We start from the raw sequence: 57,478 nt of genomic DNA on the forward strand, positions 1-57,478 counted from the left end.
TCCTGCCTCTAATGGTTTTACTCGGTAGGAGACAGATCCATTTGCTACCGAAACCCGATACCATTACATTTTCAAAGAACAAACCTACTAGCTGTAGGATGATCACCGATCATGTGTTCTAATATACAAAATATTCGTTGCTCTTGCAACCCCTTTTTTGGGGTTTGGAGCAACGCCGACTGAAAGCCCACGATTCAAACCGTGGGCTTTCAGTCGGCAAAAATCTGTAAACAAATCCGAAGTAAAAAAAGTAAACATTGCTTTCTTAGGAGGAATTAAAATGAAATCCAGAATACTCATTGCAGGTGGTTATGGGCTGATCGGTAGTTATATTGCCCAACATCTTCGCAAAATGAGCTCAGATACTGAACTCATTTTGGCAGGGAGATCTCCAGAAAAAGGGGAAAAATTAGCAAAGGACTTAGGAGGTGCATCTACTGCTTATCTGGATATTAAAAAACCTGATTCTTTAGAAAATTTAGACCTAGATCAACTTGACTTGATCATTGCTTCCCTGCATGATCCATCAGATTTATTAGTTCGTGCGGCTATGAAACACCGCATTGGTTATATTGATATCACCAAACTGGTTGGAGATGTTGCTGTCTTTCTCTATACTGCTCTTCAGTCTCCCTTAGACCGTCCGATTGCCTTACTGGGTCATACGGATGCAGGTATAAATGCAATTGTGACGAAGCACGTTGCTGCCGATTTCAAAAAAATAGATTCGGTTAAGATCGCCTCGCTATATGATGTTCATGATCCAATTGGACCAAATACAGGTATCGGCAATGATGCTCGTTATCCACTCGATCGTGCATTGTTATATGAAAACGGGAGATGGGCATGGGTGAATGCTCGGTCTCATGCAAGAAAAATTCAGATTTCCAAAGATCAAGCAGAAATAGGAATTCCCGGCCCTCTACCAGATGTCCCCAGTGTGGTAGCAGTGACTGGTGCAAATCATGTACGATGGGACTCCATGCGAGGTGATTCTTTTGGAACAAAAGCAGGTAAAAAACCATCCCATGAAGTTTATATCGATATAGAAGGAACACTGCATTCAGGAGAGTATACCAAACGGAGGACCGTGGTATCTGATCCAAATGGACAGGCACATCTTACTGCACTTGGTGTACTGTTAGTAGCCGAACAAATTCTCGGTTTGGATGGACCTCCGGCCAAAGGTGGGGTGTATTTTCCTGAGGCATTGGTGCCAACAGAAGTAGCCATGGAGCGTTTAAAACAATTTGGTGTTCACATTTCCCATTCATAAACGGAATATAAAAAAACCCACTTTATGCAAAAGCAGAAAGTGGGTTTTTTTATTATAATAGAACAATAAAATTACAAAAAATAAAATGTGAGGTGTTCACGGATGAAATGGATGAAGCAAGGAATCCTTATATTGATTTTATTCGCTATCTTCAGCTCAGTAACCGGATGTGATAGACCAGATGATGCCCAAAAAACCGCAGCTACTTTTTACAGTAATCTCTATGCTAAAAGCGACAAACCCTCACGATTAGATCGTTATCACAAATTGGAAGAAATTATCTCAAAGACTACTCCTCTCACCACATATATGGACGGTATGGCTTTTATGGTACTGATTGACAAATCGATAAAAAATGGATTATCCAAACCATACTACTTAGCAGATGACCCTACAAAGCCGCAAACGGAAACAAAACGCCATATTGTTTTTCGATTTAAAAAATCTGATGCACCTGCTCTTTTTGATCAAAGTACACCCGATGAATACCATAGTGACACAATCACTCTTATAAAAGAAAGCGATAAATGGAAAGTGATAGGCTTCGCAAAAACCGATAAAAAAATAACAACAGATCCAAAAATAGAATGGACAGAAATCAATCCGACAGACTATTTAAAAGAATAATATTACAAAAAGTTTTCTAATCCTAATCTGATAAAAGAAGGCCCGTGGGTTATTAAAAAGACACACTGGCCTTCTTTTTGCCGGTGAGAGCTCGGAGGTTAGTTATCCCCCTGCTACTCGATTATATGATTGGTTCATTATACGCCGATCGGCAGAAACATACGATATATGTTCTGCCGGTGGCTCCGGAGAGGGGCACTGATGCACTGATGCACTGATCAGTAGCCGTACGAGGTGGTGCGAGCGGCCTCGGAGGCCATGCTCCAAGCCACCAGCTTGTCGGTGTTGCCTTTGGTCTCGAAGACAGCAAGAGCAGCGTCCTTCATCAGGCGCTTGCCCTCGTCGATCTCACTCTCGGGCATCTCATCCTCGAGCATCTCATCCTCGAGCATGCTCCGAACCTCGTCCGTGTACATGTGTGTCTTCCCTTCATCAGGAACCAATAGTAAAACACTTCAATCTTATAACATTCGGTATTTATGATCCATATCATTTATCATCTTCGGAATATCGTTGCCATGAGAGTGTAGATCTTTTTTGTGAGTAAGAACAACCTATCTTATACTATATCCCAACTGCTTTCCCTGAAATTTGGATTCCCCTCAAACAAATAGGAACTTTAAAATAGAGGCCCTCGGACCTATAATACTTTGTTTACGACAAAGAATAATTAGGATACAGAAACCATCTTATACAGTAAGAGATGGTTTCTTTTTTGCCCATGTGAATCGAATGATCATGGAGATAACCAAATGATAATTTTTTTGATTTATTTCATAGTTTACAAAATATAGACTTAGGTGTTTTTTTGGGCAATCCAATTGCTATATAATAGAAAAGCAACAACATTAGAAATAGTGTTTCATCCTATATAAACGCTTATAAACAACCCTACTGTATTTTTTTCTTCGATTGTTGTGTAGCAGGGAAAATTAGATTATTGGTATAACAAAGATTGTTTTTTTGGAAAAAATCTATTGAGGTGTATACAACGATGAGATGGGCAAAATTCGGACTAATTACTTTTTTTGTTATGGCAGCATCGAGTTCAGCAGGTTGTTCTTTCTTTGGAGGATTAGATGATGCTCAGGAAGCTAGTGCGACGTACTTAAATTCTTTTTTTTCAAAGTCTGACAAACCTTCTGCGGAAGAGAGGTATCAACAGATTGTTTCTGTTGTATCCGTAAGCAATCAAGAATTTTCTGCAAAGCCCCAATACAAAGCAGATATTTTAAAGGCTATACGAAAATTTATGATCAGCGGAGTCAGTAAACCTTACTATCTTGCTGATTATCCAAAAGAACCTCATACAGATACGCGAAAATCCATTATCGTTCGCTTTCCAAAAGGGACTTTTAACGAAGCCAATAAAGCTTTTGCTGAAGAAAATGAATCAGATGAAGAAGCTTATCGAATGGTAGTAGTCAATAAAGAAGGAGAAAATTGGAAAGTCGTTCAAGTGAAAGAAATCGATAAAAAAGATGTAGTTCAAGCTAACATCGATTGGATAGAAGTCTCTCCTACCGATTACTTAAATTGAAACATCACCTAGTATTAACAATGGATTAATAAACATCACATAAACACAGCAGATTGGTTCAATCGAATGAGTACAAACTGATCTGCTTTATTTTTCTAACCATTGACGCATCACTTTTGAAAACGTCTATTTGTAAGTCTTTTTTTAATTTTGTTTATAAATTTAAATTCATATATACTAAAAAAATGCACAAATTAAATATTTTTCGAGGTGGAACAATGAAGAAGCAGTATAAGTACGGACTATTATTAACTCTACTCATTTCTATCTTCAGTCTCACAACAGGTTGCTTTGGAGGCCTAAATGATGCACAAAAAACGAGTGCAACTTATTTCAATACACTCTTTGCTAAATCTGAAAAACCTTCAGCTGAAGAGCGGTACCAAAAATTAATCTCTGTCGTATCCAGTACCGTTGAAGGTGGTCCCGCAACACCAGAAAATAAAGATGAAATAATGGAAAATATTTTAAAAATGATGGTCAACGGCATCACAAAAACTTACTATATTGCAGACAATCCAAAAGAACCGCAATCGGATACCCGTCGGTCCGTTATTGTCCGTTTTCCAAAAGGAACATTTAACGAAGCGAATAATGCTTTGGGCGGTGATAGCGGACAAGAAGAAGATGCCTATATTACCATCATATTGAACAAAGAAGGAGAAGAATGGAAAATCATTGATATACAAGACGATGATACAGAAAGCATTTTGCAACAGAAAATAGACTGGTTGGAAGTCGAGCCTACCGATTACTTAGATTAAAAAAGTTGGAGGGAATCCTCCAACTTTTTTTTACTTTCCTTGATTCCCCGCTTGAAACATGCGATCTAAAGCAATCTTGGACCAGTGAATAATATCGGGAGCCACTTCAATCTGGTTTACAGGATTCCCTGCAACGACACTCTCCAATGCCCATAAAAGATGCGGACGGTCAATTCGATTCATGGTGAGGCAAGGGCACATCGTTGTGCTTAAGAGTTCGATATGTTTATCTGGATGTTCTTTTGCCAAACGGCCAACTAGATTTACTTCTGTGCCAATTGCCCATTTGCTCCCTGCTGGTGCTGCTTCAATCATCTTTATAATATAGTCTGTTGATCCATTAAAATCCGATTGTTGGACTACTTCAAATGAACACTCCGGATGAACCAAAACTTTGATTTCTGGATCACGTTCTCGTACTTGCTGAATATGTGCAGTCGTAAATTTTTGGTGAACACTACAATGTCCTTTCCAGAGAATCATTCGAATATCTTCTAGATCTCCTTGTATTGCTTCCATCTCTGCCGTATGTGGATTCCAAATAACCATCTCTTCTAATGGAATATCTAACTGTCCAAATGCAGTATTGCGTCCTAGGTGTTGATCTGGCAAAAACAAGATACGTTTCTTTTGAGAATAAGCCCATGTCAACACTTCCTTAGCATTGGAAGAAGTGCAAGTAGTACCTCCATGTCGTCCTACAAATGCTTTGATCGCTGCAGTGGAATTCACATAGGTCACAGGGATAATCGTATCTCCAAATTGTTCTACTAAAAGCTCCCATGCTTCTTCAACATCTTCAATATCAGCCATATCTGCCATCGAACAACCAGCTTGTAGATCTGGAAGGATAATCATTTGTTCATCTGCAGCTAGTGTATCTGCAGTTTCTGCCATAAAATGAACCCCACAGAAAATAATGACTTTGGCTTTTCGTTCTCTCGCACCAATTTGCGATAATTTCAGAGAATCTCCACGAAAATCAGCATATTGAATCACATCATCTCGCTGATAATGGTGTCCCAGGATTACCAAATCGCTACCCAAACTTGCTTTAGCCCTACGAATTCGTTCATCCAATTCACTATCGGAAAGCTGACGATATCTGTCAGGAAGTTGCAAGTCGGTTTGCATGTTAAGCATTATTTTCTGTCCCCTCTTCCACAAAATCCAAGCTAATATCGAGTGCAGTTGCTGAATGAGTCAAGTATCCCACCGAAACAGCATTAACACCTGTTTCTGCAATAGCTCGAATCGTTTCTGGAGTGATACCTCCTGAAGCTTCTGCCCATACCTTTCCATCGATCATGGCTACTGCTTTTCGCAAGTCATTGATATTCATATTGTCCAGCAGTAAAGCATGAATGGGCAGAGAAAGGGCTTCTTTTACTTGCTCCAATGTATCTGCTTCCACTTCAATCTGAACCATATGACCAGCGCGCTGGCGAACTTTTTCTACGGCTTTTTGCATACTTCCCGCAAAAGCAATGTGATTATCTTTGATCATCACACCATGGCTCAGTCCAAATCGATGATTGGTTCCTCCACCCATACGAACCGCATATTTTTCAAATGGTCTAAGTCCAGGAGTCGTTTTTCTCGTATCCAATACGCGACAATCCAAACCTTCCAATTGATCTACCAGTTGACGTGTAAGAGTAGCTATACCTGACATCCTTTGCAACAAATTTAGTGCTACTCGTTCGGCTGTTAAAATGGCTTTTGTTGAGCCAGAAAGGACAGCTATGGTTTGAAAGGAGTCTACTTTCTGTCCTTCTGCTACTTGGGATTGAAAATCAAGTAAGGGATCTAATTCTTGAAAAACTTGAGCGACAATCGGCAAACCAGCTATTACACCAGATTGTTTGGCCAGTAAAACGGCTGAACTCTGCTGATTTGCTTCCACTAGTGATTCCGTTGTGATATCTCCAGCTCCAATATCTTCGTTCAACATATCACGAATGGATTGACGCAATTGAATGGGATTCATGTTGTTGATTCTCCTCCACTATATACTGTCGGGACGCCCATATTTCTTCGGTCTTAGGGTAATCAGATCGATAATGCCCTCCCCGACTTTCTTCTCTCCAAAGAGCAGCTTGTAATACGATTTGTGCAACTTGTAACATATTTTGGGATTCTAAATAAGAAGAGGGTATTTGATCAGAAATGGATTTTAATTCCTGTAAGCCTTTCTCCATACCCAATTTGGTACGTGATATCCCAGCATACTTCCACATGACTTGTTGTATTTGTTGCTTCCACTGTTCTTCTTTTTGTTTATTATTGCACAATCTTACCGACACTTCGATCTCTTGTAAAGGCTTAACCGTCCTCTTCGATAAAGAAGCTATTGTTAGAGCAACTTTCCTAGCAAAAACTGCGCCCTCTAGCAAGGAATTACTACCCAATCGATTTGCACCATGCACCCCAGTACGCGCAACTTCTCCACAAGCGAAAAGCCGAGGAATCGTTGTTTGTCCTGACAAGTCGGTTTTCACTCCGCCCATCATAAAATGTGCAGCAGGGGTAACAGGTATCAAATCTACTCTCGGATCGATGCCAACCTCCATGCAGGCAGTAAAAATCGTTGGAAAACGGTTAGCAAAATCAACGGTTAGCTTTGTTGCATCGAGATAAACATGATGCCCTTCCATCGTTTCTTGAAATATCGCTCGCGATACTACATCTCTTGGGGCTAAATCTCCCCATTCGGAGTATTTGTGCATAAATGGAGTATGATCTTCCGTAACAAGTACAGCACCTTCTCCACGAACTGCTTCTGATATGAGAAACATAGGATTCTGGTCGATATGCAGGGCTGTAGGGTGAAATTGAACAAACTCCATATCGGTCAACTCTGCACCTGCTCGATACGCCATCGCAAACCCATCGCCTGTAGATACTAAATCATTTGTAGTATGCTGATAGATTTGCCCACAGCCACCCGTTGCTAAGACCACACCATGACGTGCGTAATATTGTGTAATGTCCGTTTCTTTATCAACTGTATATACCCCAGCACATTCTCCATCTTGGATTATTAGATCTACTACCATGGTATGAGAAACAAACGAAATGGATGGATGCTTGCGAATCTCTAACAAGAGAGAATCAATAATACCTTTGCCTGTTGCATCTCCCGTCACATGTAAAATTCGGGCTTTGCTATGAGATCCTTCTTTGGCTAATGCAAACTTGGATCCATCACGATCAAATGGTGTCCCCCAATCTGCTAATAACGAAATAATTTCAGGCCCCATGCGAACAAGCATTTCAACAGAATCTCCATCTGCATGGCCAACACCTGTACGTAATGTATCCTCCAAATGTAACTCTGGAGAATCTTCCTCCCCAATTGCCGCAGCAATACCGCCTTGGGCATGATAGGAATTGCAAGCTTCTTGATTGGATTTTGTGATAATTATCACATGTCCGTGCTGTGCAAGTGATAACGCAGTAGTTAAACCAGCTATTCCGCTACCAATAACTAGGAAATCTGTTTCTCTTGCTGTCATATCGTGCATCCCTTCACAAAAATTCATTTGTTCACAGATCTATCACTTTTATTTTCTCAGGATCTGCGATAATGTCAACAAAAATTTCACACAACCATCATCATCTCTTTTTCGATATAATGATTACCAGATACAAAAAGTACACTCGTCTAAAAGGATGGATAGTGAAAAATGGCTCTTTACCTCGATTACGGCGCTACAAGTCCAGTACGTCAAGAAGTGTTAAAATCCATGCTACCATTGTTTTCTGAAGCATATGGGAACCCCGGCAGTATTCATGACATGGGAGTACAAGCCTACTCCTATATCCAAATGGCAAGAGAACAGATTGCTCTTGCATTAGGAGCCACATCATCGAGAGAAATTCTTTTTACTAGTAGCGGTACAGAGGCGAATAATTTGGCCATAATGGGAGCAGCCCTTTACCATCGGAAACGCGGAAACCATATTATTACCACTTCGATCGAGCATCCTTCCGTATTAGAAGCATGTCGTCATCTCGAAAATACTGGCTATAAAGTGACTTATCTGCCGGTCAATCATTATGGTCAGATAAATATAACGGATCTAGAACATGCCATAACGCCTACCACCATCTTAGTCAGTGTGATGGCTGCCAATAACGAAGTAGGTACCATTCAACCTATAAAAGAAATCGCTGAATTGTTAAAAAACAGAGATATTCTTTTTCATACGGATGCGGTACAATTTTTTGGAAAGTTACCCTGTAATGTGAACGAATGGGGAGTAGACCTCTTGTCTATAGGTAGTCATAAAATATATGGTCCAAAGGGTGCTGGTGCACTGTATATTCGCAAAGGAGTAAGACTACAACCTTTGCTATACGGAGGAGGGCAAGAACGCAATTGGCGTCCTAGTACACTAAATACACCAGCTATTGTAGGCTTTGGCAAAGCTGCATCTTTATTTCTTGATGATTTAGCATACGAAAGTAAACGACAAAAAGAAATTAGGGACTATGGTTGGCAACAAATCGAACAACTTGGAGACGTCATACTCAATGGACATCCGACCGAGCGATTACCTAATAACATAAATGTGAGCTTTCAGCGTTTAGAAGGGCAAGCTATCTTACTTGAATTAAACCGAAGACAAATTTATGTTTCGAGTGGTTCCGCATGTAGTGCAGGCAAACATGCCCCCTCTCATGTCTTAATGGCTATGGGCAATGATCTGGATAATGCTTATCAAAGTTTACGATTTACACTAGGAAGAGAAACAACAAAAGCTGATATCGATTATTTATTAACAGAACTAAAAAAAATTACCCATTATTTAAAATCTATTATTTAGGAGGCGTGTATTTTCTTCAATGTGGAACAATATATCTACAGCAGCGCGTAATCTGCTTATTACAACCATCCTATCTGCTGTGCTGTGGGTTCTCTATATCCTTACGCAGCAGTGGAATTATCAAAAACCAGAGCAAGTATATCTCATAGGAACCAACCTTTCCTATGGATTATCATTTTTGTTTTTCTTTCTACTAATCTTGTTTGTATTTTCGTTTATCGAACATCGATTTGATCCGAAAAAACTGCGGGTGAGTTTTATTTTGTTTTCTATCTTCTACCTCATCATGGGTCCATTGACAGTCCTAGGTTTTGATAACTACCTCTTATTGACTCAAAAAGGCATTCAATACAATACCTTTTTCAATATAGAGGATTCGAAAGTACGAGAATGGCATGAAATTAATCATTTAGAACTTGATTACATAATTAATGAGGAGAAAGAAGTCTACAATCAAGATGACTTGCGGTTACTGTTCAAAATTAGATTTGATGATGGATCATCAGTAGAATTGAACAATTACAACTCTCCCCTCTATCGAAGGGACCAATTTTTAAAGATTTTCACTGTCCTACAAAAGAACGACATCCCTGTAAAAATAAAAAAACCTTTGCCAAAACAATTGAAAGATCCGGAGTCTTATCTGTACCCATTGTTTTCCCAAAAGCCTACATCTTAGCGGATAGTAGGCTTTTTTTATAAATAAAATGAAAGCGATTGCAATAAACTATTGATTATTATCTAAAAATTAAATAAAATAAAAATGTAAAGGTCCCTCTCCCGAAAGGTACTACTTGAGCCCATCTGATCAAGAGGAGGTTCCATCATGGACCCGGACTTCCACATCAAAGAGCAGAAGCGCTTGGGAGGAGGAAATGGTTCAGGGTGAGCACTGATTCACCGTAGCGGCGGCATACACGTTGTGTATGTCGCCGCCCCAATGTAAACCAAAAAAATGACTTGAATCCACAAGGATACAAGTCATTTCTAGTTTTTGTTCCATTATTTTGCGAGTTCGTACATGGCTTGCGCATAGATACTAATAGCACGAATGAGATCATCCACATCGATATATTCATCCGTTTGATGAGCTGTCTCTACTTTACCTGGGAAGATCGGACCATATGCAACACAATTGGTAAGTGCTCTTGCGTAAGTTGCACCTGCTACAGCTAAAGATTGCGAAGGAAGTCCTGTCTGTTCTTCATAGACACGGGCCAAAGTTTGCACCAATGGATGATTATTATCAAAAGAATGTCCAGGCTTATTATCAATATGGGTAGCCACAAATCCGTATTTCGCTAATTTCTCTTTTAAATGCTGACCTAATTCGTTCCCATCTGCATGAATCGGATAACGAATGTTCACTCGGACATACTGTTCTTTTTGAAGTTCATATCGATAAACACCAACATTGACTGTCAATTTACCAACAATATTATCTTCTGTCACCATATCTAGCTTTTCACCAAAAATACTATCAATGAAACAGTCATGGATCATTTGTATATAATGATGTCCTTGATTATCCAGTGATAAGGTAAACAAAAATCGTGCAAGCTCTAATGCTGCACTCAAACCTTTTTCAGGTTCAGATCCATGATGGGCACGACCATGTAAGACTAGTTGGACATGATCATCCGCTTCCTCTGCATACCCTTCCAATCGATGAGTCATTAAAAACGATTGGTATGCTTCCTTTAGATCAAATATATCTCCGTTACCACCAATTATAGCTGTTGCATATTCCGGAACCATATTTACACGCTGACCGGATTGAAAAGACTGTAAGATCCATGGGCTTCCCTCTGTTACTTCGCTTTCCCCTTCTCCCACAAGCTGTACATCGAGAAAACCTTTTTCTGCTGTAATGATAGGAAATTCTGCATCTGGGGTAAATCCTACTGTTGGCATCTCCTCATGAGATAAATAATAATTCATACATCTCCAATGTGTCTCTTCATCTGTACCCATAATCAATCGAATACGTTTCGATACAGGTAGTCCTAATTCTTTAATGATTTTAAGCGCAAAATAAGATGCCATTGTTGGTCCCTTATCGTCTGTGGCTCCTCTTGCATAAAGCTTTCCACCGCGAATCTCAGGTGAAAAAGGTGGAGATGTCCAGCCTTCTGTGGCAGGAACTACATCAATATGAGATAAAATACCAACGATTTCATCCCCGCTCCCATATTCGATATGCCCTGCGTAACCTTCTAAATTTTTAACAGTGAAACCGTCTGCTTCACCTAACTCCAACATATATTGCAATGCATCATTAATGGATTTTCCAAATGGGGCTCCCTCTGTTGCTGTGGATTCATCCAATACACTTGGAATTTTCAAAAACTCTATTAATTTATCTAAAAAAACATCCTTCTTTGATTCTGCCTCTAAAATCCAGTTCATCTTTAACTCCTCCTGTCATACTACACCATATGTATCATACACATAATTTTAACGTTGTCACAAAAAAATAGGCTTACACAGAATATTCCCTTTGTTTCTCCTATTCAGTTGAAAAAAATCGAAATTCAATTTTTGGTTTCAGCAAAGAAGAAAACCTAAAAATTAAGTATACCCGATATAACATAAAAACTTTCTACTTTAAAAAAAGCTACCCAATATGGGTAGCTTTAACATCAAGCATGTACACTTGTCGATAAGAAATTACCTTCTATCCAAAGGTACAGCAAATTCAGATCGCATATACAGCTCGAAATTTCGTTCATTTCTCCCATGATTTCATAAAATGCCGCATCATCTACCCGATCTAACCGTTCAAAGTATTTCATATAACGACTTTCAAATACTTTAATGGCTTCCGGTATCTTTGCACATACTGTTTGGCACATCAACTCGAAGTTAGCTTGTTCTTCTTCACTAAGTTTTTCGTATTCTACAAAAAGAACTGGTTTAGGAATACCAAGCCGTTCATCCTGTTTCAACGTATATTTCATAGCACTGTCTACTCCTCAGGATTTCCTGGTGTTTCTTGTGTGACCTTTTTAGCTTGTTGTAACAATCCTTTTTTCTTTTTTTCAAATGATTTGAGCTCATTATTGTTTTGGTTCCATTTCTTGTCCATATCTTTTATTGCGATTGTAAAAGATTGTTCTAATTCAGCTTCTTTTGCATGCCACTTTTGTTCCGTAAAACCAAGTACACCATTGTATCGATTATCAATCCAAGTTTTTATCTTGTTATATTCCAGATTGTTGATTTTCTTTTCCTTTTTGACAAGTGAATTCGCATCCGATAACCTCTGATGTTCTTGATTTAAATTGGTAACAATAGATTGATACTTTCGATTCAACCGATCATGTGTCACTTGATATCCCTTGACCATTTTCTGGATAGATCTAATTTGCCAAGGCTCGTTTATTTGTTTCACTTCATTTGCGTGCACGCGGGCTATTTGTTCCAAATCTACAACATCATCGATAGGCTGATACTCGCCGCCTGTCACCTCAGCTAATTGGGTTAATTCACTTTCGTCTTTCGTAGGAACATCAATACCTACTACATTCACCATAACCCCTAACTTCGATTGACGCATAGCATTTATTTGTTCAGACATATCAGCACCACATGTATCTGAACTATCTGCTAGCACATAGATAATGTTTTCATTGTCAGGCTTTTGATTTTTTGCAAGTTCTTCCATCGTATTATGTAAAGCTTCTACCAGCGGACTCCAACCAGTCGGTTTTTCATTACTAAAGTTTTTTTCCAACTTAGGCAGTTGAGTTGGATAACCCTGATAAATCGGTTGTGTCTGTCTACAAGAAATTTCTTTGTCTTTCTTTCTTGGACCACCTTCATGGCCAAAAAGACGTACCGTTACATTTGCATTCTTAGGAAGATGTTTCAAATACATCGTAGTGAACTGTTTTGCCCATTCATATCGAGATTTGCCTTTGAAGTCCATTGCCATTGTAGAACTAGCGTCTACTAAAATAGCAACATTGCTTGGTTTTGGTAGTTTTACCAGAACAGGCTTTGACGGTTTTGCTGGTTCTCCATGTGCCATGACTCTTATTTTTGCTTGATAATTAGGTGCTAGCATATTGGACAGGCTCTCTAGATCATACTTATAGTTTTGACCTACCAATCCTAACAGATAAGCATATACCGCATCTTTTGCTAAACCGTCTGGCATAACTTGTAATGCCTGCTTGACGCTATCTGCTTTATAAGGATCAGTCGCATATCTCCCCTTTCCTTCATCTTCTAAAATGTTGCGAAGAACAGGTGAAGGAGTCGGAGGAACAAAACCTTGTTCGTATATTTGCTTTTCTTCATTAGCATTATCTCGTTTGTCAGGTTTATTTTCACTGACCTTATTTACTTGATTTCCTGTTACTTGTTGAATCTTTTCGATCACCAATGAACATCCTGTTGTCGTCACTATTAGAATACAAGACAAAAGGAATAATTTAACAAATCGCATATTACCTCCTACCGCCCTTACAGTGCTGATATTAGCTTACTGGATGAAATGCGCTTTGACAACCTTCCTTGCAATGTTTACCTTTGATAGTCACATTTTGCGTGAATAAGAGTCTTGTCTTATAATAGTTAAAACTAATAAAGAATGTGTGATGAGCAATGGATAAAAGTAAAATTCGTGTTGTAGTTGGTATGTCTGGCGGAGTCGATTCTTCCGTGACCGCATACCTTCTGAAACAACAAGGTTATGATGTCGTAGGTCTATTTATGAAAAACTGGGATGACACGGATGAGTTTGGTCATTGCACTGCTACTGAAGATTTTGAAGATGTGCGCAGAGTAGCAACGCAAATCGGTATTCCTTACTATGCAGTAAATTTCGAGAAAGAATATGCAGATAAAGTTTTCCAATACTTTCTTGATGAATATAAAGCAGGCAGAACACCCAATCCCGATGTTATGTGTAATCGAGAAATCAAATTCGGAGACTTCCAAGAAAAAGCGAAACAACTAGGAGCAGATTTTATTGCTACCGGTCATTATGCAAGGGTAGAACATAATGAAAAAGGAGCTACTCTACTTCGTGGAATAGATCCAACAAAAGACCAATCTTATTTCTTATATGCTGTTCATCGTGCACAGTTGGATCAAGTACTCTTCCCCATCGGGCATCTTGAGAAATCAGAAGTACGAAAAATTGCGGAAGAAGCAGGGCTTGCTACGGCAAAGAAAAAAGACAGCACAGGTATTTGTTTTATAGGAGAAAAAAATTTCCGTGAGTTCCTTAGTCAATATCTGCCTGCTACCCCAGGTGAAATCCATACGATGGATGGTAAACGCATCGGAACTCATGATGGATTGATGTACTACACCCTCGGTCAAAGACAAGGGTTACGAATTGGCGGATCTGAAGCAGGTACAGGAGAACCTTGGTTTGTAGCAAAAAAAGATGTATCGAAAAACATCTTATATGTTGCACAAGGTCATAATCATGAAGCACTTTTTTCAATTGGATTAACAGCAAGTAATCTAAATTGGTTACAAACGAAACCTCCACTGCAAACTTTCACTTGTACAGCTAAATTCCGTTACAGACAAGTAGATGTCCCTGTAACAGTGACACCAAATAATGATGATACCGTCACGGTACACTATGCAGAAAAAGAACGGGCTGTTACACCAGGACAATCTGTCGTCTTTTATGATGGTGAAAAGTGCTTAGGCGGCGGAATTATCGAAGAAACATTTTAACAGAGGTCAGCTCCTCTGTTTTTTTGTGTCTTTTTGCTGAATATTGAAATTTATGGTAAGATAGTGTAGGAGTCGTTAAAGATAGGAGTGACTGGATGAGAAAATTTCTCGTACATACCATTGGTCTGTTATCTGCTATTTATGACAAGCTGTCTTCTTATCGGACAAGCTGGATTACCTCTACTTGCATCTGTTTACTTATCAGCATTACCTCTCTCATATACATACATCAGCATCTTTCCAAATCGTATATTATGCCTAAAAAGCTCTCCTTTCTTTCTCATTTGCAAATCTCGGAAGCTTCCATTCCCGCGGTTCGTTCGCGTCAAGAATATGATCTGTATCCAATCGAAGTGGTTAAAAATCACACACCCACGCAAACCTCCCATGAAATAATGATTTTGCCATTTCCACGCCCACCTACCCCAAATATAAAATCGACTAGCTCTAGATTCGTCAAACGACATCCCCAAAAAGAAAAAATCACCCCTAAACAATTGCAATCTAAAAAACGGCATCCATACATACGTGCTTCTGTCTTGTTATGGCAATAAATCCATAAATAAATAAAAAAAGATGAAAGCATATGCTTTCATCTTTTTTTATTTGGCGGGCCCTAGAGGAGTCGAACCCCTAACCTTCTGATCCGTAGTCAGACACTCTATCCAGTTGAGCTAAGAGCCCATATTCATTTTTGACTATACACTTGTTGAAAATGGCGGGCCCTAGAGGAGTCGAACCCCTAACCTTCTGATCCGTAGTCAGACACTCTATCCAGTTGAGCTAAGGGCCCATATTGATTTTCAACAACGAAATCTATCGTACCTTTTTTGTAGAGATATGTCAAGCTTTTTTTGTTAAAATGGAGGCGGCACCCGGATTTGAACCGAGGATAAAGGTTTTGCAGACCTCTGCCTTACCACTTGGCTATGCCGCCATGAAAAATAACATGTTGATTATATTCCCATTGATAATGTTACCTCTTTTTGTTAGTGCAAACGATCTGATTATTTAAAAAGCATTCGTCTAACACTTGAATAGTTTAACATAATCACACTAGAAGTCAATACCCTAGATTAAAAAACTCCCAGCAAATTTCGGAGTCTTTGCTAAAGGTTTGTTTGAAATTAATGTATTGCTTCTGTACCGCAGACAGCTACAACCCTCCAACTCGTAAAATTAAGGTCATGCCCATGTCCTAATTTCTACGAAGCGGCGCCAGTCCCTCGAGTGACTAATCATTCGGGGGGGGGGGCTGCATTCATTTGATAAAAACTTCATCAATCTTTTGAATTCATTGTTCCGTTAGGAGATCCTTTTAAATTGAATTGCGGGAACGAAGAACAAGTAATATTAAATTTAAATGATAAATAAAGATCCAAAACGTTAATATTTTAACGTTTTTCTTTTTTTAAAACTACCCTTCCAATAAATCAAAAACAACATGTATGAAAAAACAAAAACCTCAAACACTATAATCAGAAAGGAGTCGATCCAAATGATACCGATTGATTCCCCTATAGAAGGGAAACAAATTCAATTCCAAACCATATCGCAAAAATTAGAACAAGACGACTTCCACTTAGGCGGCGGATATACATACGACCACGGATATTTTGACAAAGCTCTGGACTGGGAAGAAGAACAGGGAAATCGATACTTCCTCCGTATACCTGTTTATCAAGTAAATGGAGATATTGGCGATCCAGATACCCTAGTCGAGATCGGAAAGCCTTTTGTGATCAAACATGAATTCCGCACGCATACCAATGATCCAGATGCAGATGCAGGTGTATTTAGCGGTCTAATTGACCAATTCACTGCCCCTATTAATACAGATAATCATCCAATAGATGAAAAATGGATATCACGGGCAAAGGATATCCTGATACATGCAGAAAATAAACTATTGTGAGACACTTCTCACTAACGCTAACACTAGACTAAAATATATTCATGGCTATGTTTTTCTACCTATAGTATATTCTTCTCCAATCAAAAAAAATGCTGCTCTAATCATCCTTTGTAGGAATAGAGCAGCATTTTTTCCTTACATACCAATTGGCAGGGGCGGTAGGAATTGAACCCACACTGGAGGTTTTGGAGACCTCTGTTCTACCATTAAACTACGCCCCTAAAACTTAGCCACCAAAATAATATTGGTGGCAGTTTGTATGGTGCTGAAAGCAGGAATCGAACCCGCGACCTACTGATTACAAGTCAGTTGCTCTACCAGCTGAGCTATTTCAGCATATTATAAAGTGTTTCAAATGGTGGCCCGGGACGGAATCGAACCGCCGACACGAGGATTTTCAGTCCTCTGCTCTACCGACTGAGCTACCGAGCCATCTATGTATAAGATGGCGGAGAGGGAGGGATTCGAACCCTCGAGACAGGTTTTGCCCGCCTACACGATTTCCAATCGTGCTCCTTCGGCCAGCTCGGACACCTCTCCAAACACTTGATGTTTGTTAGGAACGAAATCTATCTTAACCCGAATAAGGGTATATTGTCAACACCTTTTTTCATTTTTATTTTTTTACATAAAAATTAACTATATACCAAGGAAAGAGAGCGTTCTATTCTCTCGTAAAAAATAGCTTCCCTATAACTTCCTCAAATAATTATTACATAAAAAAATGTTTATCAAAACAAGAAAAGAAAATATAATGAATATATCAACATCCAAACTCGTAAAAGGAGCCCTAATGGGTGATGTGGAGAAACTCGCTGCTGGCACAACACTCGATCAATTCAAGGTCGAGGTCATTAGTGACTTGCATCTCTCCCGCTTCTGGCAACTACTCGTGCTGTGCAACTGGTTGAAGGAAACACGGAAAAATGATTCTCTGGTAGACAACCCTGTGCACTTCGTTGATCAAGAGTTCACAGACGATCAGCAAAACCGTGTCTACCGCGTCTACCGATCAACTTATAGCGTCTTCAAGTTTCTCCTAAAGTTCCAAAGCTTGAAGAAGATCAACAAGTGGCTACAGAAATACGAGTGGCTGCAAAAGCTCATGGGGGTGGAGACACTTCTCAAACTGTACTTGGTTAACGTTGTCACTGTTCTGGAAGGGGAGGACTTTCTGTTCTTTGCCGTGAGCGGACCGAAGAACCAACACGCTGGAGAAATTGGTCCAGTTGGAGGCATGCTAGACCATGAAAACATGGCAGCACCGAATCCTTTCTACTCCAACTACTCCAAGGAACTCGAGGAAGAGGCTGGGGTGAACGCCGACAATCCTGAGCACATTTCCTCCTACTCCGTTGCCTACCTCGGTCGAAGGGCCAGCGAAAACGAGAGTGTAGAGCTGATCGTTCTCGCCCAGACTCCGCTGAGCCAAGACCAGTTGGAGGACTTGGTGAAAAAGAGTTCAGATGGAGAATTCTCCGAAGTCAAATTCCTGACGAAAAAGACAGAAGATGTGGAGGAGCTCCTTCGGAGCAACACCCCTCGATGGGAAAACCTGAACCCGCTCCTCCAAAAAATGTTCGGCCTCTAACCCTATACGGGTAAGAGTTGCTGTACAACATAGCCCTATAAAACTTAAACCAGACACAGGGCTCATTGTGCAGAGTGCCCCCTTTCAAATGAAAGGGGGCACAACTATTATTCGCTCGTTCCTGTTTTACATTTATTTACATAAAATTTTCATTTGCAAAAATATATGTTCTATGTTAATTTATTATTAGTATTTGAAAAAGTGTACATATCTAGAAGTTATCTAGCTATCTTGTGTACGGTGTTACGCCGTATCAGCGTGTAAGATTCCCATACATCATCCGGTCCCGCGTTACTATACTAGACCTACCGGGTAGGGGGGTGATCGTGAGTTGCCTAATAAGGCGTAGCCGCAACTACGATCGACCCCCCTACCCGGGGTCTAGCTCAGTGGCGTTACCAGATCATAGTGTTTTCGTAGATAACTTCTTAAAACCTAGCTAAGTTTACTAGCTAGGTTTTTTATTATATTTTTCCCACGTTATCAATATAAACAGCAACTGGTCATCTGAACGAATTCAAATGACCAGTCGTACTGCGCTGTTGAAGCAGAAATCAACCTCAGATGACAGAAGTCATCAGAAGACGCTCACCTGTCCCCTTCAGATCACGTAGCTCGTTCATCAGCTTTTCATGGTCCTTGTCGTCCACGAGGAATCGAACTACCTTAGAAACCGAACCGAAATTGTTCTTGACAGTCAGTTCGATGATGCTGTCATCCTCGATGACCTCGAACTCATCCGATTGCTTGGTCATCCCTTGAATGAAGGCGATGCAGCCCGCTGCATCGTCTGCGAAGATACAGTCTCCCCACTTCAGACCAAGGCCTTGTCCACGCTCTTGAACATACTGCTCATGAGAGAAGTGACCCTCCTGAACGATGATCTGGACGCCTCGAAGCTTGTCGAAGCTCATTTTCTCCTCCATCTATGCGCAACAACACTAACTTACCATTCACTATATCATTATCAGATTCTTCTATCATTATCAATTTTACCTATTTTACATACATCTCCCGCTATTACGAATATATTTTCGGTTCTTTCTTGACGCAATTCTCTTAAATCATATATATTTATTGAAATAACATCTAAAATCTATATTTATCCAAAAAAATCTTTTTCTTTTTTAACGACCTGACCAAATGAAAGGTCAGGTCGTTCTGTAAGCAAATAGAAAGGAGTAGTCCTGTGCTGCAAAATAAAATAAAAACAAAAGACGAATCGTTCATTCAAAAAGAATGGAACGAATACAAGAATCACGTATCATGGTGGGAAGCCGAACAGCCTCTTTCCCCGCTCCCTGCAGAATTACAAATATTATTAATTAAAAATGATCCTTCTTTTGTAGATGAATTAATGAAATTTGCCATTCTTGTAGAAAGCAGTTATGTATGGAACGACAAAACAAAACGATACGACTACGCTCAGCCTAGTGTCGTTTTAAAAAGAGATCGCTCTTGGCTGTGGACTCTCTATTTACTCGATCATCCTCTGGCAAAAGAAGGATTAAAGAAATTACTTAAATACTACACTTATCAAGAATTCCAAACATTTACAGCTAATACTGGCGTATACATTGGATATTACAATTACTATGGTGGTCGCAATGGTTCTTATCATGTTTTAAATACAAACTATATGCGCTATGTAAAAGCCATTTACAAATTGGCTGAAAAAAGACAAGATCATGAAATTTGGACCCTTCTTGCACATCGCTTTGACACACAGCGAGATTACAACAACTCTATTACTCGTCCTCAAAAAAACACGAACTCAAAAAACCGATGGCAATACGAATATGGATCGACTCCAAAAACACGGCGTTACTTGACAAGGAGAAGCTGGCGTCATCTTAACAAAATAGGAGAACAAGATTCCTCTGTATATGTAGAGATAACAACTGATTTGTTGCTGCAATATAACACTTCACATACCAAACAAATACGCGTGTCTCACCCAAAAACCAATCACACGCATTACATAAAATCCTATATACAAAATTGGCTATATAACCATATCTTATACCATCACAGTAAAAGATTTACTTATGGAAGTTCAACTTGGAAAGCATCCGATAATGCTTACTTCGATGATGCATCTGATATTCGCGAAGAAGCTTTCCCTTCCTTATGGGACCAACATCCAGATAAGTTACTTCAGCTCTTGATGGAAGCGGAAGCATCACCTGTCGTCCATTTTGCAGGACGTGCATTGCGGCTCGGCAATCCTGTCTTTGTAGCAAAAATATCAAATAAAATTATCGATCAATTACTCCAATCGAATGAACCATATCGTCAAGAGTTCGCCGTGCGAGAAGTACTCCATCGATTGGATAAAACAAATCCTGATCTAGAACGCTGGATAAAACTCTCTACCCATCCAAATGAAAAGATTCGTAGTTTAGCAAATGAATTTCTACAAACACATTCCACTCATTGGTCTAAAGAAACAAAAATTCAACTCGTTTTAAAATGTCTAGAAAAAATTAATGAATCTCCAACAGCAGCTTATTTAGAAGAATGGTATTCCTTATTTAAAAACGAACTACAACCCATTCTTAGGGAAATCGTCACGATCTCTATGCTAAAAGAGTTGTTACATCATGAGAATACAACCGTTCAGCGATTCATTGCCTTACTATTTTCCATGATCCAACGTCATCAACACCCTTATGTTGCAGATGATTTATTGCCATTTTTAGAGCATCGTGCTGAAATCATCCGCGAAACTGCTCGTAATGTTTTACATAAAGATTATATGGTGCTCTCCTGTACACCTGACTTCTTAGCAAGATGGTGTGCTATTCCGTTTGAGGATAATCAAGTTTTCCTTACACCGTTTTTTGCTGATCGAATGCACTGGCTCATGCCAATGCTAACTCCTTTTTTAGATGAACTCTGGTCTCGCATGATGAATCCAGATCTACCAGAGTCCAGTCGGGTTTTTATACAGAATGATTTGCTTGGCACCTTGTTTTTGTCGGGATTAGTCGATACTCCCTTGGATCAAATATTGACACTTTTGGATCATCATGATACCGATTTTCAGACGCTCGGTGCCCGAATTTTTGCAGCCAAGCAACCGACTGTCGATCAGTTTACAATGGATCAATTGCAAAATTTAGCACACAATCAAATCGCTTTATGCCGAAGCCAAGCTCGAGACATGATCATTCAAGTGAAAGAGCAAATTACCGATCAATGGTTGGTTAACTTCGTTGAAACGGAGTGGGATGATACAAGGGATTGGGGATTCGCATATATGCGATCGATGTCTGTAGACCAATTCACTCCAACACTTATTTATGGTCTCATCGACAGCGCACGTCAAGATGTACAAGCTTTTGGGATGGAAATGGTCGACATCCATTTTAACGATTTAGACATTACCGAATTATTGCTTCGATCTAGTGAAAGTACCGATCTATATGTACAAGAATATGCACTTTCGCTTGCGGAGAAAATCGATTGGGATGCTGACAAAGTAGTAAGGTTGGAACTGTTTTTCCGTACTATCTTATTCAAAGTACATCAAGCAAGAAAAGCAAAACAGATGGTACTCAACCTATTAATCCGACTAGGGAAAACAGATCGCCAAATGGCAGAAAAAATCATCCCTATCCTAGCAGATCTTGCAACTATTGGTGGAAAGCGTGACTTTGAGCGAATTTTATTTACGTTGACCCAGTTACAATCTCTGTATCCTAACTTAGAAACACCTCTACAACTAAGATAAGGAGGAATACCATGTTATTTCAACAAACATACGCTTCATCGAGTGGAGTGAGCTATGCAGGCGGAAATTCGCTTGTTAGCTTTGCACCTGATCTAGGACGAGAGCCTACCTTTTTTCGTGGAAAGATAGCCGATCCCATTCGTTATCGAGATGCAATGATTGCATTGCGTGATGTCGTCGTATCCGATTTGAATTTCAAACCAAAAGATAACACGGCTTATCAAGAGTGGGTAAAACAACAATACCTGCTGGATATAGCAGGTATTCTAGGTGAAAAAGCGGACCTATCCCTGCGTATTCATCAATTGCAAAATCGGATGAATGAGCTGACCAAACTGCGTACAACAAGAATGGGGGATTTCTACAAATCCCAACGCCGCTACTTTGACTGGCTATACAAAAATGATAAAGATGCTTGGTTTGTGCTAGACCCTGTAATCACAGTAGCTCCTGATCAAGTATTTTTTGAAGCTTTTTCATTAGATGAATCTTCTTACGGAAGATTAGCAGTTCATGAAGAATTATTCACTGATGTGAAAGATTTCCAATATGGAACAACCAATATCGATTTTTCCGATAATTTATTAGCAGAACTTAAACGAATTCGCACTTATCGTCCGACAGAATTCCAAGTCGATCCATCTGGTTTTGAAGTCGCAACGGAAGGTCGAGAAATATACAAAGAGAAAAAAATCGATGTACCAACCAGTTGGGTACGTGGCTTTTTGCAAGTACAATCAGCGATGAGCATGCCAACTTCTTCCTTTGAACTAAAACCAATTGATTTGTATAACATCTGTAATTTTTTACGCAAACACAAAGAACAAAACAGTCCGCGATCTTTGAAATATATTTTGAATCCAGGAGAACCTGTAAAACTAATAATGGAACCTTGGAATGAAGAAATTACGTTTGCTGGCTCTATCTACCTAGGAGACTCAGCACAAGAAATTCGCACATGGGGACGTAGAAGATTGTTTTTACTAGAAAGACTTTTACCGCTAGCAGATCGTATTACTGTTCATCTACTAGGTACTGGTATGCCAAGTTTTTATGTAGTGGATATGGGTCATCTCAGTTTTACATTGGGTCTTTCTGGCTGGACTCGAAATGATTGGGCAAGTGCAGGTAATTTTGATCTCATGGTCGGTACAAGTACGAAAGCAAATCCCAATCAATCGGCTCTTGTGTTTGCTCAGCTTAAATTAAGAAAAACAGCAACGGATTCGGAGCTCGCAAGCTGGACCCACTTGCCGACAGACATTGTTCAAGCTGCGCTGCGTCAACTATGTAGCGCAGGTAGGGTGATGTTTGATTTGGAAATTGGAAAATATCGTTTACGTGAGCTCACACGCGATCCCTTACCAATGGATCAACTAAAATACACCAATCCCAAAGAAGAATTGGCAAAAAAACTAGTGAACGAAAACAAAATACAAGTGAAAAAACGAATTTCTCTATCTACTGGTTGGAGTATCGAAGGGGTAAGCGAAAAACAAAAAACCCAAGTCGGGCTGGATAAAGATGGTCGGATTGCTACTGCTCAATGTTCTTGTTATTTCTATAAACAAAATCGTCTGATGCAAGGTCCATGTGAACATATGCTCGCTTTGATCGATATTCATCAAAAATCTTAGCAAAGGGGGTAACTGTATGTCAGAAGAAAACAAAATGCTGACAAGAGAAGAGTGGATTGCCAAAATTCGTTCTGAAGGAAAGCATGAAACCATTCGTGGAGAAATGATCCGGCTCGGTTTTTGGGAAGCTCCCAATCTCACAGATGAAGAAATAGAACAACAAGCAAAAGAAGATGAAGAATATACAGAAGTTCGCAAAGAGCTGCTCGCATTGCAAAAAGAGTCCAAGCAGTTAAAAGATATCGATTTTCTTTTAAAAGAAGCTCGAAAACGCCGAATCGAAGAGAGCAAGCAAAGGCGTGCGGAACGAAAAGCTCAGCGAGAAAAATCACAAGCCGAAGCGAAGGAAAAATGGAAACAACATCGGGAAACCCATGTCATTCATGTCGGTGACGGTGTATCTGCCGGATTAGCTTCGAAAGAAACAAATGAAACAAAATTAATGGAGCGTCAACTTCCTCTTATCCGTTCTGCTTTGCAATTAGCGGAAGAAATGGGCATTACGTTATCGGAATTGAAATGGCTTACCTATCATCGAAATACTGCTACGATCAATCACTATACTCGTTTTACGATCCCGAAAAAAAATGGTGGGCAAAGAGAAATTTCTGCTCCAAAGGCAAAATTGCGCACCGCACAAACATGGATCAAAGAAACTATCTTGGATAACCTAACCGTTCACCCTGCGGCACATGGCTTTGTAACGGGAAAAAGTACAGTAGACAATGCCAAACACCATATTGGGAAAGATGCAGTCGTTAAATTCGATCTAAAAGACTTCTTCCCTTCTATTTCCTTTGTACGAGTACGTGGTTTGTTTGAATCACTTGGATATAGCCGGGCGATTAGCACTCTTTTTGCCTTGATTTGTACGGAAGCCCCTCGCAAAGAAGTGGAGTTTAACGGAAAGATATACTATGTGGCAATGAAAGAACGACAACTGCCACAAGGTGCCTGTACTAGCCCTACCATAACCAATTTGCTATGTAGACGTTTGGATGAAAAATTAACCCAATTAGCAAGGGATAAAGGTTTCACTTATTCTCGTTATGCAGATGATCTTACTCTCTCTGGCAATGGAGATACCTTACAGCAAATAGGATCTATCATGAACAGCATACGCAATATTGTCAGCTTTGAAGGATTTGTAGTAAACGAAGAAAAAACACGTGTACTCCGCGCTGGACGTCGCCAACGTGTCACAGGGATCGTCGTAAATGAGAAAACAAACCTAACACGCAAAGACATCCGAAGCTTCCGTGCTTTGTTACATAATGTGGAACAAAAAGGATTAGAGGAAGAAAACCACAAAAATCATCCGTATTTTTGGGAATATATCAATGGATATGTAAGCTATGTGCAAATGGTGCGACCTGATATCGGACAAAAATTTGCGACTCAAGTGCTGCGAATAGCCGAAAAATATGGTTTACCAATACGTGTCCATGCTAAAAAACTAGGATAAGTCTATCCTAGTTTTTATTTTTTAAAAAGCGTCGCCTGAGCCACGGTTTCAAAGAAACAGCAACCCGGGCGTTTGTCAGATGAAAAGCCGATAGATGCTGATCACCATGACAACAAAGCACACACCCCAGACACCAGCGAGAAGGATCATACCGATATCCGGATAACGCTTGGCGGCACTGTTCTTCTTGGTTTCACTGGCAGCACCCAGATTGATCAATACCAGGATGAACAGGATTGAATACAAAACCGCTCCTGCTACCACCAATCCCAATACGAGCATGAACTGGAGCGCAACATGCCACTCAAACCAGCTACTGACGGTCCAATCACCTACCATACACATGGTGGCACCATAAATGAGGAGAAGGAAGATTGCAGCAAGCCAAGGTATCCCATCCATCGCTCAACAAGCTTCTTCCCCTTCGTCAGAATCGGGTTCTGGACATTGTCAGCCTTCAGATTCATTGCCATCTCCTAGTCTACAAGGCCTAGTGCTATTAACAAAAAAAATACTAAAAAATCTTATTACATTTACTCTTCGAATATTTATTCGCTCAAGTGTAAGCTATGCGCAGAGGGTACGACCTGATATGGAGCAAAAATTCCGATATACATACCAGCCTTGTTCTCGTAAGTAATGAAATTTTATTATCAATATTTATCAAAAATTTTTATAAATAGAATACTAACTTTATTTGATAAAGTAAGCCCTCCCTTTATCCGAGTAATGAATTAACGAATTAACGAGTCTATTTTATGCTTTCGAATAATATCATGCTATCTTATTTTTTATCTATAGATAGAATTCTACGAATCATCTATAATAAATAAGTACCACTCATCCGATCTGGAGGACATGTGAACCATCATCTTGCAGAACTGTTCGACAGGAAAACCATCAGCGAAAGGATTGCATACTTGGTAAGCAATCCAAGCGTGCTGGAGGACCTGTCTGAGATGGACAAGACCGAGGCAGTCACGTTCATCAAAATGAGGTACAAGGGAAGGGAATCCGTTTCCAATCTGGGATGGGAAGACCCCAAAGTACCCACTGCCGATTACCGCGCGGCCAAGGTAACTGGCAAAGACCTCGCTCAGACGTTCAACACTCAGGAGGCAGCACTGGCCAGCATCATTCAAGAGATGCTCATGCGAGCGTATCGCTCGGAAATATTTCAGATGCATAAAGCACTGATTCCGCCTTCGAACGTTCTCCGACGTGCACTTGGTGCGGTTCGGCGACTTCTGAAGAAGTAACCTGATCGGACTGGTTCAACCCCCTTGTGGACTTTATTTAGAGTCTGCAAGGGGGCCTGCTTATTCGTAACCTATTTTTTTACCATTAACCTATGGGATAGCTACTCCTTTTGTCACCATCGTCAAAATGTATTCCGTCATCTCTTCTTCTGAATAGGTGTCCTTTCCCTTACTCCAATCCGCAGCCACTCCAATTATCGTCCAACTCATCCATCCAAACCATCGTTTCTATCGGTATTTGCCAACCACTTTCTGGTGGAGAAACCCGCTCTAACCATTTGAGCAATCTTTCATTCAGTTCTTCTTGTACAACTCTTTCAATCTGCCTGATCCGCGATATCTTGCACCGTCGTCGCTTCAAATCCTTTTTCCTCCATCAGAAATATTTTGTTGAACCACATGCATAAATGCTTGGATCGCAGGTGAAATCCACTTCTCTTTATGCCATAACATTTGTGTATAAATAGAGAAAGATGGAATATCTAGTGGGAGTACGACTAGTTCCCCTCGATCTAATTCTGCTTGAACGACTACTTCTGGGAGAAACGCAATTCCTATGCCGGAAATCGCACACTGTTTGATCGCTTCCGCACTACTAAACTCCAAAAAACTTGTAGCCTCTATGCCTCTTTTTTTGAAAAATTGATCAAATATAGTACGATACGTGCACCCTTTTTCATTGACTAAAAATTGCTCTTCTCGTAAATGTTCGAGAAGCAATTTGTCTGTGTTTAGCAAAGGATGATCCGATGATACCAATAACCGAAATGGTTCATGCAGTAATGATTCACTGGCTATCGAGGTAGAATGAATGGGTTCATCTAGCAAAAAAACGATGTCAGTGGTCCCATCACGAAGACTCTCTTTGAGGTTATCGTAGGACATTGTGCGAAAATGAAGTCTTACACTTGGGTATTCTCGTCGAAATTGGAGAAAAGTCGATGGCAATCGATACGCACATATCACTTCATTCGCACTAATGGTCACTGTTCCCGTTATTTGTTCCTGTTTGATCATCACTTCTCTTGCTTCATCTAACGTATTCAATGCTCGATTCACATAAACAAGAAACTGCTTACCTGCATCCGTCAAAAGCAGCTGTTTGCCAAGTCGATCGAACAAGCGAACACCTAAATCTTTTTCTAATGCTTGCATCTGCATTGTTACATTGGAAGGTACATAATTAAGAGCGGATGCAGCACGACTAAAATTCAGCGTATTCGCAACGGTTTGGAAGGTCACCAGTTGACGAAGTTCCATTTTTCACACCCTTATATTCAAAAATTTTGAATCTAGAAGTCAATAACGATAAATTTACTTGATGTTATAGGTAGTATACACTAACGATACAACCAACTTAAAGCATTTTGAAAGGAGCAGATCATGGATTTTAAAATCTTTCAACTGGGAAATGTCACTCTTCAGTCAGGAGAAGTATTACCTAACGCTTTTCTTGCCTATCAAACCTATGGAAAATTAAATGCTGATAAAACAAATGTCATTGTTTATCCAACTGCTTTCGGAGACCAGCATTACCAAAATGAATGGTTAATTGGACCTGAAATGGCACTAGATCCAAATAAATACTTTATCATCGTTCCAAATTTACTTGGAAATGGACTTTCATCCTCACCTAGTAATACACCAGCTCCTTACGATAAATCTAGATTTCCGAAAGTTACAATTTTTGATAATATTTCATTCCAACATCGTCTGATCACTGAAAAGTTTGGCATTACAAAAATAGCTCTTGTTACAGGTTGGTCACTTGGAGCAGTTCAAACCTTCCAATGGGCAGCAAACTATCCAGACATGGTAGAACGAATCGCTCCTTTTTGTGGAACAGCAAAAACATGGCCTCATACACAAGTTTTTTTGGAAGGAGTAAAAGCTCCTCTAGTCTCCAATCCAACTTGGGAAAAAGGCGAATATCAAAATCAACCAGAAGCTGGTATGCGTGCAATTGGCCGGGTGTATGCTGGATGGGGTTTTTCGCAGGCATTTTATCGAGAAGAACTTTATCGAAAGCTAGGTTTTCCCACACTAGAGGAATTTCTGACTGATTTCTGGGAGAATAACTTTCTAGGAATAGATGCGAATAATTTATTAGCGATGCTATGGACAGGACAACATGCAGATATCAGCGCCAATAACCTCTATAACGGAGATTTTGAAAAAGCACTTCAGTCCATTCGAGCAAAAGCAGTAGTGATGCCCGGAATTACCGATTTATACTTTACCCCTGAGGATAGTAAATACGAAACAGAACAAATACCAAATGCTACCTTTCGGCCTATTGATTCGATTTGGGGACATTTTGCAGGCCGTGGTATACATGATGAAGATACAAAGTTTATAGATGATGAACTTAAAAACTTACTTGCTCTATCAATATAAATTACGTAATCCATAAAGCAGCTACTCAATATATGAAATTATATCATTTTAGAATAAAATGAAACTTTCTAGTAATTTATCGAGGTGAATAACATGATGAAAGCTATTTATTTCAATGAATTTGGTTCTCCAGTAGATGATTTTGATGCATTACAATTAGGGGAAGTACCGCTTCCAGAGATTAAGGAAAATGAAGTTCTAGTGAAGATGGTAGCGGCATCCATTAATCCTGGTGATTTTCTATTTATCCAGAATTTATATCCAGAACCCAAAAAGCCTGTTTTCCCACAACAAATTGGCGGAAATTATGGTGCAGGTATTGTCACCAAAGTAGGAAGTAAGGTCTCATTTAAACCTGGGACATTTGTTACCTTTGGGTATTATAATACTTGGGCAGAATATGCTGCTGTGCCAGCTGAATGGCTCATCCCACTGCCATCAGACTATCCCATCGAAAAAGCTGCACAATTTTTTAATTTGATAACGGCATGGGATCTATTGGAGCAATCGAAAGTTCAATCCGGTCAATGGCTTGCACTTACAGCAGGAAACTCCAGTGTCGCGACGATGGTATCACAATTAGCCAAACTTAGAGGTGTACATGTTATCTCCATCGTTAGAAAAACACATGATCATTTAGACTTACAGACATTGGGAGTCTCACATGTAATCGATTTATCGCAGCTTTCTGGGAATATCAAAGAACCGATCATGGAGATAACACAAAATAAAGGTTTACATGGTCTCATCGATGCAGTTGGCGGTCCACTATCTAGCGATTTAATTCAATCTCTATCATTCGGTGGCCAAGTAGTGATATACGGCAACTATAGCTCCGAAAAATTTGAGTTTCATAACTACGACATCCTGATGAATAACATTGGCATCAACGCTTATCTCTATCAATACTTCTTAACTCCACCAAAACCGGAAGATAGGAAAGTTCTGCAAAAAATTATAGATGTCACAGGAAAAGCCGAATTTCAGGTGTCTATTGGTGGAATGCACCGTTTGGAAGATTTTAAAAATGCAGTTCATGGAAGTCTTCATTTTCCCGAACAAGGAAAAAGATTTTTTACATTTCCTCTTTGAATATAAAAAATCCCCATCATAGGATCAGGGGATTTTGTGTTAGACACCTTTAATAACTGCAAGTGGTTTGCACTCTGCGACAACAGAAGCCAATCCAGCACCTTCAATCGAATCGATGATTTGATCCACATCTTTGTAAGCTTGTGGACATTCATCGAGAATACTTTGCAAGGTACGTTGGTTGACTAGTACCTCTTCATCCGTACCTACTTTCATTGACTCAGCAAATTCATCAATCGTTATCAATTCTTTGGTAGCACGTCTGGAACGAACACGTCCCGCACCATGGCAGATAGAATAAAAGTTTTTCTCCCCGCCTTTTGCTCCAACCATGATATACGAAGACGTACCCATTGATCCTGGGATCAATGCAGGGTGCCCTGTCTCTTTATACGCCTCTGCATTAAGGAAATGACCTGCAGGTAATGCTCTTGTAGTCCCTTTGCGGTGGACCATCATTGGTTGATTGCGATGAAATTCTTTTAACGCATAGTTGTGCATCAAATCATACAATACAGGAGCTTCAAAATCGGAACCAAACACTTCTTTAAAACCTTCTCGCACACCATATGCCAACATATGACGATTCACAACGGCAAAGTTTAAAGCGGATTGCATGAGATTGATATATTGTTGCCCTTGATCAGAATCAATCGGAGCATAAACAAGATTAGGGTCTGGAGTACCTACTCCCCATCTGCTCATCGCTTCTTTAAAAGTCTTGGTGTACTTAGGGCCCATCATACCACCCCAAGCTCGAGAACCAGAGTGGATCATGATGACAACTTGCCCATCTTCCAATCCCCATTTTTCAGCGATTTCTCGATTTTCTTCCCGAATGTGGATTGCTTGTATTTCGATAAAATGATTGCCGCCACCGAGCGTTCCAACTTGCTGCCAAGCACGGCTCCACATTTTATCTGGGATTTGCTCCAAAAAATCAGTGTCAAAATCAAACTTAGCATGTTCTACATGCGTCAACGATTTACGTTGTTTTGGTGTATAGCGATCGGGGATATACTCTGGAGGCAAGCCATGTAAACCTTCTGATACGATCTTCTCTACCCGAATATTTTTATAATGAGATGCAGCCCGTTCATTGGCTGGCACAAATTTTTCAATCGACTTAATCAGCTCTCGCCGTAACTTCTTATCTTGTATATCTTCCTTTTTCAATGGAGTCAAATGAACACGCATTCCACAACCGATATCCGATCCCACAATGGATGGGGATACAAATCCATCTCGCATATTCCACACGGCTGTTGTTCCGATACATGTCCCGATTCCCACATGGGCATCTGGGGTGTAACTCATGTGTACATTTCGCGGAATTTGCAAATTGTTATCCGCCATATGATACACCTTATCTTCCATTGATGCGAAAACCTCATCATTGGCAAAGATATGAAGTTTTCCATGAGATAACTCTACTTCTCTGTGATTTTTGCCATGATTTTTCAACATTTTTATATAATCTCCTTTATAGGAAAAGAACTAACATTTGTTATTTTACTATTAATTAGACTATAAAGCCATATTTTTAAGCGTTTTTACAAATGAAAAAGCTAATTCTTCAAAGGAAAAGAATCAGCTTTTTAAATCAATATATTTACAAATACTATCAAATTATGTTTGTACATAAAGCTTATTTTTCTTATATTCTTGCGAGTGGGAAAATCCACGGTTTTAATCATGGGATGATAGCGAGCGTTAGACGAGGGAGGTTTTTTCCTCCCACAAGTCTGACAAATTTTTCAGAAAGCATCTTTGCAAACATATATTCCCCTATTAAACTATCTGTTAGTTGCTCTTTCAAAACTGGATAGGATATAGGGCCCAGCAAACCAATCGTTTTGCACGTAAAATGCTATGCGTACCAAAAAATGGCTAGACTGAAATGCGAAAACCAAGCAGTAAGTCTATTCTATGATGTAGCAACAAAACTTTTTTCAACCGTGGGGCTCACGGGGCTAGCTTGGTAATGAAGTAGTTAGTAGACTACCGTCCCAAGAATCCCATGGCTTCAGCCATGTGGAGTGTCAAATCTTCTTTCTAAGTAATATCCAATATCCCAAACCTACAAATATAGTGAGAGAAAACAGTGTAGTAATACAAACTCTTAGCAAGGTATAATCAAATTCCTTCCATCCTGTGACAAAGATAATAAGAGCTAATCCTCCCAATAAAAAGGTAAATAATAATCGATACAGCCGATAACCCATCAACTGTGCTCTTTCATCTTTTCCTTCTTTCATTACCAAGATCACAAAAACGATCATAGCAAAGAAAGCAAATGCAGATAAACCATTTGTAATCGTGATTAATGTTTCCATTTTCTTCTCTTCCCTTCTCATTTTTTATATTGAAATACTTCATTTATGTCTACTCCAAAGGCATTAGCTATCTCAAAACCAAGTGTCAATGAAGGAGTATACTTACCTTTTTCTATCGAAATAATCGTTTGTCTTGTGACACCTGCCTTTTCAGCTAGAGCCTGTTGTGTCATTTTGTATTCTGCTCTTAAAACAGATATCCGATTTGTTAACTCCCCACTTTGCTCTCCCAATTTTTATCTACCTCCTATTTAAAGGTATAGTTTACTTTACATATAGTAATATATTTTTTACATATTGTAAAGTTTATTTTACACAAAATAATAAACAGTATCTAATAGAATTGCTCTTTATACACCGAAAATTTGTCTTTATTATTTAAATGGCATAGAAACAATAATACAAGTACCATTGCGATAGGTTTGATCCAAAAAAATTCTTCCATGATGAGTATCTACAATCCATTTTGCAATCGACAATCCTAATCCTGTACCGCCATGAGATCTAGCTTTATCTCCTCTATAAAATCGATCAAAAATAGAAGGAGCATCGTCTTCATGAATCCCTATGCCTGTGTCTTTTATCACTATTTCTATTTTATTTTTATTTTTCTTACATGATAAAAAAATGCTCCCTTGTGGAACATTGTATTTTACTGCATTGTCTAATAAGATAACCAGCAATTGTCTGAATCTCTCCTCATCTCCTACCCATTGAAGATCGGATTCCATGTCAAAGGTAAAGGTTATCCCCTTGATCGAAGCAATAGGCTTAAACATTTCTAATACTTCCATTGCTACTTTATCCACAGTCAAGTTAACTTTTTGAATTTGAACTTGAGATGAATCTGTCCGTGCCAACGTCAACAAATCTGTAACTAATTTACTCATTCTTCTTGTTTCCTTCAAAACTCTAGAAATTTCTGGGCTTTTTTGTTGAATCGTACTGCTTGGGTACCGCAACAACAATTCTGTATTTAGTTGAATCGTGGCTAATGGAGTACGTAACTCATGTGAAGCATCAGCAATAAACTCCTGTTGTTTTTCCCAAGACTTTCGAATAGGTACAAGTGCTCTTCCAGCAAGAAAATAACCAGCTGTGATGGTGGCTATTACAGCTAATAAAATTCCTATACCGATCACTTGCAGCAATGTTTCTAAAAATACTTGTTCTGCATCCATATTTCGCACCAATTGAATAAGTTTTACCTCTCCTCCAATGGTTGGAAAGGCAGATGGAGAAAGATTTAAAACTCGGTAATAATGATTGTTAACTTGTATGGTATCGAACTTTTGTTGTTTGGATGGGATAAACTGTTTTATAAACATTCTCACATTGATGTCTACCATTTTGTTTTTCGAATCTTGATAAATAAGCTTATTTTCTTGATCCCAAACGAATAAATATATCCGTAAATCAATGGTACCTCCCTTAGGATAAATACGGATACCAGGATGTTTTAATTTTGACTCTATTTGTTTGGTTTCATTTTCGAGTGAATGATCTATCTGACCAATGATTTTTTGTTGCACAAAAAAATATAAAAAAAGTCCACTAATCAGGAGTATCAAAAAAATCACTCCTGCGTTTAACGCAGTTAGCTTCCATTTTGTTTTATGTATCATGTGTATCTTTTTCCTTTAACATAAAACCTACACCACGAATATTTTGGATCATGCTATGATAACTACCTAGTTTTTTACGAAGATAATGCATGTATACATCAATTACGGTAGATTCCATATCAAAATAATCGCCCCAAACACGATCAAAAATCTGCTCTCTCGTTAGGATTTGTTCGCTATTTAACACGAGAAATTCAAGTACTTGATATTCTTTTTTTGTTAGTTTTAACTGCTGTCCACCAGCGAATCCTTTCAAATTTTTCGGTTGAAGTAAAATTGGCCCATAAATTACTTCACCATCTAAATTTACATTACCCCCTCGACGTAATAATGCCCTAACTCGTGCTAATAGTTCCGGCACAGCAAACGGTTTTACTAGATAATCATCTGCTCCTGCATCTAATCCTTCTACTCTATCCGATATACCATCTTTAGCAGTTAAGAAAATGATGGGATAACTGACTTGCTTAAGCCGAAGATTTTGTACAATGGTTACTCCACTCAAACTAGGTAACATAATATCCAAAATAGCTAGATCATATATATTTTGCTCTGCCAAATAAAGACCTTCAGCTCCATCTTTTGAAGCATCTACATGATATCCTTCATCTTTAAAAACACTAACCATTGCTTGAAGAAGCGAAACATCATCTTCTACTATTAAAATCTTCATCGACTCATCACTCCTAAAAAAGGAAGGAACTACTTCGTCCCCTTCCTTTTCTTCACATTCTTTATTTTGTTTGAAGTTGACTTTTTGAAATGATGTGCACGCCATCACCTTGTTTGCTTTTTGTTATGAGTTGATCTTTATGAATCGTACGAACATGTTCAAATTTTGCTTTTACTGATTTTTCGATTTCCTCAGATGATTGCTTATCATTTGTCAAAAATTTGGTTAATTCCTTTTCTGTTACCCCATTTTCTTTTGCTATCTCTACAATTGTCTTTCCGGCTGATAGCTGTTTTTGTAATTCATCACTAGTAAGATGTAGCAATTGTAACAGACCTTTTTGACTGATTTGTATAGAAGAAGACTTTTTTATAACTGGTTTTTTCGAAATCGTTTTATTGATGACTGGTTTTGTTTTAGGAACATCTGGCAGTAAGTCCGCAGATGCATATACACTTCCTGTCCCAATTCCTATTACTGCCAAACAAAGTGCCAAACTCATCTTTGTTTTACGTAACATGTTCTCATCCTTCTCTCTGCTTTGTTTTCTTGTTACATCCAAAAGTATAGAAAGAAAGATTTAAATTTCACTTAAAAAAAGACTCCTTCTTTTGAAGGAATCTCAAAAAATATCTCCTTAAAAATCAAAGTTATCAGGATCTGGGCCAACACGTGTATCTTGATTTAAAGCACTAATCCGTTTCATTTCAACTTCTGTTAACTCAAAATCAAATACAGAAGCATTTTCGATAATCCGCTGTTCTTTCGTCGATTTTGGAATCGTAACAATTTCATTTTGTAAATCCCAGCGAATGATGACTTGAGCAGTAGACTTGTTGTATTTCTTTCCGATTTCTTGCAGCACTTCGTTATTTAACAATTGTCCTTGCATGAGTGGGGACCATGCTTCTACTTGAATGTCATGCTCTCTACAATAATTACGTAGTTCCAACTGTGTAAGTCGTGGATGGAACTCGATCTGATTGATAACTGGCTTTACTTCGGCTTGTTCCATCAACGACTCGAGGTGATGAACTTGGAAATTGCTCACACCGATCGCCCGAATTTTTCTTTGATGATACAATGTCTCCATTGCTTTCCATGCAGCTTGGTATTTTCCTTCCACAGGCCAGTGAATCAAATAGAGATCGAGATAGTCCAAATCTAGTTTCTTTAAACTCGTTTCAAAAGCGGCTAAGGTTTCTTCGTATCCAAGATCAGCATTCCACACTTTCGAAGTGACAAATAAATCCTCACGGGTAATACCTGCTGCTTTTAACCCCTCTTTTATACCTTGTCCTACTCCTTCTTCATTTCCGTAAATGGCAGCAGTATCGATACTGCGATAACCATGAGCAATCGCAGTTTTTACTGCGTTTACTAGTTCTGGACCCTCTTCTACTTGAAATACGCCAAGTCCTAGCCATGGCATTTTCACACCATTATTTAAAGTAATTGTATCTTGTAGATTGTTAGGCATTTTATACGTCCCCTTATCATTTTAGACATCTTTTCTTTCTAATTTCCAGCTCCAAGCAGTCAATGCAATCGCAATGACTACCATGAGACCGCCCATCCATGGAGTATGAATCAAACCAATCTCATCTGTGATCCAACCTCCAAGGTATGAACCCAAAGCAATGCCTGCGTTAAAAGCGGCAATGTTTATAGCAGACGCTACATCTATCGCACTTGGGACAAAGCGTTCTGCTAGCATGACGACATACACTTGTAACCCTGGAACATTCATAAATGCAAACAGTCCCAAAAAGAACACCGTTACAAGCGATGCAACCGGAAAAGGAGCAGTGAAGTAAAACACAAATAATACAATAGCTTGCACCAAAAACATGAAAAATAACGCTTTGATCGGTTTTTTATTGGCCAATTTCCCACCAATCATATTTCCTATCGCAATGGCAACTCCATAAACAAGCAGTATAATCGCTACAGTAGTTGCCTTAAATCCAGATATTTCTTGAAGCAATGGAGATAAATAAGTAAAAACAACAAATGTACCCCCATATCCTAAAGCAGTAATGATAAAAATGAGTAACAAACGACCGTTTGTAATTAATTTCACTTGATCTTTCCAAGTAGTCGGCTTTCCTTTGCGCAAATCGGATGGAATTAGGAATATAGTTGCAATCAATGCAACAATCCCTACGATTACAATAGCTACAAAGGCACTTCTCCAACCAGCTTGCTGTCCGAGAAACGTTCCAAAAGGCACTCCTGTTACAGTAGCTACTGTTAATCCAGTGAACATCATGGATATAGCACTGGCGCGACGATCTTCGGTTACCAAATCAGCCGCAATAGTAGAACCAATGGACATAAATACACCATGTGCAAAAGCAGAAACCACGCGGGCAAATAACAAAATACCAATATTTGTTGCCCCAGCTGCAATGCTATTGCCAATAATAAACACAACCATAATCCATAAGAGCAATGTCTTACGAGACATTTTCGATGTCAACGATGTAAGTATAGGAGCTCCAATGGTTACTCCTAAAGCATATAAAGAAACGGTCAAACCTGCTGTAGTGACCGGAATATTTAGATCTGAAGCAATAAGTGGTAATAAACCAACACTGATAAATTCCGTGGTTCCAATAGCAAAAGCACTTATTGCCAATGCAAGCAGAGCCAACGTACTTCTTCTCTTTTGAACCATCTTTCTTCCCTCCTGTTCTCTCTCCGTTGGATGGTCTGATTTTGATACAAAAACCATACAACCGATGCAATTTCTAAGTGGATCAACAAGATGTTATTATGAGGGATAGAGGATATATAGGGAAGTACACACTTTTAAGTGATATAGGCACTAAAAAGTAATGTAAGTACTTTTAGGTGATAGAGAAGGAGAGAGAACCACATGCTAAAAAAGAAATACAATGTCTCGGTTGAAGCTACGTTGGAAGTGATTGGGGGAAAATGGAAATGCGTTATTCTTTGTCACCTCATGCGAGGAAAAAAACGTACAAGTGAACTAAAAAAACTAATGCCTGCCATCACTCAAAAAATGTTAACTCAACAACTTCGAGAATTAGAAGAAGATGGTGTCATTAATCGGATCATCTATCAACAAATTCCACCAAAAGTAGAATATGAACTTAGTGACTATGGAAAGAGCTTGGAAGGCATTTTGAATTCCTTATGTAATTGGGGAGAACAACATATCATTCGCGTATATGGAGATAAAGAAGGGATGTTAGAAGAAAGCATTTTGAATGAATAACAAAAAGAGTGAGAATCCAATCTCACTCTTTTTGCTGTCATCCCATCGCTTCTTCCTCATCATCAGGAACAACAGCGCCCCATTTTTCACCCCAAAGTCTCATTTGACTCAAGATAGCACCATATTCTTTTCCTTTTCGAGTAAGTGAATACTCCACACTAACTGGCACAGTAGGGTAAACTTTCCGATGAACAACATCCATTTTTTCTAACTGACGAAGTGTATCCGTTAACGATTTAATACTAATATCACCTAAATTTCTTCGTAATTGGTTAAAACGCTGTGATTCATGACACAATTGTGCAATGACATAGTACGACCATTTTCCACTGATAACATCTAATGCAGCATTTATAGGTATGGTACAAACTTGCATTTCATTTATATTCACACTCTCCACCTACTTACCATTTGTCAGTAACTCTATAAAAAGAGAATATACCAAAAAAAAGTGCGTTCTTACTAAAGTATATCATCTGTCTTATCATCAAAGTAACGGATATCCAGATATCAATGAAATGAGGGGAACAGATGGATAAATCAAATAAAATTATTTTGGTTTTAGGAGCAACAGGTCAACAAGGAGGTGCAGTTTTAAATCATCTAGTTGATAAGGATTGGAAAGTACGAGCACTCACTCGTGACCCAAACAGTGAGCAATCCAAAAAACTTATATCCAAAAATATCGGCGTGGTAAAGGGTGATTTGAATGATCCATCTTCACTTGATATTGCAATGAAAGATGTGTATGGTGTGTTCAGTGTACAACCTTTCGAAGCCGTTGACATGTGGAAAGAAGTTCAATTGGGCAAAAATGTTGCAGATGCAGCCAAAAGAGCAAATGTAAAACATTTTGTTTATACTTCTTTTGAAGGGGCAGATGAACAAGCGCAGTTTCGTGATTTAGCAAAATGGGAGATCGAAAAATATATTCACCGAATTGGTTTACCTGCAACCATTTTTCGACTTCCCTTCTTTATGGAAAACTTCCTTACTTTTACTTACTATGGATTACAAAATGGCATCTACGCTGATGCAACACAACCAGATATCCCTACCAGTCTCATAGCAGTTGATGATATCGGAGTATTTGTCTCGCTTGCGTTTAGTGATCCAAAAAAATATATGGAGACAACATTATCTCTTGCAAGTGATGCTGTAACACCACCCAATATCGCAGCAGCTATTTCGCGAATTTCTGGTAAAACCATTACCTATAAGCAAATTCCACTTGAGGAGATTCGCCAGCAAAATGAAGATATAGCCAAAATATATGAATGGATTAACAAAGGAGGCAATCGTGTCGATTTGCCTTACCTACGAACACTCCATCCCAAACTGAAGACATTTGACAAATGGCTATCTGAAAAAGGTAAATCGAAGTTCGAGGGATTTTTTCAAACTCATCAAGAAAAATAAGTGAAATAAATACATTGGAGGTATTTAGCATGAATGACGAGGTAAAGCTACTGTTTCAACCTTTACAAACAAAAAAATTAGATCTTTCGAATCGGATCGTCATGGCACCTATGACCCGAGCTTTTTCTCCCCGAGGAATTCCAACAAAAGAGGTTGCTGCTTATTACAAACGAAGAGCGGAAAATGAAGTAGGTCTAATCATAACCGAAGGTACTGCAATCAACCATCCAGCTGCATCAAGTGATCCAGGTGTTCCTTTTTTCTACGGAGAAGAGGCGCTTCAAGGATGGTCCAAAGTGGCCAAAGCGGTTCATGAAGTTGGTGGGAAAATCATCCCTCAGCTTTGGCATGTCGGTATTCAGCGTCCCGTCGGCAGCATGCCTTTTCCACATGCAAATCCAATCAGCCCATCAGGCATTACATCTACAGGCGAAAAAGTTGCTGGACCGATGACACCAGAAGAGATCGAAACGATTATTGGAGCATACGCTCAGGCCGCAGTGGATGCAAAACGTATTGGCTTTGATGGAATAGAATTACATGGTGCACATGGATATTTAATCGATCAATTTTTTTGGGATGCGACGAATAAACGAATGGATAAATATGGAGGAAATTTGGCTGAAAGAACTCGCTTTGCTGTAGAAGTTATCACTGCTTGCCGAAAAGCAGTAGGTCCTGATTTCCCCATTGTATTTCGTTTTTCCCAATGGAAAATCGGAGCATATAACGAAAAACTAGCAAAAACCCCAGCAGAATTGGAACAATTCCTCACTCCCTTGTCAGAGGCTGGTGTAGATATTTTCCATGCCTCCACACGACGGTTCTGGGAACCTGAATTTGCCGATTCCGAACTAAACTTAGCCGGCTGGACCAAAAAATGGACTGGAAAACCGACCATTACTGTTGGTTCTATTGGCTTGGATGATGTATTTGCACCAGGAGTTCAGGCGAAGAATGCTCCACTCACTGCTCTCTTTGAGAAATTGGAAAGACAAGAATTTGATCTTGTGGCCATCGGCAGAGCACTATTGGTTGATCCTACTTGGGCAAGCAAACTACACACTGGAAAGACAAATGAGATGATTCCCTATACCCCTGAGGCGTTAAAAACGTTGTTCTAAAAAAATGACCTCCATACATTTGTAGCTATATACTTTCAAAAATAATCTATGTCTGGACAGCAAGAAACACTGTCCGGACTGAACTCATTTACTCCCTCGCGTCCTCAAGATCATCCACGGCTCGGTTATATGCTGGCACAGCCGGAGGATGCCCCTCATCTTGGGGTTCATAGATCACTCCTAGGCCGAAAGCCGCATTTTCCATCGCATAGTAACCTTGTGTCACTGCTTCTTATTTGTCCTCTTCGAATTCATCAGGAGTGTGGTATAGCTCCTTAATCTTCTCGACACCAGCAGCGATAATCTTTTCAGACGTTATAGAGACTTAACTCTACACAAATAAACAATCAAATGGCAGATTTTTCTTTACTTTTTATGTTTTTTACAAATGTTAGCTTAAGTAAACAATGAAAACAAAAAGCAATACATATCTCATCCTTTCTGTACCTCTTTCATACATTCAGAAAATGCTGTTAATGCTCTATTGGAAAACTTCTCAGAACGGCGAACAAATCTGGTAGTTGCATAGCGGTACTCCTCAGGAATAGAGAGTAGGCATAGATTATCATCACCTTTCCTCTCTACGGAATCTGGTAGTAATGCATATCCAAGCCCTGCTCTCACACAATTTAACATTGTTTCTGTTGTACTAACTTCAATCATATTTGCCTTTTCACCATTATTTTTGTCTATCCATTTTTCAATAGAAGCCCGAAACGGACAGCCTTTTGGAAATACAATCCAAGTAGCATTAGGAGCCTCTTTCAATTTTGATAATTGATGTGTTTGGTTTGATGATACCAGTACTACTGTATCCTCTATTGTCATTTCTACTTCCAATTTCGATATATCAAAATCTCCAGTGAAAAATGCACCATCCAACTTTCGATCTAGGAGTCGTTGATGGTTTTGCATAGAAGTTCCTGTTACCAAAGATATTGAAACTTCTGGGTATTGAGATTGAAAATGAGATAAAGATCGAATAAACATATTGGATGCTGCTACAGTCTCTACGATCCCAACAATAAGTTCTCCACTTGGATAATCTGGCTCTTTTACTTCTTTCACAGCTTCTTGCGTCAATCGAAGAATTTCGGAAGCATATTCACTTAATAAACGTCCTTTATCTGTTGGAGTTACCCCCTTTGGATGCCTATTAAATAATGGAACCCCTAGTTCCGATTCAAGTTTTTGGACACGGGCAGTAATATTTGATTGTACATAATCCAATTTACTCGCTGCCCTTGAGATACTACCTTCTTCTACAATGGTCTTGATTACTTTTAGATCCATTAATTCCAAGGAAATCCCTACTTTTTTAGATATCATTTAAATTGATACACCTATCATTATCAATCATTTTACAGTATGACATAGTTAGAATACAATCCTTTTAGAAGCATTACCCGTTCATTTCATTGGTTTTTATACAATATTAAGAGGGAACTTATATGATTTAATACGTAATCTATAAGCTCATTTTCAATCGGAGAATGCATAAGAGAGTAGAAGAATCCTCAGAACAATCCATGTGTAATGTCAGAAACACCCATTAAAATGATTCTTAGTTCTATGAAGGGGAGTCGCAACACATAAATCATACGGAAGGGATACCGATATGTCTGTAAAAATAAAGATTTATTCCGATTATGTTTGCCCTTTTTGTATGTTGGCAGAAAAGCCCCTCCAGGAGGCAATAGAAGATAAAGATGTAGAAGTGGAATGGATGCCTTATGAGTTACGTCCTTTTCCTAATGAAACGTTAAAGCCTGAAGGTGATTATTTACAAGAAATTTGGAAAAAATCCGTTTATCCAATGGCTGAAAGCATGGAGATTCCTATTGTTTTGCCAAAAGTATCTCCTCAACCACATACGCATTTATCCTTTGAGGGATATCAGTATGCAAAGGAGAAAGGCAAATCCAATGAATACAATGTCCGTATGTTTCGAGCTTTCTTCCAAGAAGAACAAAATATTGGTGACATGGATGTGTTAACCAAATTAGCAGGTGAAATTGGATTGGATGAAAGAGAGTACAAAGAGGCTTTAGAAACTAGAAAATACAAAGAAACACATCGAAAAGCACTAGAACATGCGTATCAAAGCAATATTAATTCAGTTCCTACTTTCGTTATCGGTGACACCACGATTGCTGGTGTTCGATCAAAAGAAACGCTTGAACGAATAATCAATGAAGAATTAGACAAACAGAAAACAAATGTTATCCCAGAAGGTTTGTCCTGTGGGATCGACGGCTGCAAATAAAAATATTACTAACAAATGGAAAACCTAGAAAAGGTGAATGGTTATTATGAGTAACATAAATCTATTTGAAACAGTAAAGCTAGGCAGTATTACTTTAGAAAATCGGACAGGTGTTGCTCCGATGACACGCACAAGCGCAACGCCAGAAGGTTTAGCAACGGATGAAATGTTATCCTACTACACAAAGTTTGCTCATGGTGGGTTTGGGCTCATTATTACGGAAGGTGTTTATAGTGATGATAAATATAGTCAGGGCTATTTGAATCAACCAGGGATAATCAATCATGAGCAAATCCAAGCATGGAAAAAAATTACGGATTCTTTGCATCAAGCGGGCAGTAAAATCTTCATTCAATTAATGCATGCAGGTGCTATTTCACAAGGCAATCGTTTTGTAAATGAGACAATTGGGCCATCAGTAGTACAACCGAAGGGAAACCAAATGAAATTTTATGGAGGTGATGGTCCTTTTCCTATACCGAAAGAGTTGTCGAAAGAAGATATAGCTGAAGTCACAAGAGGTTTTGCAAAAGCTGCCAAACGTGCGAAAGAAGCGGGGTTTGATGGTATTGAAATTCATGGAGCTAATGGTTACATCCTTGATCAATTTTTAACAGATTATACCAATCAGAGAAAGGATGAGTATGGAGGTTCTACGGAAAATAGAGTCCGTTTATTGGTTGAAGTATCTAAAGCGGTTCGCGAAGCAGTAGGTCAAGAATTTACAGTAGGAATTCGAATTTCACAAGGTAAAGTAAATGACTACTTCCATAAGTGGGCTGGTAGAGAAAAGGATGCAGAAATTATTTTTGGCAACCTAGGACAAGCAGGGCTAGATTATATTCATGTAACAGAATTTGAAGCATGGCAACCTGCCTTTTCTATAGGAGAGGGAACAAATGCACCAAACTCATCCATGGAGGATGGACCTACTTTGGCTGCATTAGCAAAAAAATATAGTCGATTACCTGTTATTTCGAACGGTAGTCTTCATGATCCAGAAAAGGCAAAAAGCATGATTGAAAAAGGGGAAGCAGATGTTATTACACTCGGTCGTGGAGCTCTTGCGAATAGTGATTGGGTGAATAAAGTGAAAAATGGTGAACCATTGGCAGAGTTTGATCCCGAACAAACATTTACCCCAGATGCCAAAATAAAAGTCTTTGAATTATGATATTTCCTATCATTCCAAAATAATAGAGAGAAGCACTTCAGAATTTTATATAGCCATTCTGCTGTAACACTAAAAAATAAACAAGATTTGATAATAGAAAGGATGACATGTAATGTCACTCAAACAAGTACACACTCAACCAGATCCTTACGCTCCATTTCTTATTTCACAGGCAATTAAAACCAACGGTTTTGTCTTCGTATCGGGCCAAGCCGCCATTGGGGATGACGGAAACCTCGTAGGAATTGGTGATTTTGACAAACAGGCAGATCAGGCTTTCCGAAATTTAGAGAGGGTACTTAAGTCTGCCGGTTCGGGTCTTGATCGTATTGCCAAAGTGACAATCTACCTCACATCGATGTCTAACTTTGAAAAAATCGTCGAGCTTCGACGCAAGTGGTGGTCACAACCTTATCCTGCAGATACCATTGTTGAGGTCTCCTCCCTTTATTCACCTGATGCAATGATCGAAATCGACGCCATTGCACTAACTGAGGAAAATTAAAAAATATACATCCATCATGTAAGCAACTGACCCAAAAAAATGATATTGGGTCAGTTATTATATATAAAACCCTTCGTTTATTTATCTAATCCTCGTCGCAATTCCCTAGAAATCCTCACTATTCTTTAGCTATGTAAAATTTGCAATTAGCACAACAAAAAAACTTAGGATTCCCTAAGTTTTTTATCTATAAGAAAAATATTGTTTTTAGGTGACATATCTATTAGTTAATTTAACTAACAAATATGTCTGAGAATCTCAGGGGTACGGCACGACGGTGTCCTCTCAGTTGTTAGCTTTCATCAGGAGGTCTTAACCAGACGCTACGACATGAGCCTCTCCTCGACTTGTGAGCCGACGTTGTACTTTTATATTATGATTTGATGGCGAATCTGTCAATAGAAAATTATAAGTTTTCGAATGATTCCATCATACTTCTAATCCTCTTGCCGCAAATACCTGCGATCTTTTAAAAATAACCTCCAAAATACATAGAACCCTGGAACCAACACTGCTAGCCCAACCACATAAACCCAAAATAGCGCACGGAAAGTAACCTCACCTGTAAATCCCGTGGTAATGGTCATATAGGGATAAACGATATACGGCATGTGAGCCGAAGCATAAGCATAGCTTGCGATAACGTATTGAACTACAATCATAAGAACCGCTACACGTGGTTTTCCAATGCTATCGTTTTTAGCATCCGGCCACCAAAGAGAACTATAACCAACAAGATAAAATACGATGGAGAGTATAAACCATTCTCCTTGTTCCTTGAGATTATCAATAAGCCACTGTGATTCTGGTTCCAATACGAGTAGGGTCAAAATTGCAGAAACTAGCGTTGCAGGACCTACTATTTTTGCATTTCGCCGATAAATGCGATAGGTTCCCTCTTTTCCCGCTTCTCTCGCATAATCAGCTAGAAAAAGCGAGGAAAGAAATAGCTCCGATGTCAGCCCAAACAACATGTAGTAATAAGTAGAAATACTCGTCAACCATTTCATCGTAAGCAGTGTTTCTACACCGTTTCTCATCGCAATAAAAGGCCCTTGCGTAACTGGAAGCGCACTAATTAATAGAATAGGAATAAAAAAACCTGCAATGCCAGAAATGATACGCAATGTTTGCTGATAGCTCTGTACCGAATAAGCAAACACCATGAAAGCACTTCGCAGACTAATTAAAATCAACACGATACTTACAGGTACCAGCAGAACCGTACCTAAAGTAAATCCTGCTTTTGGGAAAAAACTGACAAAAGAAACAACTAATAAAACCAAAAAAGTGTTGGTTACTTCCCAAGTTGGAGACAAAAATCGATTGGCGATGACGCCTGCTTCCGTATGCCTTCGTAAATAAAACATCGACCAAAAGCTAGAACCAAAATCAATCGCCCCAAAGATCGCATATAGAAAGAGAAAAATTCCTACAATAAAACTAGCGATAACTTCAGGTAACATCTATATCACCTCGTTTCGCCAATTCTTGATGAAGTGGATTTCGTTTGAAATAAACTTGCATCACTACTACAACCAATACACTGAGTAAAATATAGAGCAAACCAAACAAGACAAATAAATTTCCTACATGAGCTGCTTTGGTGGCTGCTTCTGCTGTGCGTTGAAATCCATAAATCGTCCAAGGCTGTCGCCCACTACAACTGAAAATCCAACCAAACTCGATCCCTAGCATTGCTAAAGGACCCGAAAACACCAAAAACCACACCAACCATTTGGGAAACGCAAGTTGTCGTTTATGATGAAAAAACCACCAATAAACTAAGGAAAAAAACGAAAGAGCCAACAAAAACATTCCAATACCAACCATTACATTAAACAAAGAATGAACATAAAAAGGTGGCCATGTTTCTTCTGGAAACTCATATAAACCTTTTACTTCTGTACTCGGCCAATTTCCCGCCAAAATACTAAGCGCATAAGGAATTTCTATTCCATACTTTACTTCATGTGTTTTGGGGTCTGTATACCCACCAATCGATAAAGGAGCATATCTTTGCGTCTCAAATAGACCTTCGGCTGCTGCTAGTTTTTCTGGAGAATGTTCATGCAGACCTTGTGCTGAACCATGTCCGGAAAATCCTGTGATCGCACTCATTAAAAATCCAACAATTAAAGAGACAAGCAAACTTTTCCGATGGAATGATAGTTCTTTTCGGTCTGGTGTAGGTGTCTTCAAATACCGATATGCAGACACAGAGGCTATAGCAAATGCACCAGCCATAAAAGCACTGATAGAGACATGAAAGGCTGCCCAACCATAACTCGGATTAAAAAAAGCTGCCCATGTATTTACATTTTTGATTGTTCCATCCGCATACATATCAAAACCTGTTGGTGTGTTCATCCACGTATTGGCAGAAGTAATGAGCACAGCAGATGCTGTTGCCCCCAGACAGACAAAAAAGACCGACAAAACCCGCATTTTCCCTGACAAACGATCTGCCGCATACACATAGATGGACATAAACAAAGCTTCTAAGAAAAAGGCAAAAATCTCAATCTGAAAAGGAACGGAGATCACTTGACCGACAATTTTCATAAAGCCAGGCCATAACAAAGTGAGCTGTACAGCAACAATGGTTCCACTGGGTATCCCAACTCCCAATAAAATCGCAAATGTCTTTGTCCATCGTTTTGCCATCAGCTCGTAATCTTTGTCTTTCGTTCGCTGATAAATAATCTCACTTACTAAAATCATAAAAGAGATGCCTACTGCTAGTGTGGCAAAAATAATATGAAAGGCCAAAGACGTGCCAAAAAAAGCTCTTGTGAGTGTCGTTTGATCCATTTTCCGACCCTTTCAAAAACGTATTTGGCTTCATTCTTTCCTACTCGGCTCTCTTTTATGAGAAATATTGGTAAATATAATGATCACTATTGAAAATATACCAACTCCATTACCGCCTGCACTACTTTCTTTACACTAGGCAAATAAGCATGTTCCAAGGCAAATAATGGATATGGTACATCATATCCAGCCACTCGTTTAATTGGTGCTTCTAGTGAATCTATTACTTCTTCTGAGAGACGTGCGGCAATTTCCGCTCCTACTCCGCAAGTACGAGGTGCTTCATGTACGATAACTACTCGTCCTGTTTTCTTTGCAGAAGCAAATAGCGTTTCTTCATCAATCGGGGAAAGGGACTGTAAATCAATCACATCTGCTGTGATATCTTGCTCCATCAACAATCGACTTGCTTCTAATAAAAGCGGAATCATGGCACCCCATCCAATCAAGGTAACATCTTCCCCCTGACTGACCACCGTAGCTTTATCGATTGAAAGTGTATAATAATCAGAAGGTACTTCCTCTTTTTGTGTACGATACAAGCGAAGCGGTTCTAAAAATAATACCGGATCAGGACTTGCGACAGCACCCAACAACAAACCTTTTGCAGTATAAGGTGAGGAAGGAACAACGACACGAAGACCTGGAGTGTGTACAAAATAGGCTTCTGTAGAATCAGAGTGAAGTTCAGGAGCCCCAATTCCTCCTCCATAGGGAGCCCGAATTACCATAGAGGTAGAGAAAACACCTTGAGAACGCAAGCGCATTCGTGCCACATGAGAAACGATTTGCTCAAATGCCGGGGTGATAAAACTAAGAAATTGAATCTCTATTATGGGTTTAAAACCACCCATTGCCAGTCCTAACGCAGAACCAACTATCCCTGCTTCTGATAAAGGAGTATCGATCACGCGTTCACTGCCAAATTGCTCCCAAAGTCCTTCTGTAGCACGAAAAACACCCCCATTTTTGCCGATATCTTCTCCTAAAAGCAACACGTTTTTATCTATCTCTAAAGCAACACGCTGTGCATCAGCAATGGATTGAACCATGGTTAACATCATTGGCTGCCTCCTCTTGTTGCTTTTTCAACCAATCTGGGATCTGATGATAAACATGAGTAAATAAACTTGATGGGTTAGGATGAGATTTCTCCACTTCTCTCATTGTTCGATCCAATTCCTTTGCAACTTGCTGATCTTGTTTTTCTATTTGATCCTCATCCAACAATCCTTCCTTTAAACATAACTGTTCATAACGATACAAAGGATCACGGTTTAACCAAATACGAACCTCACCTTCTGGTCGATAGCGACTTGCATCGTCTGCGGTAGTATGCGCTCCTGTCCGATACGTAACTGCTTCAATCAAGGCAGGTTTCCGCTTACTTTTCGCTGTTTTGACCACATGATAAACGGCCAACACATCGTTCCCATCTACTTGATAAGCATTTATTCCATAGGCGGAAGCTTTTTCGACTACCGTTTTCGTAGCAGATTGCTCTGCAAACGGAACACTAATCGCATAACCATTGTTTTGGCAAAAGAAAAGAACAGGCAGATCAAAAATGCTAGCAAAATTTAAAGCCTCATGAAAATCTCCTTCTGAAGTAGCTCCATCCCCAAAATAAGCTATTGCTATACCTGTCTCTTTTTTCTTTTTTATGGACCACGCAGCACCAACCGCATGTGGTAGCTGTGTGGCAATCGGAACGGTTGGAGGTACATAGCGATATCCTATCGGAGGTTTACAACCTTCAATTCTTCCAGACCAATATTGAATGATGGAAGTAGTAGAAATTCCAAAAGTAAAAGCCACACCCTGTTCGCGATAACTCGGAAATACCCAATCTTTTTTATCTAAAGCGTAAGCGCTTCCTACCTGCGCTGCCTCTTGCCCTTCTACCGGAGCATAAGTACCAATTTTCCCTTGGCGTTGCCACAACACCATTCTCCGATCCAACATTCTTACAGAACGGAGAAAGAAAAGAAGATCTAACTTCTCATTTATGGAAAGCGTCCGCCAAAAAGAAGATCCTGCATCGGTCAAAGTCCCACATGGCAATAAATGGTTAATTAACATAATGCCACCCCGTCTATTTATTGTCTAATTAGTTTATTCAGGAATGAGTTAGGCGTTCGCCTTTTAGGGAAATTGGTTTATTTCCTGATTTTAAGAGTATAAAGAAGTTATTTAGAATTCTATATTTTGATTAAATTAAATTATATTTTTCGTTTGCAAACAAAAAATAGCCGGATAAACCGGCTATTCTGTTGGTGATGTTGCATATTTAGATGTTTCATTTACACAATCTTCGCAGATTATTTTTTCACGGAAATAAAAAAGTTGTTCAATGCTGCCACAGATCACACAGCTAGGATTGTAGCGTTTCAGTACAATATGAGTTTCATCAACAAATATCTCAACACCATCTTGTGGTTGGATATTTAATTTTTCTCTTAATTCTTTTGGTAATACTATTCTACCTAAATGATCAACTTTTCGTATGATGCCAATGCCGTTCATGATTCATCCCCTTTGCTTTATTTAATTATGCAAACATTGCCATCCGTTCTATCATACCAAATTTTGCGAAGTTAGAAATAAGGCAATCTGGGGACAAATCAAAAAAGCCATCGATTTTCTTCATCAATTGGCTTTTTTGATATGTTTAACGTCTATTTTTTATTATTTTCAAAAATAGAATTTCAAATGGATTTGAGAGACCGTTTTATTGCTTCTACTCCTTTTGAATTTTCCAATGAAGCATATTCTCCAAGTCCCTCACCTAAATAAACCGACTTCACAACACCTCGTAGTATCTTTCCATTTTTACTCTTAGGCAAATCAGAAACAACCAAAACCGCTTTTGGACGAAAAACTTTGCCCATTTTATCTGCTACAAAGTCAGCAAGTTCAATCTCTAACTTAACTGAATCTTGTATATCTGAAATATGATGCAAGATCACAAAACAAATAACGGATTCACCCTTCTCTGGATGAGGTACTCCTATCGCACATGCTTCCAACACAGCATGATGTCGAATTAAAATGGATTCCAGCTCAGCAGGACCTAATCTAGCGCCACCTATTTTAATCGTGTCATCTGACCGGCCATGCGTGAACCATTGCCCATCTTCTCGGCTTACCCAATCCCCATGTACCCAAATATCTTTCCATCTTCCCCAATAGCTCTGCAAGTACCTATCTTTGTTATTCCAAATCCCTCTCGTCATTCCTACCCAAGGTTGTCGGATAACCAACTCACCAATCGTCTGATCAATAGAGTTACCCGATGGATCAAATACATCTACTTCCATGCCTGGCAGTACACTATTAAATCCACAAGGCACTTGAGGCTTAATAAGAACATTCGCGAGAATCCCTCCAGAGATCTCTGTTCCTCCTGCGAAATTAAAGATAGGAACTTGTTTTTTTCCTACTTGTTCAAAAAGCCACAACCAAGAGTCTTCCGTCCATGGTTCGCCTGTAGAACCAAAAACACGTAAGGAACTAATATCATAAGTAGTAATCCAAGACTCTCCATGTTTCATCAAAGAACGAACAATAGTGGGAGAAACACCCAGATGACTAACACCATATTTCTCAACAATAGACCAAAGCCGATCTGGTGTAGGATAATCAGGAGTACCTTCATACAATAGCATGGTGCTGCCATTCATCAACGCGCCAAACACCATCCAAGGTCCCATCATCCAACCCATATCAGTAGACCAAAATAAGATGTCGCCTACTCCCACATTCATTGCGTAACCAGCATCAAATCCTGCCTTGATTGGAAAACCAGCATGTGTATGTACTGTTCCTTTTGGTTTACTTGTTGTACCAGAAGTATACAAAATCATAAATGGGTCATCTGCATGTGTCAAATGAGGAACCGCAGGTGGAAGCTGATCTACTGGTGTATCCCAAAAAATATCTTTGTCTTCGTTTTTCTCGATGTAACATCCAAGTTTCTTGACTACAATCACTTTTTCTATCGTAGTATTCTCAATTGCTTTATCTGCTTCTTCTTTCATATGTATTAATTTTCCCCGTCGCCAAAATCCATCAGCTGTAATCACTATTTTTGCACCGCTATCTTTGATGCGATACTGGAGCGCGACGGATTTATACCCTGAAAAACAAGGAACAGCGATCGCACCAATACGAGCAATAGCCAATAAAGAAATCACATTTTCTGCAATCATTGGTAAATAAATCATGACCCTATCCGATGGTTCGACGCCCAATTGGAGTAAAAGCTTAGCAAAACGATTTACTTCATACCATAAGTCTCGATATGTATATTTAATAGATTTTCCATCTTCGCCTTCCCAAATAAGAGCAAGTTGATTTCTCATTTGAGGATTTTCAACATATACATCTAAGCAATTTAAGGTAACATTTATTTCGCCTTCCACAAACCAACGCGGAAAAGCATTTCCTTCATCCAATTGAAGTACTTGCCTATAAGGTTTGTTCCATACCATATTCATATCTTCAACTACATCACCCCAAAATCGAGATACGTCTCTGGTCGAATATTGATAAAAATCATCCCAATTATCAAAGCCTAATTTTTTCATAAAAGCATACAGTCTACTAAGTTCTATCTGTTCTTGTGTAGGAATCCAAACAGATTGTTTCATCGCAATCATGACACCCCTTAAAATGACTAAAAAAAGTATTGCATTTCTTATTATTCCGTTAATGTAATACTGAATGATACAAATAAATATTCCTTTCTACTACTCTATCAAATACTATGAATTTTACCTAATGCACATTTCTATTGCTAAAATATATAGCATGACAAGGGGTAGATTTGGCATAATAGAGAAGATATTTCTACTATTAATGCTTATCCATTAAGGAGAAGAACCATGGAGCAAAAATACTTGAAACGAACGATAAAAAAAGAAAGTTTGCAGAGTACGAATCTCGGAACAGAAAAAAAAGCATTGGTCTATCTTCCACCAGAATTTGATACAAATCAGAAATATCCTGCTTTGTTTCTTCATGATGGTGATGATTACTTTTCCTTAGGTAGAATCGCGACACAAGCAAACCAACTCATCTATGAAGAAAAAATAAAACCTATTATTATGGTTGCCATTCCAGTAGAAAAGAAACTCCGTTCCAGTGAGTATTCTCCTATTGGAGATCGTAATGAAGCACATCTTTCCTTTATGACAGAAGAATTGCTGCCATTTGTACAAGAAAGATATCCTCTAAATGAAAAAGAATTGGTCGTGGGAGGTTCCTCTCTAGGTGGTACAGCCGCTCTACACATGGCACTCCAACATCCGGATATTTGGAGTCGTGTATTAGCACAATCTGGAGCATTTCTAGCCCAAACAACTTCTGCTCTTCAAACTCACCAATCGTTGAACTGGCTTTCTATCTACCAATCTATCGGTTTGCAAGAAACCAATGTTTCTACTCATGTGGGAGAGATCGACCTAGTGGAAATAAATCAAAAAGTACATGTCGAACTCCACTCCAAAGGCGCAAATGTCCACTACGTAGAACAAGATGGGGATCATACTTGGGGACTATGGCAAAAACAACTCCCTACTGCGCTTCAATTTTTCTTTCCTTACGAATAACAAAAAGGACTAGATTCTCTACTTGAGATATCTAGTCCTTTTTATCAACTACTTTGCGATGGGTTATGGATCAAATATGGTTTATGTAACCAAATTACTGAATTACCTCAGGCACTTACCTTTTTCTTTTTTCAGTTGTGCCTATCCCAACATGTTCTTCCATGAAGAAGCAATGGCTATTTTGAGATAAACCCAAAAGATATACGATTAATAAATAATAATCACTTATTAATCAAGTAAAATATTATAATTCTGTTTAATATATGGTAAACAGAAAATAATACCCTAAAAAAGAATAATTATGACAAGAAAAGGGGAAATTTTTAATCCTATTTTTACCCTTTTTCTATTTATTCACATCCTTAAAATAAAAAGTGTATCAAATATTTATTACTGGAGGTTATTGTTAATGAACAAAACCATAAAAACAATTGTCGCTACTACCTTTACTGTTGGAACATTACTAGCCGGTTTTTCGCAAATCGGTCTTGTTGATGCTTCCCCTATTGTTCCAACACAGCAATCAACTACACAACAACAAAATCATCAAAAACTAATTAAAGAAACAAAACAATTGGCTGTCGAAGGAAAAGTTATCAATAGTGAATCTTTTGGTCTTGATTCATCTCGTGATGCAATCGTGAAAAAATGGGGAAAACCTGATCCAGATTCCGATGCACAAACGCTTTTCTATACAAAAAGACAAATCGTTTTTGAATTACAAAAAAATAAAGTAAAAACGGTTGATAGTATGGATAAAAGATTCGAAAATATCACAGAAAAAGAAATTAAACAAGCATTAGGAAAACCAAATGATGTGAAACGTTATGAAGACGGAACCGAAATGTATTACAAAGCAGGCAAACATACTCTCTGTTTTGTGCTTGGTAGTGTAGTCGAAGTTGTTGTCTACTAATGAAAATGATGAGCGATTCTTTAATAGAATCGCTTTTTTAATTAACAGATAGTCAAAACCATTAATTGTATTTAAGTGAAATCGGTCATATCAGAATCATGTATTTCTGCATGATTTACTACTTTTTCTATTAATGATTGCATCTGTTCAATTAGATGTTGGACTATTTCACGCCAATAGCAAATGCTTGATAACATTTACATGAAAATATTTATTTCCTAATTCCTCCTCCATTGCTATGCTGCAAACAAGCAGAAAAATTGAGAAAATAGAACAACAAAAAGACTCTCAACGAAAATAAGTAAAGAGTCTTTTTGAAAGATAGGGGTGATATGACTATAAAAACTATCCGCATATCACGATCATACTTATTCAGTTAATTCCTTCATTTGACTTTCCCTAATTCCAAAGATTCCATTCCTTTGTCATTAGGGATTTAGTGAATTATTTATGTGAACGAATGTTATTATCGGTCCCAAACAGCTACTAGAGTAGGTGCTTGGGAGTACACCGCATGTGGGTATACCTCTCCCTACAGAGGTTAACCTCGCGAGATGCTCAGGCGGCATCGCCGAGCTTCAGGATCTTGGTGATGCCATCGATGACCATGCCGTCCTGAGTCCCCTCCAGAACCGTGCCGTCCTCGAGCACCGTGAGTTCGTTTTCAGAGCCACGGAAGACCATCCGGTCTTCGAGGATCACCTCGAGGTCATACACATACTTGTAGCGCGTGTCCACCTTGCCGTCGGTGGTCACATCGTAGTACAGCCTCTCGTAGACGCCAGGAGAGAACACAGGGGTGTATCGGACGCCGGGAGCAATACGCATGGCAACCTCCGCAGGTAGTTTGAATTACTTTGAGTTTATGTGATTTATTTTTTATCGTCAATAGTCTAGCTTATGAGGTCTGACAGATGCATGGCAAATTTTTATATTGAGCTGTTGATTATGGTTAAGAAATGATTTTTTTAGATGAAGACTCGTTTCAAGAGTATTTGGGATTTGATGTATAAGAGGTATTTATCGAAGATTCTACAATACAATCGAAACTTGAAAACCAGCAGTTTTATTGGATATATTTTAGCCTTTAAGTTTAACAAATCAGTAGGACAAAACATTATTAATCTTATATCAAGATTTAATAGGTTTTTTGCCTTATCATTATTTTGAATAAAAAGGACTAGACTCTTATATCAAAGATATCCAATCCTTTTCTATAAACACTCCACTCGTGTAATATTACATTATCTTTTCAGGACATTATTTTCCTTGTACCATTTTTTATTCTGCTCATAAAATTTATCACGATGGTACATAGCCAAAAAGAGATTACCAATAAGATGATTATCCATAGGATGGTTATCTTTTGGTTGAACAGTTGTATTTAAGTGAAATCGCTTTATATCAGCATCATGTATTTCTGCATGATTTACTACTTTTTCTATTAATGATTGTATCTGTTCAATCAGATGGTGGACTATTTCACGCATATATGCAAAATGCTTAATAACATTTACATGAAAATATTTGTTCTCCAATTCCTCTGGAGTTAAAGTCTGAAAATCAGAAATAACACCATTTGCTAAGGGATGCCGTAAAAAAGGGCCTAATACAGCAATACTATAAGGAGTAGGTTCAAATAAAAGCAGATATACCATATCAAACCAAGCTCTTTTTTCTTGAGGAGTTTCCACTAGTGGAAGAGTATCTTGGCTTCCATTGGATTGTTTATCAGGTGGCAGAGGTATATTTGGTGCGTGATGCAAAGTTGTTTTTAAAAATCGATTCGAAAATTCTTCGTATTCCCTAGTAAACATCAGCATTTCATGCCAAACAACATCTACCTCTTCACTGTACATTGGTGCGGTCTTGAGCAAAGAGGCCATTATCAAAAAACGTTGCCATTCAAACCATCGATTCTCAAATTCAATTAAACTAATATAATGCTCTCGAATGACTCTCTCTTGCACCCACGCACGATAATTTGGAGGATACGAGTCTTCTAAATGTTGCAACATATGCTTCACAGCAACTGTATATTCTTCCCCATAACTTTTCATCCCGAGATTAGGTAACTCATAGTTTTTCTCTTTGTTTACCTTTTTGGCTTGCCTGTAAAAAACCATTCCCATGATCATCATACCAATCAAGATAAACAACAAAAATGCTGCAAAAAACTCCAAAGATGACTCTCCTTCCCCATAAAAAAAAGCCAACCCAAACACCCCTGATCTGAGTGCTGGGCAGGTCTATTATTTACAATGTTTATTATAAGCTTCTGTTAAATTGGCTGTAATGATTTCAGCTGGTACATTTTCAATTTCATGCCGATGGATCATATGTACCAATTTACCATCTTTCATGATCGCAAACGAAGGAGATGATGGTGGTTCTTGACCAAAATAAGTACGTGCACGCTCGGTAGCTTCTTTATCTTGGCCTGCAAAAACCGTGTACAAATGATCTGGTTTCACTTCATTATTCAATGAAAGTCCTACAGCAGGACGAGCAAGACCAGCCGCACAACCGCAAACCGAATTCACCACAACTAATGCGGTTCCTTTTGCAGCTTCGCCTTTTAATACTTCATCCACTTCTTCGGGAGTGGTCAATTCTTTTATCCCTAATTGCGTAAGTTCATCACGCATATGTTGCGTCATCATACGCATTTGATCCAAATAAAAATTTTGCATGCAAAATCCCTCCTCCCGTTATTGTAGCGAACTATGACACGAGAGTAAATAAGACCTTCTTTGTTACCTAGAGTTAGGTCATTTCCACAAGAACCCTATTATCTATTCGTAATAGTCTCCGGGTTCATATCATGCTGGAACAATCGTTGATTGGCTACTTCTGCCCAGCGGGTGCCTTCCTTCCCATAGTTGGCATAAGGATCGATACTCAGTCCACCTCGAGGCAAAAACTTGCCCCACACTTCAATATACTTAGGCTCCATGATAGCTTTTAAGTCTTTCATAATCGTCACAATACAATTTTCGTGAAAATCCCCATGATTACGATAGCTAAATAGATAAAGTTTCAACGATTTACTCTCAATTAGCTTTTCATCTGGCACATAACTTATATAAATGGTTCCAAAATCAGGTTGATTTGTCATTGGACATAAACTAGTAAACTCAGGACAATTAAACTTCACAAAATAATCTATATCCAAATGACGATTCGGAAACACATCTAGCACATCAGGATCATACGTAAAAGCGTATTTTGTCTCCTGTCCTAAGTGCTTCAAATTTGGATCTTCCATTTATGTTACCATCCTTTCAAACCGCACTGTGGCTTCTTCTGTTTCTTGAACCTCAATCCAACTTACGGTCGGATGATTACTCTTTTCTTTACATAAACGATCGATTTCCACAAAAAATATTTCCGCTACTCTCTCTGTTGTTGGGGAAACTCCACCTAACTCAGGATTAAATTCGGGAAACTCATTTAACAAATGATGATCATACTTATTTATAATTGCTTCCTTGATTACACGATAATCAATCAACATATGTTGCTCATCAAGCTGAGTACCTTCTATACAAAAAGTAACTTTGTAGTTATGACCATGAACACGTTCGCATTTACCTGCTCCATATACTTGGTGAGCGCAAGCGATCCAGAAATTTTTTATTAAATGATATTTACCTATCAACTACAAAACACCAACTTTTCCAATAATACTTTCTTTATCCCCTAGAAATTAATAGGATTCATTCTGATAATGGATTGGATCTTTATAGCCAGCTTCAGCGAATCCTTTTAAACGCAGACGACAGCTATCACACATGCCGCATGCTGCATTTCCACCCAAATAACAAGAAGTAGTCAGATGAAACGGCACTTGTAACTCCACACCACGTTTAATAGTATCAGCTTTACTCAACTGAATAAGCGGTGTTTCAATCGAAAGCTTCTCTTCACTTGTTA

The 57,478-nt window shown here is 38.9% G+C and carries 57 protein-coding genes and 7 tRNA genes (1 of these 64 cut by a window edge); 24 read left to right on the top strand and 40 right to left on the bottom strand.

The features are described from left to right. Nucleotides 1-280: 280 nt before the first annotated feature. Both A3GQ_RS0115050 and A3GQ_RS0115055 read left to right on the top strand, forming a co-directional pair. A complete protein-coding gene (locus A3GQ_RS0115050; RefSeq protein WP_028777761.1) occupies nt 281-1,276 on the top strand; it encodes a saccharopine dehydrogenase NADP-binding domain-containing protein in 996 nt (331 codons plus the stop codon). A gap of 102 nt (nt 1,277-1,378) precedes the next feature. Continuing rightward, nucleotides 1,379-1,903, top strand: a complete 525-nt coding sequence (locus A3GQ_RS0115055) for a hypothetical protein (protein WP_028777762.1) — start codon at nt 1,379-1,381, stop codon at nt 1,901-1,903. 218 nt (nt 1,904-2,121) lie between these two features. Here the strand turns inward: A3GQ_RS0115055 and A3GQ_RS0115060 are convergent, their stop codons facing one another. Further along, the gene (locus A3GQ_RS0115060) at nt 2,122-2,295 is read right to left on the bottom strand and encodes a hypothetical protein (protein WP_169818299.1); all 174 of its coding nucleotides are present in this window, start codon (nt 2,293-2,295) and stop codon (nt 2,122-2,124) included. Between the two features lie 602 nt (nt 2,296-2,897). Between A3GQ_RS0115060 and A3GQ_RS0115065 the strand changes: the two genes are divergently transcribed. Further along, nucleotides 2,898-3,443, top strand: a complete 546-nt coding sequence (locus A3GQ_RS0115065; protein ID WP_028777764.1) for a hypothetical protein — start codon at nt 2,898-2,900, stop codon at nt 3,441-3,443. Nucleotides 3,444-3,661: 218 nt separating this feature from the next. Next, nucleotides 3,662-4,207 (top strand): hypothetical protein, encoded by a 546-nt coding sequence (locus tag A3GQ_RS0115070; protein ID WP_028777765.1) that lies wholly within the window; start codon nt 3,662-3,664, stop codon nt 4,205-4,207. A gap of 30 nt (nt 4,208-4,237) precedes the next feature. Here A3GQ_RS0115070 and nadA read toward each other — a convergent pair whose 3' ends face one another. Genes nadA through nadB form a run of 3 tightly spaced genes read right to left on the bottom strand, consistent with a single transcriptional unit; the run spans nt 4,238 to nt 7,725 of the window. Beyond that, nucleotides 4,238-5,350, bottom strand: coding sequence for a quinolinate synthase NadA (gene nadA / locus A3GQ_RS0115075; protein ID WP_037465163.1), 1,113 nt, complete (start codon nt 5,348-5,350; stop codon nt 4,238-4,240). Further along, nucleotides 5,343-6,197: a carboxylating nicotinate-nucleotide diphosphorylase gene (nadC, locus tag A3GQ_RS0115080; protein WP_028777767.1), complete on the bottom strand. Its 855-nt coding sequence runs from the start codon at nt 6,195-6,197 to the stop codon at nt 5,343-5,345. Before nadC ends, nadA begins: the two co-directional genes overlap by 8 nt. Further along, nucleotides 6,163-7,725, bottom strand: a complete 1,563-nt coding sequence (nadB, locus tag A3GQ_RS0115085) for an L-aspartate oxidase (protein ID WP_028777768.1) — start codon at nt 7,723-7,725, stop codon at nt 6,163-6,165. Before nadB ends, nadC begins: the two co-directional genes overlap by 35 nt. Nucleotides 7,726-7,896: 171 nt before the next feature. Here nadB and A3GQ_RS0115090 point away from each other — a divergent pair, with 171 nt between their 5' ends. Both A3GQ_RS0115090 and A3GQ_RS0115095 read left to right on the top strand, forming a co-directional pair. Then, nucleotides 7,897-9,039 carry a cysteine desulfurase family protein gene (locus tag A3GQ_RS0115090; protein WP_028777769.1) on the top strand — a complete coding sequence of 381 codons (1,143 nt, stop codon included), beginning with the start codon at nt 7,897-7,899 and terminating at the stop codon, nt 9,037-9,039. A 19-nt stretch (nt 9,040-9,058) separates the two neighbouring features. Next, the gene (locus A3GQ_RS0115095; RefSeq protein ID WP_028777770.1) at nt 9,059-9,718 is read left to right on the top strand and encodes a hypothetical protein; all 660 of its coding nucleotides are present in this window, start codon (nt 9,059-9,061) and stop codon (nt 9,716-9,718) included. A gap of 323 nt (nt 9,719-10,041) precedes the next feature. Here the strand turns inward: A3GQ_RS0115095 and pepV are convergent, their stop codons facing one another. The 3 genes from pepV to A3GQ_RS0115110 all read right to left on the bottom strand — a co-directional run bounded on the left by pepV (nt 10,042) and on the right by A3GQ_RS0115110 (nt 13,492). After that, complete coding sequence (gene pepV, locus A3GQ_RS0115100; RefSeq protein WP_028777771.1) at nt 10,042-11,448, bottom strand: dipeptidase PepV; 1,407 nt, start codon at nt 11,446-11,448, stop codon at nt 10,042-10,044. Nucleotides 11,449-11,681: 233 nt separating this feature from the next. Continuing rightward, nucleotides 11,682-11,999 carry a hypothetical protein gene (locus A3GQ_RS0115105; RefSeq protein ID WP_028777772.1) on the bottom strand — a complete coding sequence of 106 codons (318 nt, stop codon included), beginning with the start codon at nt 11,997-11,999 and terminating at the stop codon, nt 11,682-11,684. An 8-nt stretch (nt 12,000-12,007) separates the two neighbouring features. Then, nucleotides 12,008-13,492 carry a hypothetical protein gene (locus tag A3GQ_RS0115110; RefSeq protein ID WP_028777773.1) on the bottom strand — a complete coding sequence of 495 codons (1,485 nt, stop codon included), beginning with the start codon at nt 13,490-13,492 and terminating at the stop codon, nt 12,008-12,010. Between the two features lie 158 nt (nt 13,493-13,650). Here A3GQ_RS0115110 and mnmA point away from each other — a divergent pair, with 158 nt between their 5' ends. Together mnmA and A3GQ_RS0115120 are read left to right on the top strand one after the other, a co-directional pair. Continuing rightward, nucleotides 13,651-14,742: a tRNA 2-thiouridine(34) synthase MnmA gene (gene mnmA / locus A3GQ_RS0115115; protein ID WP_028777774.1), complete on the top strand. Its 1,092-nt coding sequence runs from the start codon at nt 13,651-13,653 to the stop codon at nt 14,740-14,742. A gap of 95 nt (nt 14,743-14,837) precedes the next feature. Beyond that, nucleotides 14,838-15,296 (top strand): hypothetical protein, encoded by a 459-nt coding sequence (locus tag A3GQ_RS0115120; protein ID WP_028777775.1) that lies wholly within the window; start codon nt 14,838-14,840, stop codon nt 15,294-15,296. Between the two features lie 53 nt (nt 15,297-15,349). Here A3GQ_RS0115120 and A3GQ_RS0115125 read toward each other — a convergent pair. The 3 genes from A3GQ_RS0115125 to A3GQ_RS0115135 form a co-directional block, all read right to left on the bottom strand. Next, nucleotides 15,350-15,426: transfer RNA gene (locus A3GQ_RS0115125), tRNA-Arg, on the bottom strand. Between the two features lie 32 nt (nt 15,427-15,458). Further along, a tRNA-Arg gene (locus A3GQ_RS0115130) sits at nt 15,459-15,535 on the bottom strand. Between the two features lie 70 nt (nt 15,536-15,605). Then, a tRNA-Cys gene (locus A3GQ_RS0115135) sits at nt 15,606-15,679 on the bottom strand. A gap of 561 nt (nt 15,680-16,240) precedes the next feature. Between A3GQ_RS0115135 and A3GQ_RS0115140 the strand changes: the two genes are divergently transcribed. Continuing rightward, on the top strand, nt 16,241-16,657 hold the full coding sequence (locus A3GQ_RS0115140) for a YugN family protein (protein ID WP_028777776.1): 417 nt from the start codon (nt 16,241-16,243) through the stop codon (nt 16,655-16,657). A gap of 147 nt (nt 16,658-16,804) precedes the next feature. Here A3GQ_RS0115140 and A3GQ_RS0115145 read toward each other — a convergent pair. From A3GQ_RS0115145 to A3GQ_RS0115160, 4 genes are all read right to left on the bottom strand, one after another. Then, nucleotides 16,805-16,878 (bottom strand) — tRNA-Trp (locus A3GQ_RS0115145). Between the two features lie 39 nt (nt 16,879-16,917). Further along, nucleotides 16,918-16,993 (bottom strand) — tRNA-Thr (locus tag A3GQ_RS0115150). Between the two features lie 20 nt (nt 16,994-17,013). Further along, nucleotides 17,014-17,089: transfer RNA gene (locus A3GQ_RS0115155), tRNA-Phe, on the bottom strand. Between the two features lie 14 nt (nt 17,090-17,103). Then, nucleotides 17,104-17,197 (bottom strand) — tRNA-Ser (locus tag A3GQ_RS0115160). Nucleotides 17,198-17,450: 253 nt separating this feature from the next. Here A3GQ_RS0115160 and A3GQ_RS0115165 point away from each other — a divergent pair. Beyond that, entirely contained in the window at nt 17,451-18,248 is a 798-nt protein-coding gene (locus A3GQ_RS0115165; RefSeq protein ID WP_028777777.1) for a hypothetical protein, read from the top strand. A gap of 560 nt (nt 18,249-18,808) precedes the next feature. On the opposite strand, the gene A3GQ_RS0115170 is transcribed toward A3GQ_RS0115165, so the two are convergent. Beyond that, the gene (locus tag A3GQ_RS0115170; RefSeq protein WP_028777778.1) at nt 18,809-19,162 is read right to left on the bottom strand and encodes a hypothetical protein; all 354 of its coding nucleotides are present in this window, start codon (nt 19,160-19,162) and stop codon (nt 18,809-18,811) included. A 275-nt stretch (nt 19,163-19,437) separates the two neighbouring features. Here A3GQ_RS0115170 and A3GQ_RS0115175 point away from each other — a divergent pair, with 275 nt between their 5' ends. From A3GQ_RS0115175 to A3GQ_RS0115185, 3 genes are read left to right on the top strand one after another with little or no spacing between them, the layout of a single operon-like run. Next, nucleotides 19,438-21,984 (top strand): hypothetical protein, encoded by a 2,547-nt coding sequence (locus A3GQ_RS0115175; protein WP_028777779.1) that lies wholly within the window; start codon nt 19,438-19,440, stop codon nt 21,982-21,984. A gap of 11 nt (nt 21,985-21,995) precedes the next feature. Beyond that, nucleotides 21,996-23,621, top strand: a complete 1,626-nt coding sequence (locus A3GQ_RS0115180; protein WP_028777780.1) for an SWIM zinc finger family protein — start codon at nt 21,996-21,998, stop codon at nt 23,619-23,621. A gap of 16 nt (nt 23,622-23,637) precedes the next feature. Further along, entirely contained in the window at nt 23,638-25,086 is a 1,449-nt protein-coding gene (locus A3GQ_RS0115185; RefSeq protein WP_028777781.1) for a reverse transcriptase family protein, read from the top strand. A gap of 75 nt (nt 25,087-25,161) precedes the next feature. Here the strand turns inward: A3GQ_RS0115185 and A3GQ_RS0115190 are convergent, their stop codons facing one another. Further along, nucleotides 25,162-25,488: a hypothetical protein gene (locus tag A3GQ_RS0115190; protein ID WP_028777782.1), complete on the bottom strand. Its 327-nt coding sequence runs from the start codon at nt 25,486-25,488 to the stop codon at nt 25,162-25,164. Between the two features lie 458 nt (nt 25,489-25,946). On the opposite strand from A3GQ_RS0115190, the gene A3GQ_RS0115195 reads away from it, so the two are divergent. Next, nucleotides 25,947-26,345 carry a hypothetical protein gene (locus tag A3GQ_RS0115195; RefSeq protein ID WP_028777783.1) on the top strand — a complete coding sequence of 133 codons (399 nt, stop codon included), beginning with the start codon at nt 25,947-25,949 and terminating at the stop codon, nt 26,343-26,345. A 169-nt stretch (nt 26,346-26,514) separates the two neighbouring features. Here the strand turns inward: A3GQ_RS0115195 and A3GQ_RS27750 are convergent, their stop codons facing one another. Further along, nucleotides 26,515-26,706 carry a hypothetical protein gene (locus tag A3GQ_RS27750; RefSeq protein WP_028777784.1) on the bottom strand — a complete coding sequence of 64 codons (192 nt, stop codon included), beginning with the start codon at nt 26,704-26,706 and terminating at the stop codon, nt 26,515-26,517. Further along, on the bottom strand, nt 26,703-27,605 hold the full coding sequence (locus A3GQ_RS0115205; RefSeq protein WP_028777785.1) for a LysR family transcriptional regulator: 903 nt from the start codon (nt 27,603-27,605) through the stop codon (nt 26,703-26,705). Before A3GQ_RS0115205 ends, A3GQ_RS27750 begins: the two co-directional genes overlap by 4 nt. A gap of 123 nt (nt 27,606-27,728) precedes the next feature. Between A3GQ_RS0115205 and A3GQ_RS0115210 the strand changes: the two genes are divergently transcribed. Both A3GQ_RS0115210 and A3GQ_RS24550 read left to right on the top strand, forming a co-directional pair. Continuing rightward, nucleotides 27,729-28,742 (top strand): alpha/beta fold hydrolase, encoded by a 1,014-nt coding sequence (locus A3GQ_RS0115210; RefSeq protein ID WP_028777786.1) that lies wholly within the window; start codon nt 27,729-27,731, stop codon nt 28,740-28,742. A 93-nt stretch (nt 28,743-28,835) separates the two neighbouring features. Further along, on the top strand, nt 28,836-29,834 hold the full coding sequence (locus A3GQ_RS24550) for a quinone oxidoreductase family protein (RefSeq protein WP_083964258.1): 999 nt from the start codon (nt 28,836-28,838) through the stop codon (nt 29,832-29,834). A 39-nt stretch (nt 29,835-29,873) separates the two neighbouring features. On the opposite strand, the gene A3GQ_RS0115220 is transcribed toward A3GQ_RS24550, so the two are convergent. The 8 genes from A3GQ_RS0115220 to A3GQ_RS0115260 form a co-directional block, all read right to left on the bottom strand. Further along, a complete protein-coding gene (locus A3GQ_RS0115220) occupies nt 29,874-31,301 on the bottom strand; it encodes an RtcB family protein (RefSeq protein WP_156877752.1) in 1,428 nt (475 codons plus the stop codon). Nucleotides 31,302-31,876: 575 nt separating this feature from the next. Beyond that, the gene (locus A3GQ_RS0115230) at nt 31,877-32,170 is read right to left on the bottom strand and encodes a hypothetical protein (protein WP_156877753.1); all 294 of its coding nucleotides are present in this window, start codon (nt 32,168-32,170) and stop codon (nt 31,877-31,879) included. A 17-nt stretch (nt 32,171-32,187) separates the two neighbouring features. Continuing rightward, nucleotides 32,188-32,403, bottom strand: a complete 216-nt coding sequence (locus tag A3GQ_RS0115235; protein ID WP_028777789.1) for a helix-turn-helix transcriptional regulator — start codon at nt 32,401-32,403, stop codon at nt 32,188-32,190. Between the two features lie 141 nt (nt 32,404-32,544). Next, nucleotides 32,545-33,795 carry a sensor histidine kinase gene (locus A3GQ_RS0115240; RefSeq protein ID WP_028777790.1) on the bottom strand — a complete coding sequence of 417 codons (1,251 nt, stop codon included), beginning with the start codon at nt 33,793-33,795 and terminating at the stop codon, nt 32,545-32,547. Continuing rightward, nucleotides 33,785-34,468: a response regulator transcription factor gene (locus tag A3GQ_RS0115245; protein ID WP_028777791.1), complete on the bottom strand. Its 684-nt coding sequence runs from the start codon at nt 34,466-34,468 to the stop codon at nt 33,785-33,787. Before A3GQ_RS0115245 ends, A3GQ_RS0115240 begins: the two co-directional genes overlap by 11 nt. A 61-nt stretch (nt 34,469-34,529) precedes the next feature. Then, nucleotides 34,530-34,988, bottom strand: a complete 459-nt coding sequence (locus A3GQ_RS0115250; RefSeq protein ID WP_028777792.1) for a hypothetical protein — start codon at nt 34,986-34,988, stop codon at nt 34,530-34,532. 117 nt (nt 34,989-35,105) lie between these two features. Continuing rightward, nucleotides 35,106-35,948, bottom strand: a complete 843-nt coding sequence (locus A3GQ_RS0115255) for an aldo/keto reductase (RefSeq protein ID WP_028777793.1) — start codon at nt 35,946-35,948, stop codon at nt 35,106-35,108. Between the two features lie 21 nt (nt 35,949-35,969). Then, nucleotides 35,970-37,148 carry an MFS transporter gene (locus A3GQ_RS0115260; RefSeq protein ID WP_028777794.1) on the bottom strand — a complete coding sequence of 393 codons (1,179 nt, stop codon included), beginning with the start codon at nt 37,146-37,148 and terminating at the stop codon, nt 35,970-35,972. Nucleotides 37,149-37,349: 201 nt separating this feature from the next. On the opposite strand from A3GQ_RS0115260, the gene A3GQ_RS0115265 reads away from it, so the two are divergent. Continuing rightward, nucleotides 37,350-37,712: a winged helix-turn-helix transcriptional regulator gene (locus A3GQ_RS0115265; RefSeq protein ID WP_028777795.1), complete on the top strand. Its 363-nt coding sequence runs from the start codon at nt 37,350-37,352 to the stop codon at nt 37,710-37,712. Nucleotides 37,713-37,749: 37 nt separating this feature from the next. Here the strand turns inward: A3GQ_RS0115265 and A3GQ_RS0115270 are convergent, their stop codons facing one another. After that, nucleotides 37,750-38,103: a winged helix-turn-helix transcriptional regulator gene (locus A3GQ_RS0115270; RefSeq protein ID WP_342665008.1), complete on the bottom strand. Its 354-nt coding sequence runs from the start codon at nt 38,101-38,103 to the stop codon at nt 37,750-37,752. A gap of 140 nt (nt 38,104-38,243) precedes the next feature. On the opposite strand from A3GQ_RS0115270, the gene A3GQ_RS0115275 reads away from it, so the two are divergent. Next, the gene (locus A3GQ_RS0115275; RefSeq protein WP_028777797.1) at nt 38,244-39,131 is read left to right on the top strand and encodes an NmrA/HSCARG family protein; all 888 of its coding nucleotides are present in this window, start codon (nt 38,244-38,246) and stop codon (nt 39,129-39,131) included. Between the two features lie 29 nt (nt 39,132-39,160). Further along, complete coding sequence (locus tag A3GQ_RS0115280; protein WP_028777798.1) at nt 39,161-40,255, top strand: NADH:flavin oxidoreductase; 1,095 nt, start codon at nt 39,161-39,163, stop codon at nt 40,253-40,255. Between the two features lie 432 nt (nt 40,256-40,687). On the opposite strand, the gene A3GQ_RS0115290 is transcribed toward A3GQ_RS0115280, so the two are convergent. Further along, nucleotides 40,688-41,584 carry a LysR family transcriptional regulator gene (locus A3GQ_RS0115290; RefSeq protein WP_245596797.1) on the bottom strand — a complete coding sequence of 299 codons (897 nt, stop codon included), beginning with the start codon at nt 41,582-41,584 and terminating at the stop codon, nt 40,688-40,690. A 289-nt stretch (nt 41,585-41,873) separates the two neighbouring features. Here A3GQ_RS0115290 and A3GQ_RS0115295 point away from each other — a divergent pair, with 289 nt between their 5' ends. From A3GQ_RS0115295 to A3GQ_RS0115305, 3 genes are all read left to right on the top strand, one after another. Next, complete coding sequence (locus A3GQ_RS0115295) at nt 41,874-42,521, top strand: DsbA family oxidoreductase (RefSeq protein ID WP_028777800.1); 648 nt, start codon at nt 41,874-41,876, stop codon at nt 42,519-42,521. Nucleotides 42,522-42,567: 46 nt separating this feature from the next. After that, nucleotides 42,568-43,695, top strand: a complete 1,128-nt coding sequence (locus tag A3GQ_RS0115300; protein ID WP_028777801.1) for an NADH:flavin oxidoreductase — start codon at nt 42,568-42,570, stop codon at nt 43,693-43,695. Between the two features lie 112 nt (nt 43,696-43,807). Further along, nucleotides 43,808-44,200, top strand: a complete 393-nt coding sequence (locus A3GQ_RS0115305) for a RidA family protein (protein ID WP_028777802.1) — start codon at nt 43,808-43,810, stop codon at nt 44,198-44,200. 437 nt (nt 44,201-44,637) lie between these two features. On the opposite strand, the gene A3GQ_RS0115310 is transcribed toward A3GQ_RS0115305, so the two are convergent. The 6 genes from A3GQ_RS0115310 to A3GQ_RS0115335 all read right to left on the bottom strand — a co-directional run bounded on the left by A3GQ_RS0115310 (nt 44,638) and on the right by A3GQ_RS0115335 (nt 51,666). After that, complete coding sequence (locus tag A3GQ_RS0115310; RefSeq protein ID WP_028777803.1) at nt 44,638-45,666, bottom strand: cytochrome d ubiquinol oxidase subunit II; 1,029 nt, start codon at nt 45,664-45,666, stop codon at nt 44,638-44,640. Next, nucleotides 45,656-47,014, bottom strand: coding sequence for a cytochrome ubiquinol oxidase subunit I (locus tag A3GQ_RS0115315; protein WP_028777804.1), 1,359 nt, complete (start codon nt 47,012-47,014; stop codon nt 45,656-45,658). The genes A3GQ_RS0115310 and A3GQ_RS0115315 overlap by 11 nt, the downstream gene beginning before the upstream one ends. 86 nt (nt 47,015-47,100) lie before the next feature. Next, on the bottom strand, nt 47,101-48,078 hold the full coding sequence (locus A3GQ_RS0115320) for an alpha-ketoacid dehydrogenase subunit beta (protein ID WP_028777805.1): 978 nt from the start codon (nt 48,076-48,078) through the stop codon (nt 47,101-47,103). Further along, the gene (locus tag A3GQ_RS24555; protein WP_083964259.1) at nt 48,047-49,096 is read right to left on the bottom strand and encodes a thiamine pyrophosphate-dependent dehydrogenase E1 component subunit alpha; all 1,050 of its coding nucleotides are present in this window, start codon (nt 49,094-49,096) and stop codon (nt 48,047-48,049) included. The genes A3GQ_RS0115320 and A3GQ_RS24555 overlap by 32 nt, the downstream gene beginning before the upstream one ends. Nucleotides 49,097-49,279: 183 nt before the next feature. After that, the gene (locus A3GQ_RS0115330; RefSeq protein ID WP_028777806.1) at nt 49,280-49,540 is read right to left on the bottom strand and encodes an AbrB/MazE/SpoVT family DNA-binding domain-containing protein; all 261 of its coding nucleotides are present in this window, start codon (nt 49,538-49,540) and stop codon (nt 49,280-49,282) included. 182 nt (nt 49,541-49,722) lie between these two features. After that, nucleotides 49,723-51,666, bottom strand: coding sequence for an AMP-binding protein (locus A3GQ_RS0115335; protein WP_028777807.1), 1,944 nt, complete (start codon nt 51,664-51,666; stop codon nt 49,723-49,725). Between the two features lie 234 nt (nt 51,667-51,900). Here A3GQ_RS0115335 and A3GQ_RS0115340 point away from each other — a divergent pair, with 234 nt between their 5' ends. Together A3GQ_RS0115340 and A3GQ_RS0115345 are read left to right on the top strand one after the other, a co-directional pair. Then, entirely contained in the window at nt 51,901-52,626 is a 726-nt protein-coding gene (locus A3GQ_RS0115340) for an alpha/beta hydrolase (RefSeq protein WP_028777808.1), read from the top strand. 409 nt (nt 52,627-53,035) lie between these two features. Beyond that, nucleotides 53,036-53,542 carry a DUF4309 domain-containing protein gene (locus tag A3GQ_RS0115345; RefSeq protein WP_028777809.1) on the top strand — a complete coding sequence of 169 codons (507 nt, stop codon included), beginning with the start codon at nt 53,036-53,038 and terminating at the stop codon, nt 53,540-53,542. A gap of 558 nt (nt 53,543-54,100) precedes the next feature. On the opposite strand, the gene A3GQ_RS27180 is transcribed toward A3GQ_RS0115345, so the two are convergent. From A3GQ_RS27180 to queC, 6 genes are all read right to left on the bottom strand, one after another. Beyond that, nucleotides 54,101-54,370 (bottom strand): hypothetical protein, encoded by a 270-nt coding sequence (locus A3GQ_RS27180; RefSeq protein ID WP_156877754.1) that lies wholly within the window; start codon nt 54,368-54,370, stop codon nt 54,101-54,103. A gap of 416 nt (nt 54,371-54,786) precedes the next feature. Beyond that, on the bottom strand, nt 54,787-55,725 hold the full coding sequence (locus A3GQ_RS25770) for a glycine-rich domain-containing protein (RefSeq protein ID WP_156877755.1): 939 nt from the start codon (nt 55,723-55,725) through the stop codon (nt 54,787-54,789). 69 nt (nt 55,726-55,794) lie between these two features. Next, a complete protein-coding gene (locus A3GQ_RS0115365) occupies nt 55,795-56,235 on the bottom strand; it encodes a BrxA/BrxB family bacilliredoxin (RefSeq protein WP_028777812.1) in 441 nt (146 codons plus the stop codon). Nucleotides 56,236-56,333: 98 nt separating this feature from the next. After that, a complete protein-coding gene (queF, locus tag A3GQ_RS0115370; RefSeq protein ID WP_028777813.1) occupies nt 56,334-56,810 on the bottom strand; it encodes a preQ(1) synthase in 477 nt (158 codons plus the stop codon). Next, a complete protein-coding gene (locus A3GQ_RS0115375; protein ID WP_245596798.1) occupies nt 56,811-57,203 on the bottom strand; it encodes a 6-pyruvoyl trahydropterin synthase family protein in 393 nt (130 codons plus the stop codon). It lies immediately after the preceding gene. A gap of 48 nt (nt 57,204-57,251) precedes the next feature. Further along, on the bottom strand, nt 57,252-57,478 hold the end of the coding sequence (gene queC, locus A3GQ_RS0115380; RefSeq protein ID WP_028777815.1) for a 7-cyano-7-deazaguanine synthase QueC. The gene runs 457 nt beyond the window's last position; 227 of the gene's 684 nt are visible here — the last part of the coding sequence; the start codon falls outside the window, past its right edge; it ends in the stop codon at nt 57,252-57,254.

Source organism: Shimazuella kribbensis DSM 45090 (assembly GCF_000428065.1).
GTDB lineage: Bacteria > Bacillota > Bacilli > Thermoactinomycetales > Thermoactinomycetaceae > Shimazuella > Shimazuella kribbensis.

What these genes read in the sequence shown, in the direction of transcription:
- A3GQ_RS0115255 (WP_028777793.1), bottom strand. Translation starts at nt 35,948, where the DNA reads ATGCCTAACAATCTACAAGATACAATTACTTTAAATAATGGTGTGAAA.
- A3GQ_RS0115300 (WP_028777801.1), top strand. Translation starts at nt 42,568, where the DNA reads ATGAGTAACATAAATCTATTTGAAACAGTAAAGCTAGGCAGTATTACT.
- A3GQ_RS0115330 (WP_028777806.1), bottom strand. Translation starts at nt 49,540, where the DNA reads ATGAACGGCATTGGCATCATACGAAAAGTTGATCATTTAGGTAGAATA.
- A3GQ_RS0115280 (WP_028777798.1), top strand. Translation starts at nt 39,161, where the DNA reads ATGAATGACGAGGTAAAGCTACTGTTTCAACCTTTACAAACAAAAAAA.
- A3GQ_RS0115290 (WP_245596797.1), bottom strand. Translation starts at nt 41,584, where the DNA reads ATGATATCTAAAAAAGTAGGGATTTCCTTGGAATTAATGGATCTAAAA.
- A3GQ_RS0115165 (WP_028777777.1), top strand. Translation starts at nt 17,451, where the DNA reads ATGGGTGATGTGGAGAAACTCGCTGCTGGCACAACACTCGATCAATTC.
- A3GQ_RS0115305 (WP_028777802.1), top strand. Translation starts at nt 43,808, where the DNA reads ATGTCACTCAAACAAGTACACACTCAACCAGATCCTTACGCTCCATTT.
- nadB (WP_028777768.1), bottom strand. Translation starts at nt 7,725, where the DNA reads ATGACAGCAAGAGAAACAGATTTCCTAGTTATTGGTAGCGGAATAGCT.
- A3GQ_RS0115065 (WP_028777764.1), top strand. Translation starts at nt 2,898, where the DNA reads ATGAGATGGGCAAAATTCGGACTAATTACTTTTTTTGTTATGGCAGCA.
- A3GQ_RS24550 (WP_083964258.1), top strand. Translation starts at nt 28,836, where the DNA reads ATGATGAAAGCTATTTATTTCAATGAATTTGGTTCTCCAGTAGATGAT.
- A3GQ_RS27180 (WP_156877754.1), bottom strand. Translation starts at nt 54,370, where the DNA reads ATGCGTATTGCTCCCGGCGTCCGATACACCCCTGTGTTCTCTCCTGGC.
- A3GQ_RS0115245 (WP_028777791.1), bottom strand. Translation starts at nt 34,468, where the DNA reads ATGAAGATTTTAATAGTAGAAGATGATGTTTCGCTTCTTCAAGCAATG.
- pepV (WP_028777771.1), bottom strand. Translation starts at nt 11,448, where the DNA reads ATGAACTGGATTTTAGAGGCAGAATCAAAGAAGGATGTTTTTTTAGAT.
- A3GQ_RS0115365 (WP_028777812.1), bottom strand. Translation starts at nt 56,235, where the DNA reads ATGCAAAATTTTTATTTGGATCAAATGCGTATGATGACGCAACATATG.
- A3GQ_RS0115340 (WP_028777808.1), top strand. Translation starts at nt 51,901, where the DNA reads ATGGAGCAAAAATACTTGAAACGAACGATAAAAAAAGAAAGTTTGCAG.
- A3GQ_RS0115220 (WP_156877752.1), bottom strand. Translation starts at nt 31,301, where the DNA reads ATGTTGAAAAATCATGGCAAAAATCACAGAGAAGTAGAGTTATCTCAT.
- A3GQ_RS0115055 (WP_028777762.1), top strand. Translation starts at nt 1,379, where the DNA reads ATGAAATGGATGAAGCAAGGAATCCTTATATTGATTTTATTCGCTATC.
- A3GQ_RS0115205 (WP_028777785.1), bottom strand. Translation starts at nt 27,605, where the DNA reads ATGGAACTTCGTCAACTGGTGACCTTCCAAACCGTTGCGAATACGCTG.
- A3GQ_RS0115095 (WP_028777770.1), top strand. Translation starts at nt 9,059, where the DNA reads ATGTGGAACAATATATCTACAGCAGCGCGTAATCTGCTTATTACAACC.
- A3GQ_RS0115250 (WP_028777792.1), bottom strand. Translation starts at nt 34,988, where the DNA reads ATGTTACGTAAAACAAAGATGAGTTTGGCACTTTGTTTGGCAGTAATA.
- A3GQ_RS0115260 (WP_028777794.1), bottom strand. Translation starts at nt 37,148, where the DNA reads ATGGTTCAAAAGAGAAGAAGTACGTTGGCTCTGCTTGCATTGGCAATA.
- A3GQ_RS0115070 (WP_028777765.1), top strand. Translation starts at nt 3,662, where the DNA reads ATGAAGAAGCAGTATAAGTACGGACTATTATTAACTCTACTCATTTCT.
- A3GQ_RS24555 (WP_083964259.1), bottom strand. Translation starts at nt 49,096, where the DNA reads ATGTTAATTAACCATTTATTGCCATGTGGGACTTTGACCGATGCAGGA.
- A3GQ_RS0115210 (WP_028777786.1), top strand. Translation starts at nt 27,729, where the DNA reads ATGGATTTTAAAATCTTTCAACTGGGAAATGTCACTCTTCAGTCAGGA.
- A3GQ_RS0115315 (WP_028777804.1), bottom strand. Translation starts at nt 47,014, where the DNA reads ATGGATCAAACGACACTCACAAGAGCTTTTTTTGGCACGTCTTTGGCC.
- A3GQ_RS0115170 (WP_028777778.1), bottom strand. Translation starts at nt 19,162, where the DNA reads ATGAGCTTCGACAAGCTTCGAGGCGTCCAGATCATCGTTCAGGAGGGT.
- A3GQ_RS0115105 (WP_028777772.1), bottom strand. Translation starts at nt 11,999, where the DNA reads ATGAAATATACGTTGAAACAGGATGAACGGCTTGGTATTCCTAAACCA.
- mnmA (WP_028777774.1), top strand. Translation starts at nt 13,651, where the DNA reads ATGGATAAAAGTAAAATTCGTGTTGTAGTTGGTATGTCTGGCGGAGTC.
- A3GQ_RS0115110 (WP_028777773.1), bottom strand. Translation starts at nt 13,492, where the DNA reads ATGCGATTTGTTAAATTATTCCTTTTGTCTTGTATTCTAATAGTGACG.
- A3GQ_RS0115060 (WP_169818299.1), bottom strand. Translation starts at nt 2,295, where the DNA reads ATGCTCGAGGATGAGATGCTCGAGGATGAGATGCCCGAGAGTGAGATC.
- A3GQ_RS0115345 (WP_028777809.1), top strand. Translation starts at nt 53,036, where the DNA reads ATGAACAAAACCATAAAAACAATTGTCGCTACTACCTTTACTGTTGGA.
- A3GQ_RS0115090 (WP_028777769.1), top strand. Translation starts at nt 7,897, where the DNA reads ATGGCTCTTTACCTCGATTACGGCGCTACAAGTCCAGTACGTCAAGAA.
- A3GQ_RS0115310 (WP_028777803.1), bottom strand. Translation starts at nt 45,666, where the DNA reads ATGTTACCTGAAGTTATCGCTAGTTTTATTGTAGGAATTTTTCTCTTT.
- A3GQ_RS0115140 (WP_028777776.1), top strand. Translation starts at nt 16,241, where the DNA reads ATGATACCGATTGATTCCCCTATAGAAGGGAAACAAATTCAATTCCAA.
- A3GQ_RS0115335 (WP_028777807.1), bottom strand. Translation starts at nt 51,666, where the DNA reads ATGAAACAATCTGTTTGGATTCCTACACAAGAACAGATAGAACTTAGT.
- A3GQ_RS0115295 (WP_028777800.1), top strand. Translation starts at nt 41,874, where the DNA reads ATGTCTGTAAAAATAAAGATTTATTCCGATTATGTTTGCCCTTTTTGT.
- A3GQ_RS0115240 (WP_028777790.1), bottom strand. Translation starts at nt 33,795, where the DNA reads ATGATACATAAAACAAAATGGAAGCTAACTGCGTTAAACGCAGGAGTG.
- A3GQ_RS0115190 (WP_028777782.1), bottom strand. Translation starts at nt 25,488, where the DNA reads ATGGATGGGATACCTTGGCTTGCTGCAATCTTCCTTCTCCTCATTTAT.
- A3GQ_RS0115050 (WP_028777761.1), top strand. Translation starts at nt 281, where the DNA reads ATGAAATCCAGAATACTCATTGCAGGTGGTTATGGGCTGATCGGTAGT.
- A3GQ_RS0115320 (WP_028777805.1), bottom strand. Translation starts at nt 48,078, where the DNA reads ATGATGTTAACCATGGTTCAATCCATTGCTGATGCACAGCGTGTTGCT.
- A3GQ_RS0115185 (WP_028777781.1), top strand. Translation starts at nt 23,638, where the DNA reads ATGTCAGAAGAAAACAAAATGCTGACAAGAGAAGAGTGGATTGCCAAA.
- A3GQ_RS0115180 (WP_028777780.1), top strand. Translation starts at nt 21,996, where the DNA reads ATGTTATTTCAACAAACATACGCTTCATCGAGTGGAGTGAGCTATGCA.
- nadA (WP_037465163.1), bottom strand. Translation starts at nt 5,350, where the DNA reads ATGCTTAACATGCAAACCGACTTGCAACTTCCTGACAGATATCGTCAG.
- A3GQ_RS0115230 (WP_156877753.1), bottom strand. Translation starts at nt 32,170, where the DNA reads ATGGAAACATTAATCACGATTACAAATGGTTTATCTGCATTTGCTTTC.
- A3GQ_RS0115275 (WP_028777797.1), top strand. Translation starts at nt 38,244, where the DNA reads ATGGATAAATCAAATAAAATTATTTTGGTTTTAGGAGCAACAGGTCAA.
- A3GQ_RS0115265 (WP_028777795.1), top strand. Translation starts at nt 37,350, where the DNA reads ATGCTAAAAAAGAAATACAATGTCTCGGTTGAAGCTACGTTGGAAGTG.
- nadC (WP_028777767.1), bottom strand. Translation starts at nt 6,197, where the DNA reads ATGAATCCCATTCAATTGCGTCAATCCATTCGTGATATGTTGAACGAA.
- queF (WP_028777813.1), bottom strand. Translation starts at nt 56,810, where the DNA reads ATGGAAGATCCAAATTTGAAGCACTTAGGACAGGAGACAAAATACGCT.
- A3GQ_RS0115120 (WP_028777775.1), top strand. Translation starts at nt 14,838, where the DNA reads ATGAGAAAATTTCTCGTACATACCATTGGTCTGTTATCTGCTATTTAT.